The following is a 57671-nucleotide window of genomic DNA, read 5'->3' as shown; positions in this document are numbered from 1 at the left end:
GGCAAGCCCGGCACGCATGACAAGGCGCTCGCCCAGTTGCAGGCCATGCGCGGCCGCGAAGTGCTGTTCCATAGTGCGCTGTGCCTGTTCGACAACCGCTCGGGGGCGGCGCAATCGGCCGATGTCATTACCCGTGTGCAGTTCCGGGATTTGCCGGACGCGGAACTGGACGCCTATCTGCGCGCCGAAACACCGTACGACGTCGCGGGCAGCGCCAAATCCGAAGGCCTCGGCATCGCCTTGCTCGAGGCGATTCATTCCGACGACCCGACCGCACTGGTCGGCCTGCCGCTGATCACGCTGTCGCGCATGCTGCTCGCCGCCGGCTACCCACTCCTGAGGACGCTATGAGCGGCACTTTGTATCTGATTCCGAACACCCTCGGCGAAGGCGATGCCGACGCGCTCGACGCCGTCCTGCCCGCCCCGGTGCGCGCCCGTGCGGCTTCGCTCAACTATTACATCGGCGAAAACGCGAAAACCACCCGCGCGTTCCTGAAGAAGGTCGGCACCGAAAGGCCGATCCAGGACATCGAGATTCGCGAACTGAATGTCAACACGCCGCCCGGTGAGATCGACAAACTGCTTGCGCCGGTCCTGGCCGGCACTGACGCGGGCCTGGTATCCGAAGCCGGCTGCCCGGCGGTCGCCGATCCGGGCGCCCTGCTGGTGCGCCGTGCGCATGAACGTGGCGTCAAGGTCGTACCGTTTGTCGGACCGAGTTCGATTCTGCTGGCGTTGATGGCGTCCGGCCTGAATGGTCAGAGTTTTGCGTTCCACGGCTATCTGCCGGTCGACGCCACCGAGCGGGCCAAGCGCCTGCGCGACCTGGAGCAGCAGTCGCGCAAAGCCAAACAAACGCAGATCTTTATCGAGACGCCCTATCGGAATCGCGCGCTACTGGACACCTTGCTGGCAACGTGCGCGCCGTCCACCCTGGTATGCGTCGCCGTCGATCTGACGCTGGAGACGGAAACCATCGCCAGCCGCACCGTGGCCGACTGGAAGAAGAAACCGGCTATCGATCTGCACAAGCGGCCGGCAATTTTCCTGATTCTCGCCGTCTAATCGCTACCGCGCCTTAAACCAATTGATTCGCCGATCGCCGCGCTGTTTGCCGTTTAGCGGCGAAGAAACAAAAAAGCCCCGTGCGATCGACTTTCGACCGCACGGGGCTTTTTTTGCATCAAATCAACGCAGGCTCATCTTCCCGCCGAGCGCCATAGCGTGAACGGCGCCACTGCCGACTGCCGCACCGAACTTGCGCGCCACGCGGTCCGTAATGCTCTCCTTGACCGTGTAGTCGACGATATCCGGCGCCTTGAAGAGGTCGCGCGCGACGTAATCCGCGTCGCCGAAACCGTCTGCAAGCCCCAGTTCGACACTCTTCTGACCGGTCCAGAACAGGCCCGAGAACATATCTGGCGTTTCGTGCAGGCGCTTGCCGCGGCCCTCGCGCACGGCGTCGATGAATTGCGCGTGGATCTGGTCGAGCATATCCTGCGCATGTTCGTCCATCTTCTGCGTTTCCGGCGAGAACGGATCGAAAAAGCCCTTGTTCTCACCCGACGTGTGCAGGCGGCGCTGGATCCCCAGCTTGTCCATCAAACCGGTGAAGCCGAAGCTATCCATCAGCACGCCAATCGAACCGACGATGCTCGCCTTGTCCACGTAAATCTTGTCGGCCGCCGCGGCCGCGTAATAGCCGCCTGACGCACACATGTCGCCGACCACGACATACAAGGGGATCGACGGATACTTGGCGCGCAGCCGGCGAATCTCGTTGTAGATGATGCCCGCCTGCACCGGGCTGCCGCCCGGACTGTTACAGCGCAGGATCACGCCTGCCGTACCCGCGTCGTCGAACGCACTTTCGAGTGCCGTGTTGATATCTTCCGCATTCGCGTTCGTATCAGCCGAGATTTCGCCGTCAAGCGTCACCATGGCCGTGTGCCGCCCGGTGGTCGAAACCTTGTCCCCGGAAAAATCGAAGGCGCCCCATACCGCCAGCAGCAAGACGATCAGGAACACAAAGCGGAAGAAGATCTTCCAGCGGCGTGCCGCGCGCTGTTCGGTGATGGCCGCAAGCGCGATGCGCTCGAGCGCGGCGCGCTCCCAGCCCGGCTCATCGGCAGGCGTACGCGGGCGGCCTGTCAGGGACGGTTCCTTCGGTTCGGGAGTCAAATTGTCGGACATGCGGTGCAGTGGAAAGATCGAAGAGGAGACAAATCAGGGGGTGGCCGGGCGGAGTTCGCCGTCCGGCAGCCAGAACACGGCGCGACCGTCAGGTGAGTCCCGCTCGTCGACCTGGAGGCGCCGCAACCGGCCGCCGCGGCACGGGCCGCCGACGCATTTGCCCGTATCAGGCGCGTAAATCGCGCCATGTGTGGCGCACATCAAGTATAAACCGGACGATTCGAAGAACTGCCCTTCGGCCCAATCGAGCTCCATCGGCACATGGGCGCAGCGATTCAGATAGCCGTACACATGGCCATCATAGCGAACAAAAAATACCACGACGTCGTCGCCGCCGAGCCTGGCCGCGCGCCGCACACCCGCGCCGCCGTCGACCAGTTCTTCGGACGCGCAAATGCGAACCGCTTGCGCCGCCGCTTCGGCCATACCCGTGCTCATGCGTTCTCTCGCAGCCATTCTGACAGTGCGCTCACGCTGGAGGCGACGAATTTCGGCGACAGAGCCGTCAACGAACCGGCAGGATGCGCGCCGTATGTGACACCGATACCCGCGACACCGGCATTGATCGCCATCTGCAGATCGTGCGTCGTATCGCCGACCATCACCGTGCGCGCCCGATCCTGCCCCAGTTCACGCGTCAGCTCATGCAGCATGGCCGGATGCGGCTTCGAAAAAGTTTCGTCCGCACAGCGGGTGCCGTCGAACAGGCTCGTCAGGCGCGACTGGTCGAGCGCGCGGTTCAATCCGACACGGCTCTTGCCGGTTGCCACCGCCAGCAGATAACCCTCGTCGCGCAACGCCTGCAGCATCTCGCGCACACCGACGAACAGCTCGGTGGTCTGGTCCTTCACTAAATAGTGGAAGCGATAGCGCTCAGCCAGGCGCGGGTAATCGGCCGGATCGAGCGTGGGCGCGGCGATTTGCAGCGCGTCGCGCAGGCCGAGGCCAATCACGTAGCTGGCGGCCTCATCGGCGGGAACCGGCAGACCGAGATCGCGGCATGCCGCCTGGATGCTGCGCGTGATGTGCGCGGTCGAATCCATCAGCGTCCCGTCCCAGTCGAAGACGATCAGATCAAATTGCTCTCTAGCCATGCGGTGTCGTCTCCGGGTTTGACCCATTTCGTAATTCACGTAATTCATTGAGCTGCGCGATGAAACTGCGGCATTCGGCCGGCAGCGGCGCTTCGAACTGCACGTGCGCGCCAGTCGCCGGGTGCGTCAGCTTAAGACGGTAGGCGTGCAGGAACATGCGCTTCAGGCCAGGCTTGGCGTTGGCGCGGGCCAGCGCCTTGTTCAGCGCGAAGTCGCCGTATTTGGCGTCGCCAACGATCGGCAATTCCAGATGCTGCAAATGGACGCGAATCTGATGCGTGCGACCTGTTTTCAGTTCCGCCTCGAGCAGCGCGTACTCCGGCCAGCGGTCGATCAGATTGAAGACCGTGTGCGAAGCGAGGCCGTCGGCCTGGACGCGCACGCGCCGTTCGCCGTCCGCTGTCAAATACTTATGCAGCGGCTCCTTGACCGCGCGGCGGCGGCCCCAGTCGCTCGCCCATTCGCCGTGGACGCACGCATAGTAGCGCTTATCCATCTTGTTCTCGCGAATCTGCTCGTGCAGATTGACCAGCGCGGAGCGTTTCTTGGCGAGCATCAGGATGCCGGACGTCTCGCGATCCAGCCGATGCACCAATTCGAGGAATTTCGCCTGCGGCCGCGCTTCGCGCATCTGTTCGATCACACCGAACGCGACACCGCTGCCCCCGTGGACCGCCACGCCGGCCGGTTTGTCGATCACGAGCATGTGCTCGTCTTCAAAAATAATTTTGAAATCGGCGCTCGGCACCGGCGCCTGGGCGATGGCCTCGTTCGGTTGAGCGACGCGAATGGGCGGCACACGCACCAGATCGCCTAGCTCGAGACGGTACTGCGCGTCGATCCGGCCCTTGTTGACGCGCACTTCCCCGCTACGCAGGATGCGGTAAATATGGCTTTTCGGCACGCCTTTACAGACGCGCAACAGGAAGTTATCAATGCGCTGTCCGGCCGCACTGTCGTCGATCTCAATCATCGAGACCTGGTCGCTTGCGACCGATTTCTGGGATATTTTGCCTAACTCTTTCATTATGAATATAATTTGCCCAGCAGTCTGCGGCGGCCGGCGCAGTGTCCGGAATTCGGGCGGATTGCGCAGGCGCAAGCGATAAACCGTTATTTTACTTGCGCCGGGGTCTGGTTGCTCACCCTGAAAATGAGATGCAACATGTTGCACGCACGAGGTCAGTACCCGGCAGGGACGGCGCCCACAGGCGCGTTCGGTCAAGGTCAGCTTCGACGGTAACGGAATTTTGGTAAAAAAGAATTTAACTTTCAGCTTCGGTATCGGGCGGTCTGACGCCCTGCAGTAGGAAGCTGCGAGTTGCGAAAATACGGCGTGCGCCCGAGGCGTCTTGTAGAAAGTACAAGACATGGCGACGTCAAAATGAGGCGAGACACCCCCAGCGAGAAAAGACGCGCCGACTGCGCGAACTTCCCGCTGCGGCATGACCGCAGCCTTCGACCCTCCGGTCACGCGCCCACCCGGCGCACCGGCGCGAGTGGACGCAAGGCTTATGAAGGTCTGCTGGCAGAACCCGCGGCGTGTCGGGTCGTTATTTGAAGCCGTGTTCGCATGTGCCCTGCGGCACCGTGCCCATTTTTTAATGGGGCCGGGCCCTCTCAGGCAATTCTCCCGCCATTTTTCCCGCTCCAGCGTGCTTGTGAAAACACAATAAGGCGCGGCATGCCGCTACCCTCCTGGCTCTCGCGACTGACAACCGCGCAGCTGAGGGCTAGCTAAGCCGCCTGGAGCCGTTCAATGAAACGAATGTTGTTCAACGCGACGCAGCAGGAAGAACTGCGCGTCGCCATCGTCGATGGGCAAAAACTCATCGATATCGACATCGAAACCGCCGGGCGCGAACAGCGCAAAGGCAATATTTACAAGGGCATCATTACCCGCATCGAGCCCTCGCTCGAAGCCTGTTTCGTCAACTACGGCGAAGACCGCCACGGCTTTTTGCCGTTCAAGGAAGTCGCCCGCCAGTATTTCCGTGATGGCGTCGATATGCGCTCCGCGCGCATCCAGGACGCCCTCCGTGAAGGCCAGGAACTGATCGTTCAGGTCGAAAAGGAAGAGCGCGGCAACAAGGGCGCCGCCCTTACAACCTTCATCTCGCTCGCCGGCCGGTATCTGGTTTTGATGCCGAACAACCCGCGCGGCGGCGGTGTGTCGCGCCGGATCGAAGGCGACGACCGTCAGGAATTGCGCGAAACCATGGCGCAGCTGCAATTGCCGGAAGGCATGAGCATCATCGCGCGCACGGCCGGTATTGGCCGCAGCGCCGAAGAGCTGCAGTGGGACCTGAACTACCTGATGCAACTGTGGCGCGCCATCGAGGCCGCGTCGCAAAGCGGTTCGAGCGGCCAGCCGATGCTGATCTATCTCGAATCGAGCCTCGTTATTCGCGCGATTCGTGACTATTTCCAGCCGGATATCGGCGAAATCCTGATCGACACCACCGAAATCCATGACCAGGCCCGCGCCTTCATGGATATTGTGATGCCGGACAATGTCAGCAAGGTGAAGCGGTATCACGACGACGTGCCGCTGTTCTCGCGCTTCCAGATCGAACACCAGATCGAAACCGCGTACTCGCGCACGGTACCGCTACCTTCGGGCGGCGCCATCGTGATCGACCACACGGAAGCCCTGGTCGCGATCGACGTGAACTCGGCACGCGCCACCAAGGGCGCGGACATCGAGGAAACGGCTGCACGCACCAACCTCGAAGCCGCCGACGAAGTGGCCCGCCAGTTGCGCCTGCGCGACCTGGGCGGCCTGATCGTGATCGACTTCATCGACATGGAATCGGCCAAAAGCCAGCGCGAAGTCGAGCAACGTCTGAAAGACGCGTTGAAGCACGACCGTGCGCGTGTTCAGATGGGCAAGATCTCGCGCTTCGGCCTGATGGAACTGTCGCGTCAACGTCTGCGCCCGGCTTTGTCGGAAGGCAGCCATGTGACGTGCCCGCGCTGTAACGGCACGGGCCACATCCGCGATACCGAATCGTCCGCGCTGCAAGTGCTGCGGATCATTCAGGAAGAAGCGATGAAGGAAAACACCGCGGCGATCCATTGCCAGGTGCCGGTCGAAGTGACCGCCTTCCTGTTGAACGAAAAACGCGCGGAAATCAACAAGATCGAGTCGCGCTTCAAGGTCAACGTCGTTCTGATCCCGAACAAGCACCTCGACACGCCGCATTACAAGCTCGAGCGCCTGCGTCACGACGATGCGCGCCTCGACGAGCCGCGCGCCTCGTGGAAGATGGCCGAAGAAGCAGCCCGCGAACTGGAATCGGAAACCGGTTACAGCAAGCGCGCTGAAGAAGTGAAGCCGAAGCAGGAAGCGGCGGTCAAGGGCATCACGCCTGAGAAGCCGGCCCCGAGCGCGCCGGTCCGTCCGGCGGCAACCCCGGCTCCGGTGGCTGTTACGCCGGCCGGCGGCGGCTTTATCGGCTGGTTGAAAAATCTGTTCGGCATGCAGCCGGCCGCACCGGCGCCTGCCGCACCGGCTACGACCGACAAGCAGACGCGTCCGCAACGCGGCGAACGCACGGAGCGCGGCGAGCGCACCGGCGAACGCGGTGGCGATCGCAACCGCAATCGCCGTGGCGGCGCGGGTGGCCGCGATGCCGCGGGCCGTGGTGAAGGCGTGACCGGCGGCCGTCAGGCGCAAGGTCAGCAGCCGTCGCCGCGTCGCGACGAACGCGAACCGCGTGAAGGCCGTGAGGCACGCGAAGGCCGTGAGCCGCGTGAAGCACGTGAATCGCGCGAGCCGCGTGGCAACCGCGAGCCGCGTGAGGCCCGCGAAGGCCGTGAACCGCGCGAGGCTCGTGAGCCGCGAGAAGGTCGCGAGGGCCGTGAAAACCGTGACCGCGACACGCGTGGCGGCGACCGTGTGGAAACCGTCGACGGCGCTCCGCGCGCCGAACGTGGCGAGCGTCAGGAACGCGGAGAACGCCGTGAGCGTGGCGAGCGCGCTGAACGTGGCGAACGCCGCAAGCAGCAGCCGGAAGCGGCAGAGGCACTGACGCAAAACGAGTCGCAAACAGCGGAAGAACTGGCGCAAAACCAGACCGCCTTGGGCGAAAACGGTGCGCCGATCGATCAGGAAGCGGTGGCGCGTGAAGGTGAAGAGCGCCGTCGTCGCCGTCGCGGCCGTCGTGGTGGCCGTCGTGAGCGTGAAGAAGACGTCAACGGCAACCTGGCTGCAGACGTCGCGGAAGGCGAAAGCGACACCGCCAATGTGACCGACGAAGCGCCGGTACGCACCGCGCATCAGCCGGTCGAGCACAAGGCTGAAGTCAACGAAGTGAGCAACGTTAAGCCGGTGGAAGTGGTTGTCGCTGCTGTCGCGACGGAAACCGTTGTGGTCAGTGAACTGCACGCTGCAACTGAAACGTCGGCTGTCGCGGTCGAGACGGCGGCGAAGGCGGAAACGGTTGCGCCGGTCGCAGAAACGCCGGTGGCACCCGTTGCGGTCGAGCAAGCAGTGGAAGCACCGGTGGCGCTAGCCGCTGCCGCGCCGGTTGAAGCAGCGCAAGCTGCGCCGGCCGCCAGCGAGACGGTTTCGTTTGTCGAACCAGTCGCTCGCGTTGAAGCCCCGGTTGAAGCCCCGGTTGAAGCGCGGGTCAAAACGCCGGCAGTGGCTCCGGCCGTCGAAGTGCAAGCTGCTCCGGCTCCGGTAGAAACCGCGGCCCCGGCGGCAGTGGTCGAAGCACCGGCCGCCCAGCCGGCACGGCAAGCTGATATCTTCGAAGCGCAACCGGTCGTTGCAGCGGTCGCACCGGCAGTTGAAGCTGTCGCCGAACCGGCAGCAGTCGAGCCGGCACCCGTCGCAGCTGCGCCGCAAGCCCCGCGTAACGCCGGTGTGTCGGCGGAAGCCCTGAAGCCGGTGCTGGAACAAGCCGGTCTCGTCTGGGTGAACACCGACGCCGACAAGCTGCGTGCCGCGCAGGAAGCGGCAGCGCAAGCGGCCAAGCCGGTTCGTGTGGGTCGCGAGCGTAAGGCGTTGCCGCCGGTCGAAACCGCGCCGATGCAAATGGTGGAAACCGGTAAGCATCCGCAGTAAGCGAACCGTTGCCACGCAAAAAGCCCGCCCTCACCGGCGGGCTTTTTGTTTTTTATGGGCGTCGCACACCCGCCCGGTCGCGTGCGGTATGCCACTCCCCGTATACCCGGACAGCGTCCGGGGGCCGGCAGCCGCCGGATGCATTTCCGCTAGAATGAAGATCTAGGCTCCAATCGCAGCACCCGTCACAGCACCTAAGCAGCCCCAAACGAAGTAACTCATGTCCCGACGCATTATCCCTGTTAACGATTTCAGCGCGGTGCCGGTCATCTCCGGTCCCGTGCAGGCGCCCAGCGGCGCGCTGCACGACACGCTGGCGCGCCCGCTGCGCGACCTGCGCATTTCGGTGACGGATCGCTGCAATTTTCGCTGCGTCTACTGCATGCCGCGCGCGGTGTTCGACAAGGATTACGCGTTCCTGCCGCATAGCGCCCTGCTCAGCTTCGAAGAAATCGAACGGCTGGCGCGGCTCTTCGTCGCACATGGCGTCGAGAAAATCCGTCTTACGGGTGGCGAGCCGCTGCTGCGCAAAAATCTGGAATTCCTGATCGAAAGACTCGCGCAACTCACCACGCCGGAAGGCCGCCCACTCGATCTGACGCTGACCACCAACGGCTCGCTGCTGGAGCGCAAAGCGCGCAGCCTGAAAGACGCCGGCCTGACCCGCGTGACGGTGAGTCTCGATGCGCTCGACGACACCCTGTTTCGCCGCATGAACGACGCCGACTTCGCGGTCGCCGACGTGCTGGACGGAATCGCGGCGGCGCACGCGATGGGGCTCGCGCCGGTGAAGGTCAACATGGTCGTCAAGCGCGGGACCAACGACAGCGAAATCGTGCCGATGGCGCGTCATTTCAAAGGCTCGGGCACGGTGTTGCGCTTCATCGAGTACATGGACGTGGGCACGTCGAACGGCTGGAACATGACCGAAGTGCTGCCTTCCGCTGATGTCGTGACGCGCATCGCTGAGCATTTCCCGCTCATGCCGCTCGAAGCGCACAGCGCAGCCGAAACCGCCCAGCGCTGGGGTTACGCGGACGGCAGTGGCGAGATCGGCGTAATTTCGAGCGTGACACGCGCATTTTGCGGCACTTGTACGCGCGCGCGCCTGTCGACCGAGGGCAAGCTTTACCTGTGCCTGTTCGCGTCGTCCGGTCACGATCTGCGCGCGTTGCTGCGCAACAGCGCGAGCGACGCCGATATCGCCACCGCCGTCGCCGAAATCTGGCAAGGCCGCAGCGACCGTTATTCGCAATTGCGCGGCAGCAGTGCAGCCGCACCGCGCGAGCAGGACGGCCGTCGCGTGGAAATGTCGTACATCGGCGGCTAGGCAGGCGAGCCCATGAACCCGGCACGCGAACACATCACCGGCCTGATCCTCGCGGGCGGGCGCGGCATGCGGATGGGCGGCGTCGACAAAGGGCTGCAAACGCTGCGCGGCGAGCCGCTCGCCTCCCATGTGCTGAAGCGCCTCGCACCGCAAACCGGCGCCCTGCTGATCAGCGCCAATCGTCACCCCGATGTCTACGCCACCCTCGGCGCGCCGTTCGGCGCCAAGGTGCTTGCCGATACCGTACCCGGCTTTCCCGGACCGCTGGCGGGCCTGCTCGCCGGGCTGCGCGCGGCCAGCACCGCGTACGTGCTGAGCGCGCCCTGCGACACGCCGGGACTGCCGGCCGAACTCGCAGCCCGCCTCACGCAGGCACTCGACGCGAATCAGGCCGACATCGCCACCGTCACGACCACCGACGCCGAAGGCCACGTCTCGCTCCATCCCGTGTTCGCGTTGCTGCGCACGAGTCTCGCGGACGACCTGGCCGCCTTTCTGGAAGCCGGTGAGCGCAAGGTTCGCGCGTGGTACGCGCGCCACAAGACGGTCGAAGTCGTCTTTACCGACGAGCGCGCGTTTTACAATATCAATTCGTTACAAGAACTCGCCGACCTCGAGCGTTGTTGAGGCGCCGGTTGAAACCCCGCTCCGGCCGCACGGCAACAGCCGCTCCCGCCTCCGGTCGCGACGTCCAGCCCTTCATGACCACGCTTAACGAATTTTCCCGCTGCGTCGCGCAGTACGATCCTCATGCGCTACCTGTTTCGGCCGCCCAGGCGATCGTCCGTCACTGGGCCACGCCGGTCACGGCGGTCGAACGCGTGCCGTTGCGCGATGCGCTCGACCGTGTGCTGGCGGCCGACATCGTGTCGCCGATCGACGTCCCTTCGCACGACAACTCGGCTATGGACGGCTACGCATTCAACGGCGCAGCATTGGCAACGAGTGAGTCTGCGGTCGATTTAACGATCGTCGGCAAGGCGCTGGCCGGCCATCCTTTCGCGGGCCACGCCGACACGACGCAATGCGTACGCGTCATGACGGGCGCCTGCATGCCGGCTGGCTGCGACACCGTCGTGCCGCAGGAGCTGGTCGAGCGCAGTACCGATTCCACCTCGATCCGCTTTGCGGCCAACGCCATGCGGGGCGGCGCCAACCGGCGCCTGGCCGGCGAAGACCTCGCACGCGGCCATGCCGCGCTACGCGCCGGCCGCATCATGCGCGCTTCGGACCTCGGTTTGCTGGCTTCGCTCGGCATTGGCGAAGTCAGCGTACGGCGGCGCTTGCGCGTCGCGTTTTTCTCCACGGGCGACGAGTTGCGCTCGCTCGGCGAGCCGCTCGACCCGGGTTCGGTGTACGACAGCAATCGCTACACGCTGTTTGCGATGCTCCGGCGCCTGAATATGGATACGTTCGATCTCGGCGTGGTGCGCGACGAGCCCGCCGCGCTCGAAGCCGCGTTGCGCAGTGCTGCAGCCAGCGCCGACGTGGTGTTGACCTCGGGCGGCGTCTCGGTCGGCGAGGCGGATTTCACCAAGCAATTGCTGCAGACGTTCGGCGACGTCGCCTTCTGGAGTCTCGCGATGCGCCCAGGCCGGCCGCTCGCTTTTGGCCGGGTCTGGTCCGGCGAGCATCCGGGTCTCGGGCTGCCCGCGTTATTCTTCGGCTTGCCGGGCAATCCAGTGGCCGTGATGGTGACGTTCTACCAGATCGTGCGCGAAGCGCTGCTGCTGATGTCCGGCGCAACGCCGCAGGCACTGCCGATCCTGCGCGCCGCCAGCCGCCAGACCATCCGCAAGCGCGCCGGCCGCACCGAGTACCAGCGCGGCGTCGCCGAGCGGGACGCGCACGGCCAATGGCATGTGACGCCAACCGGCTCGCAAAGCTCCGGCGTGCTAAGTTCGATGAGCGAAGCAAATTGTTTCATCGTTCTCGGGCACGATGAAACCGATATTGCCGAGGGTGAGCACGTGGATATCATGCTGTTCGACGGTCTTATCTGACGACTGACGGAATGCTTCTGTTGCGGCCTGTTTGCAGCTTCATCTGCGGCTTCATTTGCCGCCTCATTTGCCGCTTTACCCATTACCACTACGACACACGGGTTTGACTTACATGAAAAAACAGATCTCGTTCATTGCACCGGGACAGACGGCCAAAGCACTGATCCTCGTGTACCTGACGTTTTCGGTGCCGATCGTGCTGCTCGGCGTACTGGTGGCGTTTATCCGCTACGGCTCGGTCGAACTGAGCACGGTGTTCAGCGCGCTGCTGCTGAACGCGATTCTCGGCTTCGTCCTGCTGTGGATTGCATGCCACGCGTACAACTGGGTGGCGTCGCGCTTTGGCGGTATCGAAATCCAGCTGACCGACGCGCCGGAAGAAGCGTAATGACCGCGACGATCCGCGCCGCGATGCCCGCGGATACGGGCGCAATCTTCGCGCTGACGTACGAGCTGGCTGAATTCGAAAGCCTCACGCACGTATTTGTCGCGACCGAAGACGGTTTGCATGACGCACTGTTCGGCGCACGGCCGTCGATCGAAGCGCTGGTGGCGGAAAACGAAGGACGCATCGTCGGCTATGCGCTGTTCTTCCACAATTACTCGAGTTTCGCCGGCAAGCGCGGGCTGTATCTCGAAGATGTCTACGTGCAACCGAGTCAACGCGGCAGCGGTCTAGGCGGCGCGATGCTAGCCCGGCTGGCGGCGCTGGCCGTCGAGCGGCAGTGCGGACGCTTTGAATGGACCGTGCTCGACTGGAACAAGCAGGCCATTAGCTTCTACGAGAAGATGGGCGCGACGGTGATGCCGGATTGGCGTGTCGTGCGCCTGACGGGCGAAGCGCTGGAACGACTGGCCGCAACGGCCGGCGCCTGAATCAGCCGCTTCCCGGACATCCAGCCCGGACGCTCTACGCCGGCGCTATTGCTCGTCGGGATCCACGCCCGTTAGCGCATCGCCGAGCAACCCGCTCGCCTCTTCGCCCGGTAAGGCCTCGACGTCACGCAACTTGCGGTTCATCACGCGGGTACGTGTTTCCGCGGCTTCGATCGAACGCGTGACGGTTTCAAGCTGTGCCTTGGTCTTTGCCAGCACGTCGCCGAATTTGCCGAACTCCGTTTTAACCGCGCCCAACACTTGCCACACCTCGCTCGATCGCTTCTCGATCGCCAGCGTGCGGAAACCCATCTGCAAACTATTGAGCAAGGCGGTGAGCGTGGTCGGGCCGGCAATTGTCACACGGTACTCGCGTTGCAGCAGGTCCGTCAGGCCAGGCCGACGCAGAACTTCCGCGTACAGGCCTTCGGTCGGCAAAAACAGCAGCGCGAAGTCGGTGGTATGCGGCGGCGACACGTACTTTTCCGCAATTGTGCGTGCTTCGGCGCGAATCCGCGCTTCGAGCGCGCGCGACGCCTCCTCCACCGCAACCGGATCGGCGCGTTCCTGAGCCTCGATCAGCCGCTCGTAGTCTTCGCGCGGAAACTTGGCGTCGATGGGCAACCAAACCGGCGTGGCCGGACCACCCGTCTCCGCACGGCCCGGCAGTTTGATCGCGAATTCGACGCGATCGGCGCTCTTCGGCACCGTCGCGACGTTCTTCGCGTATTGATCCGCAGTGAGCAGTTGTTCGAGCAACGCTTCGAGCTGCACTTCACCCCATGTGCCGCGCGTTTTGACGTTGGTGAGCACCTTCTTCAGATCGCCGACGCCCGCAGCCAGCGTCTGCATTTCGCCCAAACCGCGATGCACCTGCTCGAGCCGGTCGGACACCAGCTTGAACGATTCGCCCAGGCGCTGTTCGAGCGTGGCGTGCAATTTTTCGTCGACGGTGCGGCGCATCTCGTCCAGCTTGGTCGAGTTGTTCGCCTCGATGTCTTTCAAGCGCTGTTCGATGGTGGCACGCACTTCGGCGAAGCGGCGATCGTTCGCCTCGGTGAGTTGGCCCAGTTGCAAAGTCAGCGTTTCACCGAACTGCTTGAGCGTGCGCCCTTGCTCGTCGCGCGCCTGCTGCGCCTGCTGCTGCAGGCTGTGACGCACCGCGTCGAGTTGCTGCGCGAAGCCGTCGATCTTGCCGCCCTGCACCGTCGTCATACTGCTGAATTGCGATGCCAGCGTTTGCTGAAAGTGCGCGAACCCACTGCTCTGCTCGGTACGCGACACGCGCGCCGTTTCAGTGATGTCATTGCGCAGTTGCCGCTCGAGCCGCTCATAAGCATGCGACTGCGCATCGGCCGCTGCGTCGATCCGCTCGCTGAGTAGTTCGAACTGCTCGCTTTCGTCAGCGCGGCTATGCCCGCGCATCAGCAATGCCAACGCGATGACCAAGGCAACCGCCAGCACGGCAACGGCCGCCACCAGAATCATTGTCATGAACGCGCCTTGCCGATGACCTCGGGGTTGATCGGATTCGGCGGCCGGCCGGCGCGCGGGCCTTCACCCAGCGCCGCGATCAGATTGTCCGCGGCGAGGTTCGCCATGGCGCGGCGCGTGGCTTCAGTCGCACTGGCGATGTGCGGCGTCAGTACGACATTCGGCACGGTCAGCAGATCCGGATTCAGATTCGGCTCGCCTTCGTACACATCCAGCCCGGCTGCGGCGATCTGTTTCGTGCGCAGCGCCTCGACCAGCGCGGCATCGTCGACGATGCCGCCGCGCGCGATGTTGGTGAGCGTTGCGGTCGGTTTCATCTGCGCGAGTTCGGCCGCGCCGATCGTGTGATGGTTTTCCTTCGTGTACGGCAAGACGAGCACCACGTGATCCGCGCGTTGCAGCAGATCCTGTTTGGACACGTACTCCGCGTTCAACTCCGCCTCGATCTCCGGCGCGACGCGCGAACGGTTGTGATAGATCACCTGCATGTTGAAACCCTTGGCGCGACGCGCCAGCGCCTGCCCGATCCGGCCCATGCCGATCACGCCGAGCGTCGAGCCGTAGATGTCGCTGCCGAGAAAACCGTCGTAGGTCCACTTCTGCCATTTGCCCGCGCGCAGCCAGTGCTCCGATTCGGCGATGCGTCGTGCCGTGGCCATCATCAGCGCCCAGCCGAAGTCAGCGGTCGATTCGTTCAGCACGTCCGGCGTATTGGTGCCGAGCACGTTCGCCGCGTTGAACGCGGCCATGTCGAAGTTGTTGTAGCCCACTGCCATATTCGACACCACGCGCAGGCGCGGCGCCGCGGCGAGCACCGCCGCGCCGACCGGATCGCCCGCGGTCAACGCACCGTCTTTATCCGTGAGACGTCGCGTCAATTCTTCAGCGGACAACACGTCGCCCTGGTGCCAGTCGACGTCGAAATACTGTTTGAGCCGTTCGATCACGTCGGGAAAGATCGGACGGGCGACGAGGATCTTCTGCATTGCAATTCTCCGGATAGCGCGTCGAGTCCAACTACCTCGGCGTCAGGATATAAGCGCGAAACGTAGCGTCAGAAAAACAGAAAGCCGGTGACGAGAAACAGCGGCATCAACACCACAACCGACCAGCCGAGATACGCGAAAAAGCTCGGCATGCGAATGCCGCGCGACTCCGCGATCGCTTTCACCATGAAGTTCGGCGCGTTGCCGATATACGTGTTGGCGCCCATGAATACCGCGCCGGCGGAGATCGCCGCGAGCGTGGTAGCACCGGTGGTCATCAGCGTCTGTGCGTCGCCGCCGGCCAGGTTGAAGAACACCAGATAGGTCGGCGCATTGTCGAGAAACGACGATAGCAGGCCAGTCGCCCAGAAGTACATCAAGTCGTGTGGCGCGCCGGCCGGGTTGACCAGATGGACGATGCCGGCAAACGCACCCGTCTCGCCGGCACGCAGGATCGTGATGACCGGTGCGATCGTCACGAAGATGCCGGCAAACAGTTTCGCGACTTCTTCGATCGGCGCCCAGTTGAAGTCGTTGCCCGCGCGTGCCGCGCGCGGCGTCAACGCCAGCGAGAGCAAGGTGACGCCGATCAGCGCGACATCGCGCACGGCATTTTGCAACGCGACGTGCGTACCGAAAACGTCGAACACGACGTCGGACTTCCAGAGTCCACTCATCAAAACCAGCGCAATCACGGCAGCGAGCAGCGCGAAGTTGATCTTGCCGTCGACGCCTAGCGGCGGCGAATCCGGCGTCGGGTCGAGAAAGCGCGAGCGCTCTTCTTCACGCCGATGAAAATAGAACGAGTCCAATGCATAGAACGCGGCCAGCAGCACGACGCAGACAAACAGCATCGGCAACGCCAGATGCGTGGTGGTCCAGAAGAAACTTACACCTTGCAGGAAGCCGAGAAAGAGCGGCGGGTCGCCGAGCGGCGACAACGAGCCGCCCGCGTTTGCCACCAGAAAGATGAAGAACACCACCACATGAACGATGTGCTTACGGTTGTCGTTGGCGCGCAGCAATGGGCGGATCAGCAGCATCGCCGCGCCAGTCGTACCCATGATGCTGGCCAACAAGGTGCCGAGGGCAAGAATGGCGGTATTCAGCCGCGGCGTGCCATGCAGGTTGCCTCGCACACAGATGCCGCCCGCGACCGTATAAAGCGCCGTCAGCAACACGATGAACGGAATGTATTCTTCGAGCACCGCATGCACCAACGTTCCGAAAGCGACGCCCGCGCCGAAGGTAAGCGCAAACGGCACCAGGAATAGCAGCGCCCACGCTGTCGCGATCGTGCCGAAATGGTGATGCCAGAATGCCGGCGCGACCAACGGAAACACCGCGATCGACAACAACACGCCCGCAAACGGCAAGCCCCACAACGCCGACAACGTCGCGCCATCGAGCGTCGCCGCTGAAGCCAGTTGAGGCCATCCGGCCAGCGTCAGAGCAGCGGCGAGCACCATGCTCGACCACACGGCATGTCGTTTCATATTCTTGAAGTCCTTGTTAACGCGGTAACGCGGGTGCCGTTGCGCGGCGGGAGACCCGGCCGTTCACCGCGCTCAGGCGCCACGCACGACAATCACGTGCACCCGATAAGGCCCATGCGCGCCAAGCACGATAGTCTGTTCGATATCCCCGGTGCGCGACGGCCCGGAGACAAAATTGACCGCACGCGGAAGTTCGCCGCGTTCGCTGCGAATCAGGCCAAACACCTCTTCTTGTCCTGAGACGATGCGCGAAGCCGGCACGATCGCAATATGCGTTTCCGGCAGCAGGCCTGCGGAAGCGTAGGTCTCCGGCCCGGACAGCAGGACCAGCGTGCCGGTCTCCGCTGTCGCGCAGAAGCAGCCGGTGAGTCCGACCACGTCGCCGTCTTCAGGTTTGCGGAATTCGACGTTGAGGCCGGCTGCAGTCCATTGCAGATCTTGCAGGGTTTGCCATGCGATTGCCTGCAGCGGGAGAGCGTGTTCAGTAAGGTAGCGATGCGCGGCGGAAGGCACCTCGCTCAGTGTTTCGACCGTGTCGACTGTGGTCGCCATCTTCTGCGCTTCTTCGATAAAGCGCGTGGTCAAATCGGCCGGCATTTCCGGACGCGGGCCTTGAGGATGGCGCGCCAGATAATCCGTAACCGCCTCACGCTCGGACGCGGATGGCTCAGGCTCGCGCCCCTGCGCCGCGCGGATGCGCGCCAGGATGTTACGGCGGGCAATCGATGTGTCCATATGCAAAATCCTCGTGTCGACAGCCGTGCGATGTGACGAGGATTATACCGGCCACCCTGTGCGCGAACACCCTGGCCGAACGGCCTAAGGCAGCGTATTGGCCACGCGGCGAACACGATCTCAGCGAGATCCCAGCAAGATATCGGCGCGTGAGTCGCACACGCGGCGCGCAGACGCCGCGTTACTTCGCAGCGTCTTCCTCGGGCTGCGCGATGCCGAACACCTGACGCAGATACGCGAGATACGCTTTGTCTTCGCACATGTTCTTGCCCGGCGAATCCGACAGCTTCGCCACCGGCTGACCGTTGCAGCGAACCATCTTGATGACAATCTGCAACGGGTTGTAGCCCAGGTCGTTAGTCAGATTGGTTCCTACGCCGAATGCCAGCTTGCAGCGGCCGCGGAAGCGCTCGTACAGTTGCAGCACCTTCGGAATGTCGAGCGCGTCGGAGAATACGAGGATCTTGGTGCGCGGGTCGCAGCGGTTCGCCTCGTAGTGCTTGAGCAGGCGCTCGCCCCAGTCGAACGGATCGCCGGAATCGTGGCGCGCGCCGTCGAACAGCTTGCAGAAGTACATATCGAAGTCGCGCAGGAAGGCCTCCATGCCGTACACGTCCGACAGGGCAATGCCCAGGTCGCCGCGATATTCCTTGGCCCACATTTCGAAGCCGAAGATCTGCGAATCACGCAGCCGCGGACCGAGGGCCTGACACGCCTGCAGGTATTCATGCGCCATCGTGCCGAGCGGTGTGAGGTTGTGCTTCATCGCGTAGAAGACGTTGCTGGTGCCGGCAAATTGCTCGCCGAGGCCGTCTTTCAACGTGAGGATCACTTCTTCGTGCCATTGCTTCGAGAAGCGGCGGCGCGTGCCGTAGTCGGCGATCTTGCAGTCGGCGAATTCCGGACGCGCGCCCAGCAGCTTGATCTTGTCGACGAGACGGCCGCGCCCTTCGCTGTAGTCAGGCTTTTGCTGGGTGTTGCGGAAGTAGACCTCGTTGACGATCGCGAGCATCGGGATCTCGAACAGGATCGTGTGCAGCCACGGCCCCTTGATCTCGATGTCGATTTCGCCATTGCCCTTCGGCGACGGTTCGATCGAAATGTATTTCTCGTTCAGATGGAACAGCGCGAGAAATTCGATGAAGTCGCCCTTGATGAAGCGCATGCGCCGCAGGTAGTCGAGTTCGTCGTCGGTGAAGCGCAGGTCGCAGAGCTTGCGCACTTCATCGCGGATCTCGCCGATATACGGCACGAGGTCGACATTTGGCGTGCGGCAGCGAAAGCGATACTCGACATTCGCCGCGGGAAAGTGATGCAACACCACTTGCATCATCGTGAACTTGTACAGATCGGTGTCGAGCAGCGAAGTAATAATCATGATGGTGCGAACTGGACTGCAAAAAAAACGGGAGGCTTGGCTCGACCAAACGCGTCAACCCATGCGCGTGCGGCACGCCCCGTGCGCACCGACCTGACGCATGTTACCCGAATGCGCCCGGATTCAGCGCGCCGGCGGGTTACCGCGCCGGACGCCATAAACTAATCACGAAAACGTATAAAAGCCGTTGACCGATGCCGTATGCGCCTCTTGACGTTACGTTACAATAGCGCTTTTGGCGTATTCGCCTTCTCTGATTCCGCATGCAGGAGCTGCCTGAATGACTCACGTTGTGACCGAAAGCTGCATCAAGTGCCGCTATACCGACTGCGTCGATGTGTGCCCGGTGGACTGCTTTCGCGAAGGTCCCAACTTCCTCGCGATCGACCCCGATGAATGCATCGACTGCGCCGTGTGCGTGGCCGAGTGCCCGGTGAATGCCATTTATGCCGAAGAAGACGTGCCTGGCGACCAGCAGCACTTCACCGAGCTGAATGCCGAGCTGGCGAAGAACTGGCCGAGCATCACCAAGACCAAGGCGCCGCTGCCGGAAGCCGACGAGTTCAAGGACGTGAAGGAAAAGCTGGCCCTGCTCGCCCGTTAAGCGGCTCGGCCTGTCCCCCGCTGTTGCATTCGAACCAAATCGAGATGATCGCAGGGTATTGACAGGCGCTTAAGCTGCTTCTACAATTTCGCTTCTCTGCTGTTTGTTGTTCTGTTCCTCGATAGCTCAGTCGGTAGAGCGCCGGACTGTTAATCCGTAGGTCCCTGGTTCGAGCCCAGGTCGAGGAGCCAAGAATTGCAAAAGCCCGTTAACCAATACGGGCTTTTTTATGTAGATCAAGTTGTACTGCTGTTCCTCGATAGCTCAGTCGGTAGAGCGCCGGACTGTTAATCCGTAGGTCCCTGGTTCGAGCCCAGGTCGAGGAGCCAAAAAATTTAGAAGGCCCGCATTCGTGCGGGCCTTTTTGTTTTGGCCGGGCGTTTTGGCCAAGCGTTTTGGCGGGGCCTGCTTCAATGCCGGATCAGGTAGCCCAGTGAGGGCGACAGTTTATTCCGGCTGCAAAGTAGCGCATAGCCTCGAGCATTTGCACCGACCCCATGAGGGACACACCGTTATACGATGCTGTTTTATCGGCGCAACGCCCTCGCGCGCTCAAACCAAACGCTCATTCCCGGCCATCTCATGAAATCGACCTTGTTGCGCATCGCGCTTGCAGTCACTACCGCCCTGCTGCTGTCTCCGGCGCACAGCGAAGAAGTCGGCAGCGTCAACACCAACTTCCGCATCACGGGCTCTGACCGCGTGGTCGTCGAAGCGTATGACGATCCGCTGGTCCAGGGTGTGACCTGCTACGTATCGCGGGCACGCACGGGCGGCGTCAAAGGCACGCTCGGCATCGCCGAAGATCCAACGGAAGCGTCGATCGCCTGCCGTCAGGTCGGCGCGATTCGCTTCACCGGGCCCGTGAAACAGCAGGCTGACGTGTTCTCCGTGAGTATGTCGCTGATCTTCAAATCGCTGCATGTCGTACGGGTGGTCGACGCGAAGCGCAACACGCTGGTGTACATGACCTACAGCGACCGCATCGTCAGCGGCAGCGCGAAAAACAGTGTGAGCGCCGTGCCGATCCCTGCCGGTACGACGATCCCGGTCAAGTAATCGCCGCCCTACGGCAAAACTCACGATGCAAAGGCATGCACGCGTGAGTAAGAGCAGCGGCCGCAGCCACGTCGCGCTAAACTGACCGGTCCTGCCGGATCACCGGACCGCCGGACCGCCGGATCGCCGGATCGCCAGACTTTCGCCATGACCGCCCATCGCTTCCAGGACTCCGCCCGCTACTGGCGCACGCCGCTTCTGCCCGGCGCGGACCTGCTCACGGCCGAATATCACGACCACGAGTTCACGCCGCACTGGCACGATGCCTACACGATTCCGGTGATCGTCGCGGGCGCCGAGGGCTATCGGTATCGCGGCTCGGACTATGTCGCCGAGGCGGGCAGCGTGCCGATCATCAATCCCGGCGAACTGCACACGGGTTCGAAGGCTGTCGAGGCAGGCTGGCGGTATCGCGTGATGTATGCGCCGGTGGATTTCATTCACGATCTCGCCAATGAAGTCGCCGGCAAGCCGCAAGCCTTGCCGTGGTTCGCACCGGGCGTGATCCGCGATCCCGATCTGGCGCAGCGGCTGGCGCGCGCGCACCGTCTGCTGGAGGCCGGCGACGATCCGCTCGCCGCCGAGGCCGCGATGCTCGACGCGCTGTCTACCTTGCTGGTCCGCTACTCGCAAACGCAGCCGGAACCGCTGCGCTTCGCCGCTGACGACGCTCGCGTCGCGACCATGCAGGAACGCCTGACCGGCGACCTTGCCGAAGCTGTCACGCTGGCCGAAGTCGCCCGGGCCGCGGGACTGTCGCCCTTTCATGCCGCACGCCTTTTCAACCAGGCAACCGGTCTGCCGCCGCACGCATGGCGCAACCAGGTACGCCTGCAACGCTCGCTTGCACCGTTGCGCGCAGGTGTCTCCGTGACGGAAGTCGCCGCAGCTAGCGGTTTCACGGACCAAAGTCATTTCACGCGCCATTTCCGGCGCATGTTCGGCGTGCCGCCGGGACGCTGGCAAGGCAGCTGACGTAGGACTCACGGGACGCCATAAGCGGCCACGCCGGCAGCCCGCGCAGCCGCGACCATGCCCCCCCGGGCCGGCCTTTTGCAGGGCCCCCCGTAACCCCCCCCGCCATATCCCCCCGCCCCGCCTCGCGCATTGCATCAGCTCGGTCAACCAGCAGCCCTCCGCAGCATCTGCGCACCACCGCAAGAACGTACAAGCCCCGCCCACCATCACTCGCTATGCTTCCCGAATCAAGGAGGCAAGATTGACCCATTCCAACCCCGGCCAGCCCTCAAGCACAGGCCATTTAAAAGAATTCACCGCCGGCGCGCGCGACATCATCCCGATGATGGTCGGCGCAGCGCCCTTCGGCGTGATTTTCGGCACCCTGGTCGCGTCCGGCCCGCTGCATCTATGGCACGGGCAGTTGATGTCACTCGTCGTGTTCGCCGGCTCCGCGCAATTCATCGCGCTGGGCCTGATCGCCGGCCACGCGAGTTTTGCGGTGATCTGGGCGACCACGCTCGTTGTCAACCTGCGTCACGTGCTGTATAGCGCGACGCTCGCGCCGCATGTCGCGCATCTCCCGGCACGCTGGCGCTGGGCGCTCGGCGCGCTGCTCACCGACGAGGTCTTCGCAGTCGCCTGGGAACATTACCGGCATCGGGAACCCGGCACGGTCGGCCCGCACTACTTCTTTGGCGCGGGTCTGGCGATGTACCTGAACTGGCAGCTCTGGACCGTTGCCGGCCTGCTGTTTGGCGCGGCCTTTCCGGGCCTGCAGTCGCTCGGGCTCGATTTCGCGATGGTCGCCACGTTCATTGCGATCGTCGTGCCGCAGCTCGTCGCTGTTCGCTATATCGCGGCGGCCGCTACCGCTGGCACGCTGGCCTTCTTCTGGCAGGCGTGGCCGTACAAGCTCGGCCTGCTCGGCGCCGTGTTCGCGGGCGTGGCAATCGGTGTCTTGCTGTCGGCGCCGCGATTTGGGCGAGGCGCGCGGGGAAATCACGAATCCTCGCGAGCAGCTTCGCGCGAGACATCACAGGGCCCCCGCCGGGAAGCTCCGCGGAAAACCTCGAAGGAAACCATAGGGGCGTCGCGATGAACTACGTCGTTCTGATCCTCGGCATGGCGGCCATCACGTGGGTGATCCGCGGCGCCGTCTTCGTGCTCGGCGACCGGCTGGTGTTTCCGCCGCTCGTGCGCACCGCGCTCGGCTTCGTGCCCGTTACCGTGCTGACGGCGATCATCGTCCCGATGGCGGTCTCACCGCACGGCACCGGCGCCGAATTGACCTGGCGCAATCCGCAACTGGTCGGGGCGCTGGCCGCCATCGTCGTCAGCGCGCTGACGCGGCGGCCACTCCTGACCATCGCGGTCGGCCTGACGGTCTTTTTTGTCTGGCAAGGCATCGTGCTTAAATAAGCGCGGTTCAACACGCGGTTCGAGGCCGACATCGCGCGCAAACGTTGCCCACGCTGCCATGGGGACCCAGCGCGGCTAGTTTGGCGCGGTTGGCGCCCGCCGCGCACCGCCCTCGCGGGCGACACATCCCTCTAAAGCCGCCGGCCATCCACCGCGCGCCCTTAAGTTTTCCCTGAATCCGCCGATAAGAAGTCGAGGTCCGCTCGTCGGGATACGTCCCGCTGGTTACGCGGCAACAGGCAGGAATCAACCGCGCCGGCATTGGCGTCGCGTCTCACGGGGTCCGTGCGCGAACTGCCGACATGACGATACAGCGCGGCAGGACCAAACGGGATAACACATGGGTCAAATCACCCTCACACTCAAAGACGAGACCATTGCGACGCTGCGCAAGGATTTCGACGCTTTTCTGCGGGTTTCGCTGAAACTCGATCCGCAGTTCGCGACGCCGTCGTTTGAGGACTTTTTGCGTGCCAAGCTGCTCGACAATATGGTGCCGCTGACAGAGCACGCCGTTCAGCGGATGTTGCAAGGTGGCCAGTACGCGTGGGCGAAACGCACGCTGGACAAGGAATTCCCAGACGTCGTGGCGATTCTGATGCGGCAAGCGGGGGAGTTCGGTTTCGGCTTTGCGGCCCGCTCGGAATGGACGCCCGAGGAGCTCGCCAAGCAATGCCGCGACTGGGCGGCGGCCATCGTTAAGGAAGCGGAAGGCGACGCGGCGCTGATCGATCCACTCGCGGCGCAGATCAAGAGCGAGGCGCAGGACATCCAGGCGCTCGAGGAAATCATGCAGACTCCCGCCTGGCGGCTGGTGGAATCGCTGCGCCAGCGTGTCTACGAAGCCAAAGTAGCGTGCGAAACCGGCGAGGGCAGCACCGCGCGCGAAAAGCTCGGCGAACTGCGTGGCCTGTTGCGCCTGGGGATTTCGCACGGTTCGTTCCAGAAGCAGGAAGCGCAGCAGATCATGGAATACCTGCGCTTGCTGAAGCCGGAGATTTTCGTCGACGAACCGTACGACGTGTTCTCACGCCTCGCCGCCTGGCTGCGCAATTTCTTTGTGCCGCCGCGTCCGCTGCCGCAACAACAGCAACAACGCCAGCAACGGCAGTCGCGCTGAATACAGCCGACAGCGACTCGCTGCAACTGAAGGCGGCCGCAAAGGTTGCCGGGACATCGGACCAGGGGGCCGCAGCATGACGGCCTCGATCGCGCCCGAACCCGGCATCACCGCTTCAATCCCACATCTTCCTGAGCCTGGCCCCAATCTCAATCTTCGCCTGCGCCGCCCCGGCCAACCCTGCCGCTGTGGGCGCGCTCGGCACCGGTACGCACGGCCAGGCGTAGGCGTCGAACAAGGGCATCAGATGCGCCGGAATGAACCGCGTGCGCGACGCCCACACGTGACGGTCGCCCATATGGGTCTGGTTGTGCACGTAAAAGCGCTGCGGCACGACGATATGCAGGTCCTCCTTCGCGCGCGTCATCGCCACGTATAACAGGCGCCGTTCCTCGTCGATCTCCTCCTCGCTGCCCGTGCCGAGATCGGACGGAATGCAACCGTCGACGCCGTTCAGCACGAACACGTTGCGCCACTCCTGCCCTTTCGCCGAATGGATCGTGGACAGGATCAGGTAATCCTCGTCGATCAGGGGCACGCCGGATTCGTCGCTGGTGGCGTCCGGCGGATCGAGCGTCAGCTCGGTCAGGAAGCGTTCGCGCGATGCATAGGTGCCCGCGATGCTTTCCATCTGCAGCAGGTCTGCGTGACGGATCGTCGCGTCCTCATGATTGCGTTCAAGATGCGGCTCGTACCAGCGCCGCACCATTTCGAACTCGGCAGGCCACGGTGTCTGGCGGCCGTACACGCTCGACATCAGCTTGACGAACGGATGCCAGTCTTCCTGCGCGCGAGCGGGCGGTGTAAAGGCGGCCAGTGCGCCGCCGACGCTATGGACGATATCGGCCGGATTGCCGGTGCCCGCCCGAGCCACGACCTCATCCAGCACCTTCGCGGCGGTGGCGGGACCGACGCCCGGCAGCAATTGCACGACGCGAAAACCCGCGACTCGGTCGCGTGGATTCTCCGCCCAGCGCAGCACGGCGAGCACATCCTTGACATGCACCGAGTCGAGAAACTTCAGGCCGCCGAACTTCACGAACGGAATGTTGCGCCGGGTCAGTTCGATCTCGAGTGCGGCACTGTGATGGGCGGCGCGAAACAGCACCGCCTGCGACTTCAGCTTCATGCCCTGCTCGCGCGCTTCGAGCACCTGCTCGACGATGTAGCGCGCCTGATCCGCTTCGTCGGCGACCGTCACCAACCGCGGGCGCTGCGCCGAGGCCTTGTCGGTCCACAGATTCTTCGTGTAGCGCTCGCTCGCGAGCTCGATCACCGCATTCGACGCCGCCAGAATCGGTCCGGTCGAGCGGTAATTACGCTCGAGCGTGATCTGTTTGGCGGGTGGGTTGAAGTGCGCCGGGAAGTCGAGAATGTTGCGCACGGTCGCGCCGCGAAATGAATAGATCGACTGGGCGTCGTCGCCGACCACGGTCAGGCCGCGGCCGTCGGGCTTCAGCGCGAGCAGGATCGACGCCTGCAGGCGGTTGGTGTCCTGGTACTCGTCGACCAGAACGTGATCGAAGCGCGCCGACAGATCGGCCGCGATCGCAGGCTCAGCGGCCATATGCGACCAGTAGAGCAGCAGGTCGTCGTAGTCGAGCACGCTCTGCTTCTGCTTGGCGTCGACGTACGCCGCGAACAACATGCGCAGATCGGCTTCCCATTCGCGGCACCAGGGAAACGCGCTGTTGAGCACCTCGGTGAGGGACGCTCCGGTATTCACCACGCGCGAGTAGATCGCGAAGCAGGTGCCCTTGGCCGGAAAACGCCGTTCTTTCGCCGACAAGCCTAGCTCGTGGCGCACGAGATTCATCAGGTCGGCGGAATCCTCACGGTCGTTGATCGTGAAGGCGGGCGCGAGGCCGATCAGGTCCGCGTATTCGCGCAAAAGCCGCGCGCCGACACTGTGGAAAGTGCCCGACCACGTCAGCCCTTGCGCCAACGCGGCACGCGTGCCGAGTGCCGCTCCGGCGATGCGCGTAACGCGGCGGGTCATTTCGAGCGCAGCGCGGCGTGAGAAGGTCAGCAGCAGGATACGGCGCGGGTCGGCGCCCTTCACCACCAGATTGGCGACGCGATGCGCCAGCGTGTTGGTCTTGCCGGAGCCCGCCCCCGCGATCACCAGCAGCGCGCCCGGTGGCGCGTTGGGACTGTCGGCGCCGTATTCGACGGCCTCGCGTTGCGCGTCGTTGAGCTTGGCCAGCCAGGCGGCGCTGTCGGTACCGGAATAGGACGATGGCGGAGATTCAGCGACGGAGAGCACGGTGGATTCGGACCTGGGGTGGCGTTGACGCGACGACGCATACTGTATATCCATATGGGCTATCCATTTAGCTCCACTTGCGCCATGATCGAGTGGTGAGCGAACTCAAGCATACCCCGACTGCCGGTGAAGATTTCCCTCGAACATGGAGCCAGTTTCTGGACTGGTTTGCAACCGAGGATGACTGTCTTCGCTATCTCGAACGGTTGCGCTGGCGTGACGGGTTTGTGTGCCCGTCCTGTGCAAGCACGGACGCCCCCTATCGTGCCAGCCGCGCCCGGCTAATGTGCCAATCCTGCCGTCATCAGGGCACGGTCACGGCGGGCACAATCTTCGAGAAGACGCGCACACCCTTAAAGGTCTGGCTGGCGGCGGCCTGGTATATAACCAGCCAGAAACATGGCGTCAGCGCTTTGGGATTGCAGCGGGTATTGGGGCTGGGCAGTTATCAAACGGCATGGACCATGCTGCACCGCTTTCGTCGGGCGATGGTCAGGCCGGGGCGCGAGCGGCTGGCCGGCATGGTTGAGGTTGATGAGGTCTATCTGGCCATTCACGACCGGCGAGTCGCCCAGTCAAGTGCCGGGCGCAAGAGCCACACGACCAAGGCTCTCATTGCGGTGGCCGTGGAAATCCTGGAACCCAAAGGTTTCGGACGTATCCGTTTGCAACCCATTGCCGACGATACCTCCGCATGCGTTTTGCCCTTCGTGCGGGAGGTTGTGGAACCCGGCTCGTTACTTCACACCGATGGCTCCTCCATCTATCATGGCCTGACCGAAGAGGGTTATCAGCATAAGCGGATCGTCATGAGTGGCGCTGACAGCCCCGCACATATCTCGATGCCGGGCGTGCACCGCGTGTCGGCACTGCTTAAGCGCTGGCTGCTTGGCACCCACCACGGTGCCGTGAAGCCACTCCAACTCGACCATTATCTCGACGAGTTTGTGTTTCGCTTCAACCGCCGGACCTCGCGTTCCCGCGGCCAGCTCTTTTACCGCCTGCTTGAGCAGGCCGTAGTGGCCGAACCCGTCACGTATCGCCAGATCGCGCAACGTCCGCCAAAGGTCAAAGCTTCACCATAATGTGAAATTGTGGAGCTAAATGGATAGCCCTTATATCCATACAACTATTGGAGACAAGCGCCCCTTTTTTCCGTGCCGCGCAAAAAAATGGCCCGGAGCGCATAGTCGCTCCGGGCCATTTCCCCGCGGCGCGGCGGCCAGGATTGCCGCCGCGCCCGCGTGCTTCAGGACTCAGGCTTAGCGCTTGACGTCAGCGCCGTTGTCCTGATCGGCCGCCTGGCCTTGCATGTCCATCTTCATTTCATTGTTAGCAGCCTGCTTGTCAGCCTTCTGGTTGATCTTGGCGTTGTGCACCTGGTCCTTGTACTGCGACTTGGCAGCCTTTTGCTGCTGCTTCAACTCCGCCTTGGACACCTTCTTCGACGCCTTGTATTCGGCATTAGCCTGGGCGTTGGCGTCGCGCTTCTGGACCAGCGGATCGGTCGAGCCCGATGCCGTCAGATGCGCCGGTGCCGGCGTCACCGGCTGCACGCCCTGTGCTGCGGGCGCGACTTCGGCGCCTTGGGTCTGAACCTGTGCCTGGCCGCTCATACCGGCTGCCGGTTGAGCGGTCTGCGCAAAAGCAGCGGTGGCGGCAAAAGCGGTCAGGGCGGTACCGATCAGGAGCGTACGAATCTGGGTCATGGCTAAATCCTCTCTAAAATTGTTGTGACGCGGGCGTCATATCCGGCGCGGCACATTGATGTGTGCTTCGTGCGCACCTCGCCCGGTCCATTCACTGTCGCAAAAATCCAGCAGGCTTTCCTACAGACCCGCACTTTACGAGTGGAGTTCGTAACTTACGACCAGTGTTACGGAACGTTTCATTTTCTGACAATTACATAACATCTTCTTGCAATCGCCTAAGCGTGGCCCGTCAACACGGGATTTCCATTCAGGACAAGCTTCTGGCTTATGATGCGAACCCTTTGCTTCAAGGTGCAAACGCCATGCCCAACCTCGATTTCACACTGACCGGCGATTACGTCGAACTGCACAATCTCCTGAAGATAACGGGGCTAGCGGACAGCGGCGGGTCGGCCAAAATGATGGTCGCCGACGGTGCGGTGACCGTCGACGGCCAGGTCGAAACGCGTAAAACCTGCAAAATCCGCGCGGGCCAGGTCGTGCTGCTCGGTGATACGCGGATCGCCGTGCACGAGGCTTGAGGCGCTGCCTCGCCGGACTCGGGACACACTTAAACTCGCAGTCAAAGACGCCAAGCCGGAGACGGACAGCCGTGAACGCCGAACTGAAGACCGGCAGCCAACGGCTCGTCATCAGAAACGTTGAGTCCGAAAACTCGGGGGACCGCGCGCACCAAAATCGTGCTTCCTCCATCGACATTGCAGCGCCTAAGCAATAAGCTGTCGGTTTCGACAGACAAACAATCGGCTGACAGCCGCCCTACGCTTTTGGCGAGCCTCCGTATTTCGCCACCGGCAGCGCGCCAGCCGCGCGAGTCGCCACGTTGGTGCCCACCGCCACGCTGTCGCCCCTTCCGCTTCCAAGCGCTCCATGACTCAATCCGGCTTCACCCGGGTGGCCGCCCGGCCGCCGACCCTGACCCGCCACGCCGCTGACACCGCCCGGCTCGCCGCGCCGCTCGGCATCGCGCAACTGTCGCAAATGGCGATGGGCGTCACCGACACGATCCTGCTCGGCTCGCTCGGCCCGGACGCGCTCGCCGCCGGCGGCCTCGGCGCCAACCTGTTCTTCGTCGTGGTCACGCTGCTTCAAGGCGTGCTCACCTCCGTCAGCGTGAGCGTGTCGCATGCGCGCGGCGCGCAGGACGAAGGCCGGGTGCCGCATATCTACTGGACCGGCTTGGTGTTGTCGGTGCTGCTCTCGGTGCCGGCGTTCTTCCTGCTGTCGTTCGCCACCCCGGTCCTGCTGGCTTTCGGTGAACCCGCGCTGCTTGCGCACAACGTCGGTGAATACGCGGCAGTGCTGCGCTGGGGCTCGCTCGGCAGTCTGATCGGCGTGGGCCTGATGCGCTCATTCCTGCCGGCCATCGGCGCGGCCAAGCGGCTCCTGTGGGTGTCGCTCGTCAGCGTGTTCGTCAACGGCTTTCTCAACTACGGGCTGATTCACGGCGCCTACGGACTGCCTCGTCTTGGTTTTCTCGGTTCGGCGGCGGCCACCTCGATCACCGTCTGGCTGAGCGCGCTTGTCCTGATGGCCTTGTTGCATCTGCGGCCACGCTATAAACATTTCGTCGTCGCGACGCGGCCGAACGTACCGTTGATGGGCGAGTTGTTCGGCATCGGCTGGCCGGTCGCGATCACCTACGGCGTCGAATCGACGCTGTTCCTCGCCACCGGCCTGATGGTCGGCCTGCTCGGCGAATCGCAACTGGCCGCGCATCAAATCGCGTTGAACGTCGCCTCGGTGGCCTTCATGGTGCCGCTCGCAATCGGCCAGGCAGCCAATGTGCGGGTCGGCTACTGGTCCGGCGCCGGCCAGCCGCTCGCCGCGCGCCACGCAGGTTTCGTCGCGCTCGCGCTCGGCGTCGGCTTCATGACGCTGTCGGGCATCGTGCTGATCGCCGCGCCGCACTGGATCGTGGGCCTGTATCTGCATCTCGACGATCCGGTCAACGCCGCCACGGTCAAGTTGGCGAGTTCGCTGCTCGGCGTGGCTGCGATCTTCCAGATCGTCGACGGCATGCAGACGGTCGGCTCGGGCTGCCTGCGCGGTCTGAAGGACACGCGGGTACCGATGATCGCCGCGACGTTCGGGTACTGGGTCATCGGCTTTCCGACCGGGTACGTACTGGCGTTTCACTTCGGGCTGGGCGCGCGCGGTTTATGGTGGGGACTCGCGGCCGGCCTCGCGAGCGTCGCGCTGCTGATGACGCTGCGCTTTCACAAGCTGAGCTTGCGGCGCGTGCCGGTCACGCCCGGCGCGCCGCCTGCCCCGTCAGCCTGAGGTCAGCCTGAGGTCGGCATGAACCAGGCAAAGCACAGATAGTTGCACACACAACCAACGTTTGCCGGCAAACGTGCTGCGAACGGTAAAATGCGCGCGTTTGCAACGTCACGCTCACCCGCGTGAGCCCACTCGCGCGCCTCACGAAGGCCGCGCCGCCCGCCGTCAGGGCCTGCCGCTCCTCGCGAGCGGCGCCCCCGAGCATGCCCCCTCGACTGACGGCATGCCGCTCGACCGACCCCCATATCTCGCTATAAAACATAACCAAGGACCACCCGTCATGCTTGCCCGCGTCACCCGTTTATTTCCGCTCTGGGCCGTGCTCGTTTCGATTGCCGCGTACTTCTCGCCCGCCTCGTTTGCCGGTATTGCGCCGCACGTCACCGCGCTCCTGACGATCATCATGCTGGCAATGGGTGTCACGCTATCGGTGGCCGATTTCCAGCGCGTCTTCACGCGACCCGCGCCGGTGATTGCCGGCATCGTGCTGCATTACCTCGTGATGCCGCTCGCCGCATGGGCAATCGCCAAGGCACTGCGCATGCCGCCGGATCTGACTGCCGGCATGGTGCTGGTGGGCAGCGTGGCAAGCGGCACGGCATCGAACGTCATGATCTATCTGGCGCGCGGCGACGTAGCGTTGTCGGTGACGATCAGCGCATTGTCGACGCTGGTCGGCGTGTTCGCGACGCCGCTGCTCACGCGTCTTTATGTGGACGCGTCGATTGTCGTCGACGTGCACGGCATGCTGATGAGCATCCTGCAGATCGTCGCGCTGCCGATCGTGGTCGGCCTCGTCGTCAACCAGTTGTTCAACAAGGCCGTGCGCAAGGTCGAGCCGATTCTGCCGCTGATCTCGATGGTCGCGATTGTGCTGATCATCGGCGCGGTGGTGGGTGGCACGCAAAAGAGCATCGCGTCGGTGGGCCTCGTGGTGATGCTGGGTGTGGTGCTGCACAACGGCATTGGTTTGCTCGGCGGCTACTGGGGCGGCCGTCTGCTCGGCTTCGACGAAGCCGTCTGCCGCACGCTGGCTATCGAAGTGGGCATGCAGAACTCGGGACTCGCGGCGACGCTCGGCAAGCTGTATTTCACGCCGATCGCGGCGTTGCCGGGTGCGTTGTTTTCGGTGTGGCATAACCTGTCCGGCTCGCTGCTCGCGGGTTATTGGGCAGGACGTCCCGCGAAAGGGTCTACGCATCCGGATGGCGAACGCGTGTTGAACGCCGAACGCGGGTAATCACCACCAGGCGATTATCAAGCGACCATCAAGCGCCGCCGGCCCAAGCCTTTTTGCTTTGACTAGCGGCATCTGTCTGCACGCCTGAGGCGTGCAGACACCAGGCTCAGCACAGGCCAACAACCCACGCCACAATCTCTCGTCCAGGTCAGACGGAGGAACGAAAGCTCACCGGCCAGATTCCCCTTAGAATGCATTTCTCGACAGCGTAAGCAAGCCACACGCGCTACCGCCATGAGAAGCCTGCCAACAAGGGAGAAACAGCGTGTCGTGCCACCTGAATCAAAGTCAGACCGCACTGCACCGCCTGTGCACGTTCAGCACTCCGCGCAGCACGTCCCCCGCCCCGAAGGAAGTCCCCCTTGGGGATTGGGGGACGGCTCGAAGGAAGTCCCCCTGGGGGAGAACGAGACACTTCTTCCTGCTGTGCTGCGCAACGGCACTTTTGACTGCTTGCGCGACCAGGCCGCCCGCCACGGCATTCGACCGTCAGGTCACCCACGCACTGCCCGCCACTGAAACAACGCCACTTCACACGGCCCTTGCACCGCTCGAAACCGCGCATCCAAACGAGTCTGGCTTCCGGGTACTGTCGAGCGGCACCGACGCCTTGCAAATGCGCATCGCACTCGCGCGCGCAGCGACGAAAACCCTCGACATGCAGTACTACATTGCCAACGAGGACACCACCGGCAAACTGCTGCTCGGCGCCGCGCTCTACGCGGCCGACCACGGTGTGAGAGTACGCATGCTGGTCGACGATCTGAACTTCAAGGACATCGACCGTACGATGGCGGGTCTGAACTCGCACGACAAGATCGAGATCCGCGTCTTCAATCCGTTCGGGAGCGCGCAGGAAGGCATGTTCGAACGCACCACGAACGTGTTCACGCAGATCGGCCATTTCACGCGCCGCATGCACAACAAGTCGATGATCGCGGACAACCAGTTGGCCATTGTCGGCGGCCGCAATCTCGGCGACGAATATTTCAGCGCCAGCGAAACGCTGCAATTCCGCGACCTCGACGTGCTGGCCGCCGGCCCGATCACCGCCGACGTCTCGGCCAGTTTCGACGACTACTGGAACAGCAGCATCGCCTATCCACTGCGGGTGTTGAACAAACAGAAGTTCGACGAAAAGGAACTCGACCAGACGCGCGACGATTTGCGCCAGCACTGGCGCACCTATGCCGATCCATACAACGCGAAACCGCTGAACGCCACACCGCTCGCCTCGCAGATCGCCCAGGATCAACTCGGCTTGACGTGGGCGCCGGCCGAATTCGAGGCGGACCTGCCGGAGAAAATCGCCAATCCGTCGCCGGACTACGTCAGCCCGCCGATGCAGCGATTGGCTGAGCTGATGCGCGACGCGCAGAAAGATTTTCTGATCATTTCGCCCTACTTCGTCCCGCACGAGTCCGGCGTCAAGGCAGCGGGCAAACTGACCCATCGAGGCGTGCGCATTGCCGTGCTGACCAACTCGCTCGCCGCGACCGACGCGGTGGCCGTGCAAGCCGGCTATAGCCCCTTTCGTGTGCCGCTACTGCAACAGGGCGTGGAATTGTATGAATTCAAACCGCAGCAAAAGGCGCCGCGCGCCGGTCTCACCGGCTCTCGCTCGCGAGTCAGCCTGCACGCCAAAACCTATGTCATCGACCGCAAGATTCTGGTGATCGGCTCGATGAATCTCGATCCGCGCTCGGCCAACCTGAACACCGAGCAGACGCTGGTCATCCATAGCCCGGCACTCGCCGAACAGGTCGCGCAGATCTTCGAACGTGCCATCGCGCCCGAAGCAAGCTACCGCGTCACGCTCGCCGATCCGGCGCAACTCGCCTATCTGCGTTCGATCGGCGCACCCCTCTCGCCGCTCGTCTGGACCGACGTCGAGGACGGCACGCGCCGCACCTATATTTTCGATCCGCAAGCGGGTTTTTACCGGAATGCGCTAACGGGTCTATTCTCCCTATTGCCTGTCAACTCACAACTTTGAGAAGCGGAGCTGAACCATGACCGAAGACGTACGAATGGAACGCGACACGTTCGGTGAGATCGCCGTGCCGAACGCTCGTTTATGGGGCGCGCAGACTCAGCGCTCGCTGCAGAATTTCCGCATTTCGTCCGAGAAACAATCGCCCGAGCTGATCACCGCGCTGGCCGTCATCAAGCGCGCCGCCGCCGAGGTCAACGAGGGTCTGGGTGTGCTCGACGGGAACAAGGCGAAGGCGATCATGCAAGCGGCCGACGAGATCATCGCCGGCAAGCACCCCGGGGAATTTCCGCTCGCGGTCTGGCAAACCGGCTCCGGCACGCAGACCAATATGAACCTCAACGAGGTGATCGCGAATCGCGCGAGCGAGCTGCTCGGCGGCGAGCGCGGCGAAGCGCGCAAGGTGCATCCGAACGACGACGTGAATCGCGGGCAGTCGTCGAACGACGTGTTTCCGACCGCCATGCACGTCGCTGCCGCCGATGCGATCGTCAAGCATCTGCTGCCCGCGCTGAAGACGCTGCGCGATACGCTCGACGGCAAGGCGAAAGCCTTCACCGACATCGTCAAGATCGGCCGCACGCACTTGCAGGACGCCACGCCGCTGACGCTCGGCCAGGAGTTTTCAGGCTACGTCGCGCAACTTGATCAAAGCATCCGTCACGTGGAATCGGCACTGCCGCATCTGTACGAACTCGCGCAGGGTGGCACGGCGGTCGGCACCGGTTTGAATGCGCATCCGCAATTCGCCGACAAGGTGGCGGCGGCGATCGGCAAACTGACCGGCTTGCCGTTCGTCTCCGCGCCCAACAAATTCGAAGTGATGGCAGCAGCCGATGCGCTGGTGTTCGCGCACGGCGCGTTGAAGACGGTGGCGGCGGGCCTGAACAAGATCGCCAACGACATCCGCTGGCTCGCGAGCGGCCCGCGTTGCGGCCTGGGCGAACTGTCGATTCCGGAGAACGAACCCGGCAGCTCGATCATGCCGGGCAAGGTCAATCCGACCCAGTCCGAAGCCTTGACGATGCTGTGCGCCCAGGTGTTCGGCAACGACGTCGCGGTGAATATCGGCGGCGCGAGCGGCAACTTCGAGTTGAACGTGTTCCGGCCGATGATCGCGCACAACGTGCTGCAATCGATCCGGTTGCTCGCCGACGGCGCGCACAGCTTCAACGACAACTGTGCGGTGGGTATCGAGCCGAATCGCGAGCGCATCGATACGTTGCTCAACGAATCGCTGATGCTGGTGACGGCGCTCAATCCGCACATCGGCTACGACAAGGCCGCGCAGATTGCAAAGAAAGCGCACAAGGAAGGCACGACGCTGAAGGCGTCAGCGCTCGCGCTCGGCTATGTCACCGAACAGCAGTTCGACGAATGGGTGCGGCCGAACGAAATGGTCGGGCATTCGGCCGGGTGATCGATGATGGGATCGGCCGGAGGTTGGCCGGGGGTTGGCCAGTTCTGCAGATTGCCTGACGTGAAATGAAAAAGCAGGCCGCGCGGACGCAATGATCGCGCGGCCTGTTCATGGCACTTGCGAGCGACGGCGACACGTACCCGCAAAGCGTGCCAATGCCGCCTCGCGCGGCGCTAAAGCAGACGCCGCTTAAACCTTTCCCTGCGCCACTTCTTCCGGCTTCAGCTCGACGATCGCGTCGAGCGCGTCTTTCACGTCCATCGCGTACTTGGCGAGGCGCTTCTGCTCATCCGTTTCCGGCACGAACGCCGGCACCGGCACCGGGTGGCCGTTCTCGTTGACGGCGACCATCACCACCAGGCAGTCCGTGGTTTGCAGCAGCTCGCCGCCCTTCGGATCGCCCGCCTGCACCGACACGTGGATGTGCATACTGGTACGGCCTGTCGCCACAACCCGCGCGCGCAGTTCGACCAGATTGCCGACGAGGATCGGCCGGCGGAAGCGGATATTGCCCACGCTGACCGTCACGCAATAGCGCCCCGACCACACCGCCGAGCACGCGTACGCCGTCTCGTCGATCCACTTCATCAACGCGCCGCCATGCACCTTGCCGCCGAAGTTGACCGAGATAGGCTCAGCGAGAAAACGGAAGGTGGTTTCGGAACGGTCCAGCGGTGCTAAGGCAGGGGTGCTCATCTTGACTCCGGTCAATCGGATGCATTTAAAGGAGGCGATTATACGAGCGCAATATTGACTCCGTCGCGGGTCGGGTGGGGTTATCTCGTCGAATTTCGGCTTGGACGGCCGCTATGCTTTCGTCGAGCTTTCGCTAACCGCCCCCACTCAACCCGCCTCCGCAACCGCGGGAGCCGCCGCGCGCCGCGGCACCACCGCGGACTCGAAACGCTCCCGATACGCGAGCGGCAACACGCCGAAGCGCCGCATGAAAGCGCGCCGCAAGTTCTGCTCGCTGCCGAAGCCACAATCGAGCGCAATCCGCTTGAGCGGCCGATGCGACTCCGCCAGCGCCCGCGCCGCCGCCTCCAGACGCAATGCCGACACGGTCTTAGCCGGCGTACGGCCGATTTCGTCGACATAGCGTCGCGCGAAAGTCCGCGGACTCATTTGCGCGCGCTCAGCCAACCGCTCGACTGACAGGTCGTCGCGCAAATGGCCGGCCATCCAGCTATGCAGCGCCTCGAACGGCCCACCCGCCGACGCCTGTGCTGCCAGCGCAGCGCTGAATTGCGACTGGCCGCCGGGCCGCTTCATGAACACCACCAGCCGCCGCGCCGCCTGCATCGCGACTGCATGGCCGACATCTTCTTCGATCAGGGCCAACGCCAGATCGATGCCCGCCGTCACACCCGCTGACGTCCAGACTACGCGCTTTTCTTCGCCGTGGCCCATGTCGCGGATGAAGATCGGATCGGCGTCGACCTGCACATTGGGGAATCGGCGCGCGAGATCCGGCGCAGCGTGCCAATGGGTGGTCGCGCGGCGGCCGTCGAGCAGGCCGGCTGCCGCCAGATAGAAAGCGCCGGTGCAAACCGAACACACGCGCCGCGCCTGCGGCGCACGGCGCCTGATCCACTCGACAAGTTCCGGTTGCAACGTGCAGTGTTCGTCGATCGGGACGCCTGGGACGATCAGCGTGTCGATCGGCTGATCGTCGAGCGAATCGAGCCGTTGCGTGACGACCGGCAAACCCGGGAAGGTTTGCAACACGCCGCCGTCGATCGACGCGACGGTCGTGCGATAGGCGATCGGTTCGGCAAGCGTGCCAAGGGTGCTGGCTGGGCCCATTGCTCCACTTGGTCCATTTGCTCCACTTGCTCCGTCTGATCCGCTTGGTGAGCTTGGTGCGCTCGCCCCACCCGGGCCGCCGACCCGGCCGACACCGGCCGATCCGCCGGCAACGCCAGAAGCAGCAGAACCGCCCGCTACACCAGCCGCGGCCGCCATCGTCAATTCAGCGCGCCAGAACGCCTCGAGCGGTCCGCACGCATCGAGCAGCACGAGGTCAGGCGCGACCGCGAAAACGATATGACGTGCAGCCATCAGGAAACCCCCTCCACACTTTGCCGCTTACTCGACCACGCGTACCCAAGCGTGGCCAACGCCGCCATCCCGAGCAGCGGAAAGATCGCTGCATTGATCGTCGCCCAACCGAAGCGCGCGAGCAGTTGCCCGGCAAACAGTGAGCCCAGCGCGGAAAACGCAAAGGTCGTGAATTCGCTGGTTGCCTGTGTCTTGGCCCGCTCGGACGGCCGGTACGATTGCGCGAGCAGCGTCGATCCACCGACGAACATGAAATTCCACCCCACGCCCAGGCATGCGAGCGCCGCGTAGAAGTGCGGCAGATCGGTCGAGCGCAACGCCACCACACCGCACAACGCCGACAGCGCGATCCCCGCACCGATCACCGGCAGCACGCCGAAGCGCCTGATCAGCCGCGCGGAAAACAGCGACGGCGCAAACATGCCGACCAGGTGCCATTGAATGATCGCCGCGCCGTCGCCGATCGTGTGGCCGCATGCGACCGCCGCAATCGGCGTCGCGGTCATCACGAACATCATGACGGCATAGCCGAGCGCATTGTTGGCGAGCGCCGCGGCAAAGATCGGCTGCCGGGCGATTTCGCCGAGCGGCCGGGCCGGTTCGTGCGCCGCGGCCGCGCGCGCGAGCGGCGCGGCGTCGCGATACAGCAGCGCCAGCATCGCGATCGATGCGAGCCCGAAGCCGGTGACAAGGGCATACGAGCCGGCGAACGCGACCGGCGCGAGCCAGTCCTTGCTCCATGCGGCGAGCAACGGCCCGCAAACGGCGGCCACCACACCGCCGGTGAGCACCGTCGAAATCGCGCGGCTTTTTCCTTCGATCCCAACGGCATCCGCGGCCGCCAGCCGGTAGTACTGCGCGAACGCCTGAAACACGCCGACCGTCGCCGTGCCGGTGCAGAACGCCCAGAAGCTGTGATGAAAGATCGCCCACACTGAGACCGCCCCGCCCAGCGCGCCGACGCCCGCGCCGAGTACAAAGCCCGCGCGCCGGCCGATGCGCGCCATCAGGAACGACGCAAAAATCGTGGTCAGCGCCGCGGCGACGGTAATCAGCGAGAACGGCAACGTCGCGAGCGCCTTATCGTCGGCGAGCGTATAGCCGACCAGACCAGTCAAGGTGAGATCGATCGAGACAGATGACGTGTAGAGCGCCTGGCAGACCGCCAGCACGCGTGCGGCGCGCCGCCCGTGAGGATCGGAGTGGCCAGAGCCGGTTTGACTGGCGGCAACAGAGGCAACGGCGGAGGAAACAGCGGAGGAAGCGACAGACGGCGGCATCGGTAGGCCTCGGACGGCGACAGTGGTGATGCCCAGATCGTCACATGACCGGTGATGGCAGGAATGACAATGATGCATCAATTCCAGCCAATTGCCACGCTCACCCGCCGGAAAAAGCGGCCACCTTCGGGCTTCTTACTTGTGAACCGTAATGCCTTCGTCGATCGTGCCGTACATCGAGATGCTGCCCGTGCCCGCACCCGAACTCGAACCGCTCTGCGCGCACGCGCTGAACAGCAGAACCGCGGCAGCGGCGGCAAGAAGAAATTTCATGACAGCGTGTTCCCGCAAAGACAGGCTTCAATTCTAGCCTGGCGGGCCGGCGCGGCTCAGAAGCGACGTTGACGCACCGAAGCACCCACTAGCCTGCTCCAGCCACCGGGTTTTCGTAACCGCTGCATTCGACAATTCACGCTAAGCTGAAACATCGAATACGGCAGCCCGATACAGTGGACTGCATGGCGCCCTGCCCGCGCCACCAACCGGAGACGCCCGATGCCCGCCAACTTCGCAGACGAACACAACCATTTCCCAGGCTTGAGCCGTATCGGCTCGTTGCTCGCCGACCCCGGCCGCGCCGCGATGCTGTGGGCGCTGATGGACGGCAGCGCCCGCCCGGCCGGTGAACTGACAATGATCGCGGGGCTCTCGCCGTCGGCGGCCAGCGCACATCTGGCGCGTCTGACCGACGGCGGCTTGCTTGCGCTCGAAGTGCGCGGCCGGCACCGCTACTTCCGGATAGCGTCACCGGACATCGCCGCGTCGATCGAAGCGCTCGCCAACGTCGCGCAGGTCAGCGCGCCGCAACGGGCCGTGCCGCGTCCGGTGCGCACCGTGCCTGTCGACATGCGCTACGCCCGCACCTGCTACGACCACATGGCCGGCGAATTGTCGGTGCGGGTGTTCGAGCGGCTGGTCGGGAGCGGCCTGTTGACGCTGCACGGTTCGTCCCTCGAAGCCACCGCCGACGGCGCCGCCCGTTTTGCCGATTGGGGTATCGACATGTCCGCCCAGAAGAGCCGCCGGCGCCGCTTTGCCTGCACCTGTCCCGACTGGAGCGAGCGGCGTCCGCATCTGGGCGGCGCGCTCGGCGCCGCGTTGCTCGATTCGTGGTCGGCTCATGGCTGGGTCGAGCGCACTGAACGGCCGCGGATCTTGCGCATCACACCGGCCGGCCACCGCCATTTCGACGCGTTCCTCGCCGCCTGAGACGCCTTTAACTGATTGATGTCATTACACATTATTTTCAATAATCTTACGAAAAGCCTTATCGAGACCTTTTGTTACAGGCTCGCGAGAGGGCCTTACAAAAGTGGGGGTCTTGAAACAAACCGTACGGGTAGAGTGGTTCTCACGGATGCTGCACAATGCCGCGTCCGTCGGAGATAAACCATGAGAACAGTGACCACACCCCAACACTCGAAACGCCGGATGACAGGCTACACGCTGATCGCCGCCGCGGCATTTCTGTTCGCGGCGCAAGCCAGCGTCGCACAGGAAGCCGAACAGGCACCGCTGGGCGCGGCCACGCAGAACACCGATCCGCCAGGGCGCGTCGCGCGTCTGAACTACACGGCCGGCGCCGTGACCACCGAACCGGCCGGCGCCACCGACTGGTCCTACGCACAGATCAATCGCCCGCTCACGACCGGCGATCAGTTGTGGAACGATCAGAACGCACGTTCCGAACTGCATATCGGTTCGACCGCGGTGCGCCTCGGCCAGTCCACCAGTCTCGACATCCTCAATCTCGACGACAACAGCGCGCAGCTGAAGGTCGCGCAGGGTACGTTGTCGGCGCGAGTGCGCGAAATGGCGCCCGGCTCCTCCTACGAAATCGACACGCCGAATGTGGCGCTCGGCCTGAACGGCCCCGGCGACTATCGCGTCGACGTCGCGCCGGACGGCAGCAGCACCACCGTCACCGTGCGCAGCGGCAGCGCGACCGTGTACGGCGACAGCGGCCAGGTGCCGGTCGCGGCCGGCCAGCAGATCCGCTTTGCCGGCACCAACCTGCAACAGGTCGCCGACAACGGTGCGCCTGGCCTCGACGGCTTCGATCAATGGGCAGCAAGCCGCGATGCAGCGGAAGACCGGTCGGTGTCAGCGCGCTATGTGTCGCGCGATATCCCCGGCTATCAGGACCTCGACGCCAACGGTACGTGGCAAAGCAGCCCTCAGTACGGTGAAGTGTGGGTGCCGCGCGCGACCCCGGCCGGCTGGGCGCCTTATCACGACGGCCACTGGGTATGGCAAGCGCCGTGGGGCTGGACCTGGGTCGACGACGCGCCGTGGGGTTTCGCGCCCTACCATTACGGCCGTTGGGCTTACGTCGACGACTCGTGGGCATGGGTACCGGGACCGGTCGTAGTCAGCGAGCCGCCCGTCTACGCACCCGCGCTGGTTGCCTTCGTGGGCGGCGGCGGCGGGATCAACTGGGGAGTGAATCTGGCGATTGGCGGCGCGGTCGCCGCCGGCGTCGCGTGGTTCCCGCTGGGCCCGGGCGAACCGTGGCACCCGCACTGGGGCGATCACGATCATTGGAGCCCGAGTTACTACAACCGCGTCAACAACACGACGGTCGTCAACAACTACAACCGCAACGTGACGAATGTGAATGTGACCAACATTCACAACACGTACATCAACTATCGCGCGCCGGGCGGCGTGACCGCGGTGCCGGCAACAGCCTTCGTGCACGGCCAATCGGTCGGCCGCTTCGCGCAGAAGGTCGATCCGCAACAGTGGCGCAACGCGCAGATCAATCCGGGCGGCCCGGGGATCGCGCCGGTGAAGGAAAGCTTCGGACCCGGCGTGCGTAACGCGAACTATCGTCCGCCAGCCGCCGTGATGGCGCGTCCGGTCGTCGCTACGCGCAGTCCGGCCGTGGCGGCGGCGTACCACGACAGTCTCGCGCAACGTTTTGCGCAGAGCGGCGGACGGGTGCCCGGCGCGGGCGAGCCGATCGTGCGAACCTCGGTGCCGGCTCATATGGCAGGCGGTCCCGCGGCCATGCCGGTGCAGAACGTTCGGGTCGTGCAGTCGCATATGACTGGGCGGACGCCGGGCGCAGTGCCGGGTGCGCCTAACGGCATGCAACAGGCGGGGCAGCGGCCGGGCGAAGCGCCGGTCAACGGTCAGCCGCAGCGTGGCGGCGAACCGCAAGCCCGGCCAGGCATGCCGCCGCAAATGGCCAACGAGCATCAGCAACCCGGTGAGGCAGTTCATCCGTCCAATGGCGTGCCGCGTCCGCCGCAAGCGAACGGCGCCAACCCGAATGCTTACGCGCAGCAGCACGGCGCGCCGGCGCAAGCCGGTCAGCAAGCAGGCGCGGAAGGACGTCGCGAGCCCGCATGGACGCAGCCGCACACGCCGATGGCCCAGCAGGCGCAGCAACATGGCGCCCCGCAGGAACAGGCACGCCAGCCGGAGGCTCGTCCTGAACAGCAGCAACAGGCTCAGCGTCAGCCGGAAGCGCAGCCGCAGCGCCCGCCTGAGGCGCACGCACGGCCGCAGGAGCCCCGCCCGCAACCGGTGCAGGAGGCGCAGCAGCCGCGTCAGGAATATCATCCGCAGCCGCAACAGGCCCAGCAGCCGCGTCCTGAGCCGCGTCCGCAACAGGTGCAGCAGCCACGCCCCGAGCCGCGTCCGCAACAGGTGCAACAGCCGCGCCCTGAACCACGTCCGCAGCAGGCGCAGCAGCCGCGCCCTCAACCGCAACCGCAGCGTGCGGAACAGCCGCACCCCCAGCCGCAACCGCAGCACGCCGAGCAGCATTCGAGCGGCGGCAATCGTGACGAGCATCACAAAGGCTAAGGTTACGCGCGCAGCTAAATGCGCTGACGACCTGATAGACGGAAGTCGGCAAGAAAAAACCCCCGCGATTCACATCGCGGGGGTTTTTCTTTGGGCAGGCTGCAGGCGAAGGTTTAGACCGCCACTCAGACCGCCATCGGCGCTGTCAGCGGCTCGTGATGCCGGTAGCCGACCAGCGAGAAATCCGACGGCTCGATCTTTTCGAGCCATTCCGGCTCATAGACGCCCGTTTTCGCATAGTCCGGCACACGGTCCGAGATCACGAAAGCAGGGCTTTCGTAAGGCTCGCGCGTGAGCTGCTGCTGCAGCATATCGAGCTGGTTCTCGTAAATGTGCGCGTCGCCGATGAAGTAGGTGAACCAGCGCGGCGTATAGCCCGTCAGGCGGCCGACCAGATGCAGCAACGCCGCGCCTTCGGTCAGATTGAACGGCGTGCCGAGGCCGACATCGTTGCTGCGAATGTACAAACACAGCGAGATTTCACGCCGCGCGACATTCGGCAGAAACTGATAAAGCAGGTGACAAGCCGGCAGCGCGATCTGGTCCAGCACGGCCGGGTTCCAGGCATGAAACAAAATTCGCCGGTCGGCGGGGTTCTGCATGATCGTGTCGAGACACTGCCGCAACTGGTCGATCGCCTTGTACAGCAGCACCTTGGAGCTGCCGTCTTCCTCGAATTCCGTCACCACCTGGAAGCCACGCGCCGTGGCGTCGGCCAGTTGCGCGCTTGCACCTGCGTCCAGCACCTTATAGGCCGGCCACTGGCGCCACTGCACGCCATACACGTCGCCGAGATCGTCCGGGCCCTGGCGATACGGATTGGCGAGCCATTGCGGATTCTGGTTGGCGTTCGCGTCCCACACCTTACAGCCCAGATCGCGAAAATCCGCGGCGCTGCGCGAGGCGCGCAGAAACCCCACCAGTTCGCCCACCGCCGACTTGAACGCCAGCTTTTTCGTGGTGACGGCGGGAAAGCCCTGCTGGAGGTCGAAGCGCAACATGGCGCCCGGCATGCTGATGGTGCGGATGCCGGTGCGGTTCTCCTGCCACGTGCCGGTGTCGAGAATCGTGCGGACGAGGTCGAGGTATTGTTTCATGCGGGTTCCTTCGACGAAGCGCGCACCTGGTCAGGTGCATGCGCCACGGAGATTGAGCGGAAAACCCGATTTTAACAAGCGCAGACGGACGGCGCCCGGTCAGGGCGCGCCACGGAGAAAATATCGGCAGCTAAGTGGGCGGCTTAAGTGTGTGACTCAGCCCGTCAAAGATGCGGCACCGAGGCCGGCAACTCGCCGTGTGGCGTATGCAGCGGTTCGCCTTCCATATGGCGCATGCCATGTGAGCACAGCAGGCGGTACAGCGTCACGCGCGAAATGCCGAGTTCCTGCGCGGCGTCGCCGAGACGGCCGCGATGACGCAGGAGCGCGAGCTCGATTGCCTGACGCTCGGCCGCTTCGCGCGCCTGCGCGAGCGACACCGGCACGATCTCCACATACTCGGCCAGCTCAAGATCGCGGGCTGTGATCGCGCGCCCTTCCGACATCACGATGGCGCGCCGCACGCGATTGATCAGTTCGCGCACGTTGCCCGGCCAGCCGTAGTTATGCAGCGCTGCGATGGCGTCGGGCGCGAAACCGCGCAGGCGGCGGCTTGCATCTTTCTTGAAACGTTCCAGCATGTGCCGCGCAAGCAGTTCGATATCCTTACCGCGTGCCCGCAACGGGGGTTCGTCGATTTGCAGCACGCACAGACGGTGATACAGGTCGGAGCGGAACCGCCCTTCGATCATCGCGGCCGTCATATCCACGTGAGTCGCCGAGATGATGCGCACGTCGACGTCAATCGAACCGTGACCGCCCAGCCGCTCCACTTTGCGTTCCTGCAGGAAGCGCAGCAGGCTCGCCTGGCTTTCGAGCGGCAGATCGCCAATTTCGTCGAGAAACAGCGTGCCGCCGTTGGCCGCTTCCACGCGGCCGATCTTGCGCTGATTCGCGCCGGTGAACGCGCCGCGCTCATAGCCAAATAGTTCGGATTGCAACAGATGCGGGGGAATCGCGCCGCAGTTGATCGGCACAAAAGGCGCATTGCGGCGCGCCGAGCGTTCGTGGATCGCGACTGCGGTCAACTCCTTGCCCGTGCCCGATTCGCCTGAAATGAACACCGGGGCGTCGGTCATCGCCACTTTGCGGATCGAACGGAACAGCGCGAGCATCGCGTCGCACGAACCGACCATTTCGCCCTCAGCGCCTTGCGAACCGTCGTTCGATGCCGGCTCGCCAAGCGAGATCATGCCGTATGCGTGACCGACCGAATCGACGATCCTGTCGCCCGAGTAAGGCACCGTTACATAGTCGAAACAATAGTCCCGTACGAGCCGGCGCAAGGCCGCATCCTGCAATTGTCCGGGCGTGGTCGCCGCGACCCAGCCGACGTTCGGCATGGTCAGGCAGGACTCGAAGGCGGCGATTTCATGTGGCTGAAAATCGCTAGACAAATCCAGCAAGCCGCCCGCCGCCATTCCGGCGCGAACAGCACGGCGCACATCGCGCGCCGACCCCACGACTTCGACATGCCAGCCGCGCTGATGGAAACGGGTGTTCAGCTCCGCGCTCGGATCGCGTGAAACGTAAATCAGTTGCCGCGTTGCGGGTTCCATTATTCAGATCCTCTCGTCAACGAACGTTAAGGATGACGCACGCACCTGAACCGAAGTTCAGACACGCTGACTCGTTCGGGATTCGCGAAATAGCAAAACCCGAACGGCCATTCCATTCCGTGCGGACAGCTGATCCCCAAGAAAGCGGCGTGTGTGTTTGAGACGGCCCGTTAGCGGGCTTTTTTAAATCTGAAGCTGTTTTCGAGAGCTTACTATACACGCGCCACTTGGAAAACAATTATGCGAATTTAATCGGAGACCCCTTTCCCAGCAAGGCCAGGCGGCCGATCGAGACTTATTCAGCTTATGAATAAAACCGAAGTGGAAGCGCTTTTCCTGGCGTTCACCCTCAGGTAGTTCATACCTTCGGATTTAACGAATTGCAGGTATTTTCTGCCTGCCGTTACAGCGCTGAAACGTTTTTGTCTGATTTCTCCCTTGTTACTCCGAGGTATGCGGGTCACATCCAGACGCACCAATGGATTGCGACTCATGGCACACGTTTCGCTAAATGCTGTGCACCAAGGAGATACATCATGCGACTCGCTTTCCGCATCGACCTGAGCAGCATTGCACCTTGCGCCGCACTATGCGCCGCCGCGGCCGCTTTGATCGTGCTACCAGTTGGCGTCAATGCACAGGAATTCACACTGCCCCAATCCGCCGCAATGTCCGAAACCGCCGATGCCGGCTCCGCCACCCTCGCGAGCACGACGCTCGCAGCGGTGGCGGCCCGGGACACGGCGGCTACCGGTACGGCGAGCCCCGCTGCGGTGCAAAACACCGTGGCCGGCACGGACGACAGCGCCGCGTCACACAGCGATCTGGCCGGCAACGCGCTGAGCATCCCCGCCGACGCCCCGCTAGTAAACGACCTCGTGCTGGACGATCAGGCGCTGTCCAGCCAGCGCGGCGGCTTTGGCGGCATGGTGATGGTCTCCGCGACGCCGCAAATGATGCGCGGCAACGGCGTGACGCTGTGGGACGAAATCGCCCCGCCGTCGCAGTTGCCGGTTCCCGTCGACGTCGCCCGCTCCGCACAAGGCAACGTGACGAGCTACCAGAGAAATTAGCGCAACGACCTGCTCGCTGCCCAACACCGCACCGACCGATCGTCCGCCCGCAAGGAACTGACATGAACGCCTCAACCCAGAAGCCGAGCAGTTGCCGCCCCTGCGCAGCCCTGCTGTGCGCGCTGCTCGGCGTGCTCGCTGCCGGCACCGTGACGGGCGCGGCCGCGCAGTCGACCGAGCCGGGCAACCTCGTCATCGAGCGTGACATCACGCCACGCGACGCGTTCGTCCCGGTGCCGAAGAGCCAGGACCCGATTTCCGTGCAGGTCCAAACCTTCCCGACCGCGGCCTTCGACGGCGCGCTCGGCTCGACCGCCAGCGATCTCGATCTGAACGGCGCGCACGGCACCAGCGGCATCACCGGCAACGGCTTTATGTCGGCGCTGGTCGGCACCAACGGCGTCCAGCACATGCTCGCAGGCAACGGCAATTCCGTTCCGGTTGGCGCAGGCGCCAGCTTCGGCGGCGCCGGCGGAATCGGCGGCTCGATCGCCCAGTCGGTCAACGGTGCCCTCGCCCCCCTCGGCGCTGCTTTAGGAGCCATGAAATGAAGACGACGCACGCGTCGGCAACGAAGCGCCTTCCGTCACGCAAACAACCGCGCTGGCCCCTGATGGTCTGTGCGCTGCTGGGTCTTGCGAGCGTCGCGGCACACGCGCAAACGCCACCCGCGCTCGTCGACGCGCAGTCGGTGATCGGCAACGGCGCGGCCAACGGCGCGACTGGCGTCGTTGCCATCAATGAGTCAGCGGGTCTCGACAACGTGCAAGCGAATCAGGGCGTGTTCACCAACGGACAAGTCCCTCTCAATCTGATCGGAAGCTCACAGAGCGCGTCCACGAACGCCCGGACGACGGCCGCGAAAAGCACGATCAGCAATGATGCATTTTCAAACACCTCTGGCCTTATCGAAGTGAATCAGTCGGCGGGTGTAGGGAATCTTCAGCGGAACAGCGCCGTAATTGGTTCTGGACCGGTTGAAGCGGAGATCGTAGCGGATGGGGTGCTATCCGCTACGACCGCCAAGGGCGGTGGTCTGGGAAAGTCTGGCGACAACCACGACGCACGTGAGGTGTCCATCGGTGCGGACGCGCTCAAGAACGTCAGTGGGATCGTTCAGATCAACCAGACAGCCGGCTCGGGTAACGTCAGTTCAAACAGTTTTGTGCTCCGTCCCCCGGCGGGCACCTTTTTCTAACGAGCCACACTCTTTATCGGAGCGTCATCATGAAGCGCACTATCATTGCAGCGGCTGTCCTGTCGACGATGGCAGCAAGTTCCGCTTACGCCGAATGCACGGCCGGCTGCGACCCGGCTGAGCTCTTTACGGCAACGAACGTCTATACCGACATCGGCGAATTCGGCTTCATTACGCTGCGCGGCAAGGTCGATGTATCGAGCAGCTCCGGCGCCACGGTCAACAACACGCAAAACGTGGACATCGGCGATGTCAACATGAAGACGCCGCCGCAGAGCTACACCAGCGGCAAGGTGACCACGACAATCGATACGACGAAAAGCTGGAACCATGCGAGTGGCGGTGGCAGTGGCTGGGGCGTGAGCCAGTCGTTTAGCAGCAACGCCTGGGCCTATGACAAGACCAACACGCAAAGCAAGACGGCCTCGTCGAGCGCCGCCTTTATCGCAGGCGGCGGCTTCGCGACGGGCGTCGAATCGTCGTATAAAGGCTACAACTACGTAAACACGCATGCCTCCGCGAACGGCTTCCTCGCAGCGGGCTTTATCGCCGGTCTCGGCCATGTTGGGAGCGTCATCTTCGGTGGCGCAGCAGCAGGCTTCGCTGGCGCACTGAACACCCACGCCTCGGACAACTACGGCGGCGGCTTTGCAGCCCAGGCAGCCGGCTACGGCGTGGCGTTCGGCGGCTACGCAGCAGCCAGCCAGAGCACAGCGACGGAAACCAACAGCGGCCATGGCTACAAGGTGAGCTCCAGCTACTCGGAAGGCAGCCACGCCTACGGCTGGACCCATAACTACGATGACAACAGCGGCTCCATCACGGTCATGGGCACCATCACCCAGCACATCGACACCGAAAAGGCGACGAAGATGTCCGCCAGCATCGGCAAGGGCGCGCTGGCTAACGCAAGCGGCAACATCGGCGTCAACATCTCCTCCGGCGCAGACAACGCCCAGTCCAACGACGCCGCGCTGTCGAACATGGATGTCGGCCCCGTGTTCGGTACCGCACAGATCTACTCGACCCAAACGTCGGACGGCACAGCGAAAGTGGGTGACTTCAACTTCGTGGCTTCCGTCGGCGCAAACGCACTGGCCAATGCGACGGGCAATATCGGTGTGAACGTGGCCTCGGGTGTGGGCAACGTGCAGAACAACAGCCTGGCAGCATCGGCTACGACGGACAGCAGCAGCAGCGGCGGTATGGGCTGGGGGCATGACAAAGGCGGCATGCAAGGTGGCGAAGTTATCGCCAGCGACCAGAACTGCCAGACCGCGGACGCAGGCGTCAATGGCCAGTTCACCGGCTCGGCGATCCTCGGCGCGGGTGCTCTCAACCATGCTGACGGCAACATCGGTGTGAATATCGCATCGGGCGTAGGCAACCTGCAACACAACGGCCTTGCAATCGCCAGCGTGTCGCATCAGTAATCAGTAGTCAGTAGTCGGTAATCAGCAACTAAAGCTGTATAGCAGGAAGACAACCGGTCAGCCTTCGGGCTGACCGGTTGTCTCCCCTGGGGGGGATAGACCATGTTCGGGGTGAGCAGGGCAACGCATGGCTTTTTTGCGGCACTCTTCGCCGGACTCGTGCTGTCACAGACGGGTCATGCGCAGAGTGCCCTTTCCATGAACGCCGCAGCGGGCGTGCCGTTCAACATGAACGTGCGCTCGATCCGCGAGCTACGCTACAACCACATCGTTTCGCAGCGTTACGACTACAGCTGCGGCTCGGCCGCTCTGGCCACGTTGCTGAAGTACGGCTACGGCATCGACATTCCAGAAACCGAAATGATCCGCCGGATGATGGTGTTTTCGACACCAGAGGTGGTGGTCAAGAACGGCTTCTCGATGCTCGACATGAAGAAGTTCGTCGAAACAATCGGCCTGCGCGGCCGAGGTTTCCGCGTCACCTCTGAAGCGCTTTATCACCTGCAGATTCCCGTGCTCGTGCTGATGAACAGCGACGGCTACGAGCACTTCGTCATCGTCAAACACGCGGAAGACGGCCGCATCTTCATTGCCGACCCCGCCCTCGGCAACCGCATCGTCATGGAAGACGACTTCGTCAAGAAATGGAACGGCCTCGTATTCGCGGTCGTCGGTAAGCCATTCAAGGAGGATTCTCCGCTCTTGCAAGGCAACGAGTCGCTCGCGCTCAAGCTGCGCGAACGCGCGCTGGAAAACGGCACGGCCGCGACTCCCTTTGTTGAATACGGTTTGATCAAGGCAGAGTTGTTCTGACTCATCATGGACCGAAACCTAATCGCCATTGGCTGTGCGTTGTGCTTCACGACGTGCGGCCTTGCATCAGTCGCGCATGCTGCCGAGCAGGCGCCGACTGTGTTTGAAGACGTCGGCGCCCTCAAGCTGCAACCCGTCGACGACACCGTCCTCGCCAACCAGACCGGCAAAGGGATTGTCGGGGACATCATTTCGGGCGTCGTCATCAACCTGCTGTCGCAATGGCAGCTGCCGAACGGCGCCACCGCTGTCGCCTCGGGTGCGCTCTCCATCGTCACCAACGCGCTCAACGCGCCGAGCGTGCAGGTCAGTTCATCGGCCTCCGTGACCAGGAACGGACCATGGGGCAGCGGCGCCAACCACAACGCCAGCGCGAGCGGCGGGCAGAACGTCAACGTCAACGGCGTCTCGCAGATCACCCAGGTGGCCGGCAACGGCAACCTCGGCACCAACCAGGCGCTGATCGATTTCGACGCCTCACCTGGCAGCCTGACGGGCGGCACCTATAACAATGCAACGTCGGCAGCCGCAAGCAATGCGAACGGCTCGGTGACCGCCGCCGTCAGTTTCGCCAACGGCGGCATCTCGATCGCGCTGCAAACGCCGGCCGGTATGGCCACCCAAACCATCGCGCCGGGCAGCGCGCAACAAGCCGGCATGATTGCCCAACTCTTGCAGATCGCAGGCAATAACCAGCAAGTCGCCAACCAGTTGCAACTGCATCTGCAAACGCAGCAGATGTCGGCCTCGATGCTGCGCCAGATAGGCGTCCTGCAAGCCCTGCAAAACACCGTAAGGAGATAACACGGGCCGCCACCCGACCAGGACCGAGACCAAGTACCAAAGCAGTACCAAAGCGGCCGCGCGATGCATAAGGAGACATGCGACGCGCAGTCAGAATACCGGGGGAACAAAAATGATCAGATTCTCAAAGACCGGTACGCCACGCATGGCGTTAGCGGCCATTCCGGCCGCAGTCATGCTGTTTGCGCTATCGCAGGGGGCCAGCGCGCAGGCGCTCGCCGATCAATCCGTTGAAGACCGGCTGAACACGCTCATGCGCGTCGTCAGCGAGCAGCAAAAGCAGATCATCTCACTCGAACGGCAGGTCACGAACCTCGAAATGGAGCAGCGCGGCCGCGGCGCGCCGGGTTACGGCGCGCCGACCGGCGACGCCACGGTCGCCGAGCAACCTGGCGCGGACGGCCTGCCTGTGCCGCTGCCGCCGCTGGCCCAGGTGAACCCGGGCACGCCCGCGCCGGGCAACGGCACAGGCACCGCGACCGGCGTGCCGGTCAATCCGCCGGTGCCTGATAACAGCGGTGGGGGCGGTCTGCCGGCAGCGACCGACGGCACCGGCGCGGTCGGCCAGACCCAGAAGGCGGCGCAACCGGTGCGCACGCAATCGGAAGACGCAGTGGTGCAGAACCAGCAGCACACGCCGCTGTTCGAGCACAAGCTGACCATGGACTGGGGGATCAGCGATACCTACTACGACCGCCGCCAGTTGCAACTGTCCGGCTTCCTCGCGCTCGATGCGATTTTCCTCGGCAACATCAACCTCGGCGAAACCAAGTCGCACCAGGTGATGGCCGACCTCGACACGCGCTACGGTCTGACCGACCGCATTAGCGTCGACGTCGACGTGCCCTATATCTACCGGCACAGCAACTTCATCGTCGGCGGGGCCGGCGGGGCCGCCAATACGGTCTCGGACGCCTCGGCAAATTCGAGCGACATTGGTGACGTCAACCTCGGGATCTACTACGAGATCCTGAAGGAAACCAACAGTCTGCCGGACCTGGTCGGCAGCCTGCGCGTCAAGGCGCCGACCGGCTCGTCGCCGTTCGGTATCAAGCTGCAGCAGGTCGACGCGGACAACACCAACCTCGTCGCCCCCACCAAGCTGCCCACCGGTACCGGCTTCTGGAACATCACGGCGGGTCTGTCGGTGTTGAAGACCTACGATCCGGTCGTGCTGTTCGGCAGCGTCTCGTACACCTACAACATCGCGCGCTCGTTCTCGGACATCTCGTCGGTCATCGGCCAGACCGAACCGGCGACGGTCAAGATCGGCGACGTCGTGCAGTTCGGCGGCGGCGTGGCGCTCGCGTTCTCGGACAAGGACTCCGCCAGCATTTCGTACACCATGGCGCTGGAACCCGAGTCGCAGACCAAGGCGCCAGGCGGAACCTATTCGAAGGTGCCGGGCAGCGAGACCACCGCTGCCGCACTGACCTTCGGCTTGAATCACGTAGTGAACAAGCACTTGACGATCAACGGTTCGGTGTCTGTCGGCCTCACGCCTGACACGCCGAACTTCGTGATCGGCGTGCGCTTTCCCTACACTTTTTGACGTGCCAACGATACGAGGTTGATCGTGCGCGAATCACCCCATCTGAGCAGCGTTACACCGCCTTCCGGCGCTCATCTGTCGATTGCCCGAGCGCCGGAAGCACCTGTGACACGAGCAACGGAAGTCCTCGTGGGGCGTCCGCCGGAAGTCTCTTTGGCGCGCCCTCAGGAGGCCGCGGTGGGGCGCCTGCACAAACCCTCCGCCGCAGCGAAAGAGACCGGTCTGCCGCACGCGCAGACCGAACGCACGCTGCTGTATGTCGCGCGCACGCCGGACGAGACGCTGACCGCCCATCTGAAGAGCCGCGGCTGGCACGTGATGGTCGCCCGCTCGGCGCATGAACTCGCGCGCCTGCTCAAACCTGACGTGATATGCACCGGCATCGTCGATCTGGCCAGCTTTGCGTTGCGCGACCTGGGCGGCCTCGAAGCGAGTTTGCGTCAACAGCAGATCGGCTGGATTGCGCTCGCTACGTCGGAGCGCCTCACCGACCCCGACGTGCGGCGTCTGATCCGTCACTACTGCTTCGACTACGTCAAGACGCCCGTGGCCAACGCCACGATCGACTACCTCGCCAGTCACGCATTCGGCATGGTGGCGTTGTGCGATGCCGATGAGATCCCGCCGGCCGCGCCCGCCGCCGATGACGACGACGAAATGGTCGGCACCTGCGACGCGATGCAGCAACTCTTTCGCACCATTCGCAAGGTCGCGAACACCGACGTGAGTGTGTTCATCTCCGGCGAGTCGGGCACCGGCAAGGAACTCACCGCGCTCGCGATTCACGAACGCTCGCCGCGCCGCAAGGCGCCGTTCATCGCGATCAATTGCGGTGCGATTCCGCATCATCTGTTGCAGTCCGAACTATTTGGCTACGAGCGCGGCGCGTTCACCGGCGCGAATCAGCGCAAGATCGGCCGGGTCGAAGCCGCCGATGGCGGCACGCTGCTGCTCGACGAAATCGGCGATCTGCCACTCGAAAGCCAGGCGAGCCTGCTGCGCTTTCTGCAGGAAGGCAAGATCGAGCGCCTGGGCGGTCACGAATCGATTCCGGTCGACGTGCGGATCATTTCGGCGACCCACGTCGACCTGGAAGGCGCGATGCGCGAAGGGCAGTTCCGTGCCGATCTGTTTCACCGCCTGTGCGTGCTGCGGGTGGACGAACCGCCGTTGCGGGCGCGCGGCAAAGATATTGAAATCATCGCGCATCACATCCTGCACAAGTTCAAGACCGATAGCGCACGCAAGATCCGCGGCTTCACGCCGTCGGCGATCGAGGCGCTGCACAACTACAACTGGCCCGGCAATGTGCGCGAGCTGATCAACCGCGTGCGCCGCGCGATCGTGATGGCGGAAAACAAGCTGATTTCCGCTGACGACCTCGATCTCGCGCAGTTCACCGCGCAACAGACCGTGACACTCTCGCAAGCGCGCGAAGCCGCCGAGAAGCGCGCGATCGAAGCGGCGCTGCTGCGGCACCGTCATCGGCTGAATGAGGCGGCGGTGGATCTGAAAATTTCGCGCGTGACGCTGTACCGGCTGATGGGCCACCACGGACTGCGCGAGCTAAGTGCGGCCGACGAGAAGGCGGCGATTGAAGCGTTCGCCGTCGACGAGGCTCCGCACAAATGACGCGCAGCGCCGGCTGGGTTGGTCTGGCCCGGCCGGTGGCGCGTTGCCTGTCACGGTGGAGGTACTGCCGCACATCCGGGCGCGGAACCGGCTGACATAGCGGCACCGTCTTGCGCCTCAGGTAGAATCAACCCGGTTACGTTCCCCTTTCCATTCGATGACGACGCTCACCCTGATCGTCGCTCGCGCCAATAACGGCGTGATCGGCCGCGACAACCAGTTGCCCTGGCGACTTCCCGAAGACCTCGCGTTCTTCAAGCGCACCACGATGGGCGCGCCCATCATCATGGGCCGCAAGACGCATGAATCGATCGGCCGGCCGTTGCCGGGACGCCGCAACATTGTCGTGACACGGGATGCCGCGCGGCGCTTCCAGGGCTGCGACGCGGCCACCACGCTCGAGGACGCACTGAAGCTCGCCGCGCAGGACCAGGCGCCGGAAGCGTTTCTGATCGGCGGCGCGCAACTGTATGCGGAAGGATTGCGTCAGGCCGACAAGCTGATCATCACGGAGATTTCCGCCGACTTCGAAGGCGACGCCACGTTCCCTGAACTCGATGAAAGCGAGTGGGAAGAAGTCGCGCATGAAACGCATCGCGCGGATGCCCCGAATGACTTCGATTACGCGTTCGTGACGTATAAGCGCAAGGGCGCTTGAGGTTTTACGCCACGCCTGACTGACGGTCCGCGCTTCACGCACCGTGCATCGCGCATTCTTCGTTCGCTACCGGCCGCCACGCACGCATAAAAAAACGCCACGCGGTTGCACGCGTGGCGTTTCTGTTTCCAGCCCTGCTCTACAACCGGTCCGCGGCCGGTTTCGGCGTCACTTGATCGAACCGCTTACTGCCCCGCGATCGTCATCCGTTCAATCAGCACCGAGCCCGTTTCCTTGGTGCCGCGCGTGATCGTATCCGCGCCGATAGCGACGATATGGCGGAACATCTCCTGCAGGGTGCTCGCCACGGTGATTTCCTCGACCGGATACTGGATCTTGCCATTCTCGACCCAGAAGCCCGACGCGCCGCGCGAATAGTCGCCCGTCACGTAGTTCACGCCCTGCCCCATCAGTTCGGTCAGCAACAGGCCCGTGCCGAGCTTCTTCAGCATTTCCTCGAAGTCGTCTTCCGGACGCGTCTTCGAGCTGCGCAGCGACAGATTGTGCGAGCCGCCGGCGTTGCCGGTGGTCTGCATGCCGAGCTTGCGCGCCGAGTAGGTGGACAGGAAGTAGCCTTCCACCACGCCGTCCTTCACCACCGAGCGCTGTTTAGTGCGCACGCCTTCTTCGTCGAACGGTGCGCTGCCCATCGCACGCGCGACGTGCGGATCTTCGACCACCTGGATGTGCGGCGCGAACACCGGCTTGCCGAGGCTGTCGACCAGGAACGAGGTCTTACGGTACAGCGCGCCGCCGCTTGTTGCCTGAACGAAGGCGCCGAGAATGCCGGCGGCGAGCGGCGCTTCGAACAGCACCGGCACCTTGCGCGTGTCGAGCCCGCGCGCGCCGATGCGCGACAGCGCCCGTTGCGCTGCGTAACGGCCCACCGCTTCCGGATCGGCGAGGTCTGCCGCGCTGCGGGTCGACGTGTACCAGTCGTCGCGCTGCATGTTGCGGCCGCTGCCGGCGATCGGCGCGCACGCAATGTAATGACGCGAGTACGGATAACCCGCGAGGAAGCCGCGTGAAGTCGCCAGAACGAATTGCGAGTGCTGCGCCGAGACGCTCGCGCCTTCCGAGTTCTTGATCTGCGGATCGGTTGCGAAAGCGGCATCTTCCGAGCGGCGGGCGATTTCCACCGCTTCGTCCGCGGAGAGATTCCACGGGTGATACAGATCGAGATCGCGCGGTGCGGTTTCGAGCAAGTCTGCTTCGGCGAGACCCGCGCAGTCGTCTTCAGCCGTGAAGCGCGCGATGTTGTACGCCGCCGCGACCGTGTCCTTCAAAGCCTGCGAAGAAAAGTCCGAGGTGCTCGCATTGCCGCGCTTGTTGCCGATGAACACGGTCACGCCGACCATCTTGTCGCGGTTGTGTTCGATCGTCTCGACTTCGCCGCGCCGCACGGAGACGGACAGGCCGTCGCCTTCGGAAATCTCGGTTGCCGCGTCGGTACCGCCGAGCGACTTCGCGTGACGAAGGATGTCCGAGGCGATTTCCTTCAGTTCATCCTGGGTATGCGGAAAAAAGCGCTGCTTGACGTCCATGTCTGCTGCCATTGTCGTTGCCGTCCTGTTCGGGGCCGAGCGGCCCTGTGTGTTCGCCCATGCCACGCACGTGCGTACGCATTTTACGCGCGCCAATTGCGTGCTCATTTGCATGCTCATTTGCGTAGTCACGCATCCCGCGATCATAGCAAGGTACGCGAAGCTGTACCTGGCATTCGCTGAGCCTGGCGTTGCCCCGGCGGTGCTCCGGCTTTGTCCCGGCTTGCCGGGTTTGCCGCGATGGCAAAAACCCGCGCGCGAAGCCTTGTGCGCAGCAGCACGGCGGGTTCCGCGCGCGCGGCACGTTACAATATCGGTATGACACGCAAAACCCGCATTCAACCCATCGAGTCCGCCGAGCCGGAAGTCGACGAGAACGGCTACGACCGTCCCAGCAAGTCCCAGCTCAAGCGCGAAATGCACGAGCTTCAGGAGCTGGGCTCGGCGCTGATCGCCCTGCCGAAAGACGCGCTCAAGCGCATGCCGATGCCCGAAAAACTCGACGATGCCGTGCGCGAAGCGCGCCGCATCACCGACCACGAGGGCAAGCGCCGCCAGGTGCAGTACGTCGGGCGCGTGATGCGCTCGCTGCTGGATGAGGAAACCGCCGCGCTGCGCACCGCGCTCGACACCTATAACGGCGTCAACAAGGCGGAAACGGCCAAGCTGCACTGGATCGAGCGCACCCGCGAGAAACTGCTCGCCGACGACGCCGCGTTGACCGAATTCATCCGTCAGCACCCGAACGCCGACCCGCAGCAGGGCCGCACGCTGATCCGCAACGCCCGCAAGGAAGCACAGCAAAGCAAGCCGCCGCGCTACTTCCGCGAGTTGTTCCAGTGGATCAAGAACGCCGACGGCCCGTCTGCCGACACCGATTCCGATGCAGAAGACGCTCTGGAAGACGACGATGACGACCGCGACGCGTAACGTGGCCAATAAAGCGACACGTCAGCACCCCGACGAAATCGTGATCGGCCTCGTGTCGATCAGCGACCGGGCGTCCACCGGCGTGTATGAGGACAAAGGCTTACCGGCGCTGCAGGAATGGCTCGGCGCCGCCCTGACCTCCCCGTTTCAAGTGGTCACGCGCCTGATTCAGGACGACGCGCCCACCATTTCCGCCACGCTGATCGAACTGGTCGACGAGGTCGGCTGCGATCTGGTGCTGACCACCGGCGGCACCGGCCCGTCGCGCCGCGATGTGACGCCGGAAGCGACTTTGGCTGTCGCAACCAAGGAAATGTCGGGTTTCGGCGAGCAGATGCGGCAAATCAGCCTGAATTTCGTGCCGACGGCGATTCTGTCGCGCCAGGTGGCGGTGATCCGCGAAACCGCGGAGCACGCGGCGCTGATCGTCAACCTGCCGGGGCAGCCGAAGTCGATCAAGGAAACGCTCGAAGGCTTGCGTGACGCCGAAGCAGGCGGCGCGGTCAAAGTGCCGGGTATTTTCGCGGCGGTACCCTATTGCATCGACCTGATCGGCGGTCCGTATGTGGAAACCAACGCCGACGTGGTGAAGGCGTTCCGGCCGAAGAACGCGCAGCGCGCGCCTCGGCAGGGTTGAAACTGAAACGGCGGCTGACGGGTTATTCCGCGGGCCTTTCCGGGACCTGCGAGGCTGCCGGAATCAGGAAGTGCTCGCGGTAGTACTTCAGTTCGTCAATCGATTCATGGATGTCCGCCAGCGCCGTGTGCATCGCACGCTTCTGGAAGCCCTTGTAGATGGCCGGCTGCCAGCGTCGGCACAGTTCTTTCAGGGTGCTGACGTCGAGATTGCGGTAGTGGAAGAAGCGCTCCAGATCCGGCATCCAGCGCGCCATGAAACGGCGATCCTGGCAGATCGAGTTGCCGCACATCGGCGATTTGCCAGGCGGGACATAAGCGCCAAGAAAGTCGCGAATCTGTTCGGTGGCGTCGGCTTCGCTCACCGTCGACGCCTTCACGCGGTCGATCAGGCCCGAGCGGCCATGCGTGTTCTGGTTCCACTGATCCATTTTGGCGAGCGTCTCATCGCTCTGATGAATCGCCAGCACGGGCCCTTCGACCAGCCGGTCGAGCGTCGAATTCGTCACGACTACCGCGATTTCGATGATGCGGTCGGTGTCCGGTTCGAGCCCGGTCATTTCCATGTCCAGCCAGACGAGATTCATGTCGCTGCGCACGAGCGGCGGCTGTTCGGTGGAGGCGAGGATGTCAGTCATGAAGGCAACCCTGATGGCCGGGCAGACGGCTTCACTGGAAGCAGGCTTGCCGCGGCAATTGTTCGTATGAGATTGGTTTGAGCCGGCCTAGGCCTGCTTGGGCCGGGTTTGAGCCGGGTTTGAGCTTATCCCCCCGCCGCCAGGCGGGAAGAAACATATAATTCTCGCATAGATACCACGGAATCCCCGGATGCCTACCCTGTACTTCAC

Annotated in this window: 51 protein-coding genes, 2 tRNA genes and 1 pseudogene (1 of these 54 running past the window's edge); 35 read left to right on the top strand and 19 right to left on the bottom strand. The window is 63.6% G+C overall.

All coding sequences use genetic code 11. The features are described from left to right. Positions 1-351, top strand: the 3' portion of a protein-coding gene (locus GNZ12_RS15725; protein WP_172311268.1) for a Maf-like protein. 267 nt of this gene lie to the left of the window's left edge; the window shows 351 of its 618 coding nt (coding positions 268-618); the start codon falls outside the window, past its left edge; its stop codon occupies positions 349-351. Further along, the gene (locus GNZ12_RS15720) at positions 348-1067 is read left to right on the top strand and encodes an SAM-dependent methyltransferase (protein ID WP_172311266.1); all 720 of its coding nucleotides are present in this window, start codon (positions 348-350) and stop codon (positions 1065-1067) included. The genes GNZ12_RS15725 and GNZ12_RS15720 overlap by 4 nt, the downstream gene beginning before the upstream one ends. A gap of 123 nt (positions 1068-1190) precedes the next feature. Here GNZ12_RS15720 and GNZ12_RS15715 read toward each other — a convergent pair whose 3' ends face one another. The 4 genes from GNZ12_RS15715 to GNZ12_RS15700 are packed head-to-tail and all read right to left on the bottom strand — an operon-like array spanning position 1191 to position 4316. Next, positions 1191-2195: a S49 family peptidase gene (locus GNZ12_RS15715; RefSeq protein ID WP_172311264.1), complete on the bottom strand. Its 1005-nt coding sequence runs from the start codon at positions 2193-2195 to the stop codon at positions 1191-1193. Positions 2196-2228: 33 nt separating this feature from the next. Beyond that, on the bottom strand, positions 2229-2621 hold the full coding sequence (locus GNZ12_RS15710) for a Rieske (2Fe-2S) protein (RefSeq protein ID WP_235993752.1): 393 nt from the start codon (positions 2619-2621) through the stop codon (positions 2229-2231). A gap of 8 nt (positions 2622-2629) precedes the next feature. Continuing rightward, positions 2630-3289 carry an HAD-IA family hydrolase gene (locus GNZ12_RS15705; RefSeq protein ID WP_172311260.1) on the bottom strand — a complete coding sequence of 220 codons (660 nt, stop codon included), beginning with the start codon at positions 3287-3289 and terminating at the stop codon, positions 2630-2632. Further along, a complete protein-coding gene (locus tag GNZ12_RS15700; protein WP_172311308.1) occupies positions 3282-4316 on the bottom strand; it encodes an RluA family pseudouridine synthase in 1035 nt (344 codons plus the stop codon). The genes GNZ12_RS15705 and GNZ12_RS15700 overlap by 8 nt, the downstream gene beginning before the upstream one ends. 732 nt (positions 4317-5048) lie before the next feature. Here GNZ12_RS15700 and GNZ12_RS15695 point away from each other — a divergent pair. From GNZ12_RS15695 to GNZ12_RS15670, 6 genes are all read left to right on the top strand, one after another. Then, positions 5049-8363: an Rne/Rng family ribonuclease gene (locus GNZ12_RS15695; protein ID WP_172311258.1), complete on the top strand. Its 3315-nt coding sequence runs from the start codon at positions 5049-5051 to the stop codon at positions 8361-8363. Positions 8364-8583: 220 nt separating this feature from the next. Next, on the top strand, positions 8584-9693 hold the full coding sequence (gene moaA, locus GNZ12_RS15690; RefSeq protein ID WP_172311256.1) for a GTP 3',8-cyclase MoaA: 1110 nt from the start codon (positions 8584-8586) through the stop codon (positions 9691-9693). A gap of 12 nt (positions 9694-9705) precedes the next feature. Continuing rightward, complete coding sequence (mobA, locus tag GNZ12_RS15685; RefSeq protein ID WP_172311254.1) at positions 9706-10320, top strand: molybdenum cofactor guanylyltransferase MobA; 615 nt, start codon at positions 9706-9708, stop codon at positions 10318-10320. A gap of 74 nt (positions 10321-10394) precedes the next feature. Then, the gene (gene moeA, locus GNZ12_RS15680; protein WP_172311252.1) at positions 10395-11696 is read left to right on the top strand and encodes a molybdopterin molybdotransferase MoeA; all 1302 of its coding nucleotides are present in this window, start codon (positions 10395-10397) and stop codon (positions 11694-11696) included. A gap of 112 nt (positions 11697-11808) precedes the next feature. Further along, entirely contained in the window at positions 11809-12084 is a 276-nt protein-coding gene (locus tag GNZ12_RS15675; protein WP_028199219.1) for a hypothetical protein, read from the top strand. After that, entirely contained in the window at positions 12084-12572 is a 489-nt protein-coding gene (locus GNZ12_RS15670) for a GNAT family N-acetyltransferase (RefSeq protein WP_172311250.1), read from the top strand. Before GNZ12_RS15675 ends, GNZ12_RS15670 begins: the two co-directional genes overlap by 1 nt. A 45-nt stretch (positions 12573-12617) precedes the next feature. Here the strand turns inward: GNZ12_RS15670 and GNZ12_RS15665 are convergent, their stop codons facing one another. From GNZ12_RS15665 to pncB, 5 genes are all read right to left on the bottom strand, one after another. Further along, a complete protein-coding gene (locus GNZ12_RS15665; protein WP_172311248.1) occupies positions 12618-14066 on the bottom strand; it encodes a DNA recombination protein RmuC in 1449 nt (482 codons plus the stop codon). Further along, the gene (locus tag GNZ12_RS15660) at positions 14063-15052 is read right to left on the bottom strand and encodes a 2-hydroxyacid dehydrogenase (RefSeq protein WP_172311246.1); all 990 of its coding nucleotides are present in this window, start codon (positions 15050-15052) and stop codon (positions 14063-14065) included. Before GNZ12_RS15660 ends, GNZ12_RS15665 begins: the two co-directional genes overlap by 4 nt. A gap of 68 nt (positions 15053-15120) precedes the next feature. After that, complete coding sequence (locus tag GNZ12_RS15655) at positions 15121-16548, bottom strand: sodium:proton antiporter (protein ID WP_172311244.1); 1428 nt, start codon at positions 16546-16548, stop codon at positions 15121-15123. A gap of 72 nt (positions 16549-16620) precedes the next feature. Further along, a complete protein-coding gene (locus GNZ12_RS15650) occupies positions 16621-17283 on the bottom strand; it encodes a LutC/YkgG family protein (RefSeq protein ID WP_172311242.1) in 663 nt (220 codons plus the stop codon). A gap of 181 nt (positions 17284-17464) precedes the next feature. Beyond that, positions 17465-18661, bottom strand: coding sequence for a nicotinate phosphoribosyltransferase (gene pncB, locus GNZ12_RS15645; protein WP_172311240.1), 1197 nt, complete (start codon positions 18659-18661; stop codon positions 17465-17467). Between the two features lie 280 nt (positions 18662-18941). Here pncB and fdxA point away from each other — a divergent pair, with 280 nt between their 5' ends. From fdxA to GNZ12_RS15605, 8 genes and pseudogenes are all read left to right on the top strand, one after another. Further along, positions 18942-19265, top strand: coding sequence for a ferredoxin FdxA (gene fdxA / locus GNZ12_RS15640; RefSeq protein ID WP_074282621.1), 324 nt, complete (start codon positions 18942-18944; stop codon positions 19263-19265). 115 nt (positions 19266-19380) lie between these two features. Then, positions 19381-19456, top strand: a tRNA-Asn gene (locus GNZ12_RS15635). 62 nt (positions 19457-19518) lie between these two features. Beyond that, positions 19519-19594, top strand: a tRNA-Asn gene (locus tag GNZ12_RS15630). A 253-nt stretch (positions 19595-19847) separates the two neighbouring features. Further along, the gene (locus GNZ12_RS15625; RefSeq protein ID WP_172311238.1) at positions 19848-20324 is read left to right on the top strand and encodes a CreA family protein; all 477 of its coding nucleotides are present in this window, start codon (positions 19848-19850) and stop codon (positions 20322-20324) included. A 147-nt stretch (positions 20325-20471) separates the two neighbouring features. After that, entirely contained in the window at positions 20472-21299 is an 828-nt protein-coding gene (locus GNZ12_RS15620) for a helix-turn-helix transcriptional regulator (protein WP_172311236.1), read from the top strand. A 244-nt stretch (positions 21300-21543) separates the two neighbouring features. Beyond that, positions 21544-22299, top strand: a pseudogene (locus tag GNZ12_RS15615) (AzlC family ABC transporter permease); the annotation flags it as partial. Between the two features lie 80 nt (positions 22300-22379). Continuing rightward, the gene (locus GNZ12_RS15610) at positions 22380-22703 is read left to right on the top strand and encodes an AzlD domain-containing protein (RefSeq protein WP_172311234.1); all 324 of its coding nucleotides are present in this window, start codon (positions 22380-22382) and stop codon (positions 22701-22703) included. A 340-nt stretch (positions 22704-23043) separates the two neighbouring features. Then, positions 23044-23823 (top strand): DUF4088 family protein, encoded by a 780-nt coding sequence (locus GNZ12_RS15605; RefSeq protein WP_074282617.1) that lies wholly within the window; start codon positions 23044-23046, stop codon positions 23821-23823. A gap of 115 nt (positions 23824-23938) precedes the next feature. On the opposite strand, the gene GNZ12_RS15600 is transcribed toward GNZ12_RS15605, so the two are convergent. Then, complete coding sequence (locus GNZ12_RS15600; protein ID WP_172311232.1) at positions 23939-26143, bottom strand: ATP-dependent helicase; 2205 nt, start codon at positions 26141-26143, stop codon at positions 23939-23941. Between the two features lie 41 nt (positions 26144-26184). Here GNZ12_RS15600 and GNZ12_RS15595 point away from each other — a divergent pair, with 41 nt between their 5' ends. Beyond that, positions 26185-27174 carry an IS1595 family transposase gene (locus GNZ12_RS15595; RefSeq protein ID WP_172311230.1) on the top strand — a complete coding sequence of 330 codons (990 nt, stop codon included), beginning with the start codon at positions 26185-26187 and terminating at the stop codon, positions 27172-27174. A 177-nt stretch (positions 27175-27351) separates the two neighbouring features. Here the strand turns inward: GNZ12_RS15595 and GNZ12_RS15590 are convergent, their stop codons facing one another. Continuing rightward, complete coding sequence (locus GNZ12_RS15590; protein WP_172311228.1) at positions 27352-27798, bottom strand: hypothetical protein; 447 nt, start codon at positions 27796-27798, stop codon at positions 27352-27354. 305 nt (positions 27799-28103) lie between these two features. Between GNZ12_RS15590 and GNZ12_RS15585 the strand changes: the two genes are divergently transcribed. From GNZ12_RS15585 to fumC, 5 genes are all read left to right on the top strand, one after another. After that, positions 28104-28322, top strand: coding sequence for an RNA-binding S4 domain-containing protein (locus tag GNZ12_RS15585; protein WP_172311306.1), 219 nt, complete (start codon positions 28104-28106; stop codon positions 28320-28322). A gap of 349 nt (positions 28323-28671) precedes the next feature. Further along, positions 28672-30084 carry an MATE family efflux transporter gene (locus tag GNZ12_RS15580; RefSeq protein WP_172311226.1) on the top strand — a complete coding sequence of 471 codons (1413 nt, stop codon included), beginning with the start codon at positions 28672-28674 and terminating at the stop codon, positions 30082-30084. 280 nt (positions 30085-30364) lie between these two features. Beyond that, on the top strand, positions 30365-31324 hold the full coding sequence (gene panS, locus GNZ12_RS15575; RefSeq protein ID WP_172311224.1) for a ketopantoate/pantoate/pantothenate transporter PanS: 960 nt from the start codon (positions 30365-30367) through the stop codon (positions 31322-31324). 421 nt (positions 31325-31745) lie between these two features. Continuing rightward, positions 31746-33320 (top strand): phospholipase D family protein, encoded by a 1575-nt coding sequence (locus tag GNZ12_RS15570; protein WP_172311304.1) that lies wholly within the window; start codon positions 31746-31748, stop codon positions 33318-33320. Between the two features lie 16 nt (positions 33321-33336). Next, positions 33337-34737 (top strand): class II fumarate hydratase, encoded by a 1401-nt coding sequence (gene fumC / locus GNZ12_RS15565; RefSeq protein ID WP_172311222.1) that lies wholly within the window; start codon positions 33337-33339, stop codon positions 34735-34737. 189 nt (positions 34738-34926) lie between these two features. Here the strand turns inward: fumC and GNZ12_RS15560 are convergent, their stop codons facing one another. From GNZ12_RS15560 to GNZ12_RS15545, 4 genes are all read right to left on the bottom strand, one after another. Then, on the bottom strand, positions 34927-35433 hold the full coding sequence (locus GNZ12_RS15560; RefSeq protein ID WP_172311220.1) for an acyl-CoA thioesterase: 507 nt from the start codon (positions 35431-35433) through the stop codon (positions 34927-34929). Positions 35434-35580: 147 nt separating this feature from the next. Then, positions 35581-36798 carry a GlxA family transcriptional regulator gene (locus GNZ12_RS15555; protein WP_172311218.1) on the bottom strand — a complete coding sequence of 406 codons (1218 nt, stop codon included), beginning with the start codon at positions 36796-36798 and terminating at the stop codon, positions 35581-35583. Further along, complete coding sequence (locus GNZ12_RS15550; protein ID WP_172311216.1) at positions 36798-38078, bottom strand: MFS transporter; 1281 nt, start codon at positions 38076-38078, stop codon at positions 36798-36800. Before GNZ12_RS15550 ends, GNZ12_RS15555 begins: the two co-directional genes overlap by 1 nt. Positions 38079-38213: 135 nt before the next feature. After that, positions 38214-38351 (bottom strand): hypothetical protein, encoded by a 138-nt coding sequence (locus tag GNZ12_RS15545; protein WP_172311214.1) that lies wholly within the window; start codon positions 38349-38351, stop codon positions 38214-38216. 222 nt (positions 38352-38573) lie between these two features. On the opposite strand from GNZ12_RS15545, the gene GNZ12_RS15540 reads away from it, so the two are divergent. Next, complete coding sequence (locus tag GNZ12_RS15540) at positions 38574-39287, top strand: ArsR/SmtB family transcription factor (protein WP_172311212.1); 714 nt, start codon at positions 38574-38576, stop codon at positions 39285-39287. Positions 39288-39470: 183 nt separating this feature from the next. Then, positions 39471-41894, top strand: a complete 2424-nt coding sequence (locus GNZ12_RS15535) for a DUF6600 domain-containing protein (protein WP_172311210.1) — start codon at positions 39471-39473, stop codon at positions 41892-41894. 125 nt (positions 41895-42019) lie between these two features. Here GNZ12_RS15535 and GNZ12_RS15530 read toward each other — a convergent pair whose 3' ends face one another. Then, positions 42020-42991 carry a thymidylate synthase gene (locus tag GNZ12_RS15530; RefSeq protein ID WP_172311209.1) on the bottom strand — a complete coding sequence of 324 codons (972 nt, stop codon included), beginning with the start codon at positions 42989-42991 and terminating at the stop codon, positions 42020-42022. Positions 42992-43155: 164 nt separating this feature from the next. Beyond that, a complete protein-coding gene (locus tag GNZ12_RS15525; RefSeq protein WP_172311208.1) occupies positions 43156-44550 on the bottom strand; it encodes a sigma-54 dependent transcriptional regulator in 1395 nt (464 codons plus the stop codon). A gap of 536 nt (positions 44551-45086) precedes the next feature. Between GNZ12_RS15525 and GNZ12_RS15520 the strand changes: the two genes are divergently transcribed. The 9 genes from GNZ12_RS15520 to GNZ12_RS15480 all read left to right on the top strand — a co-directional run bounded on the left by GNZ12_RS15520 (position 45087) and on the right by GNZ12_RS15480 (position 53713). Next, complete coding sequence (locus GNZ12_RS15520) at positions 45087-45623, top strand: hypothetical protein (protein ID WP_172311207.1); 537 nt, start codon at positions 45087-45089, stop codon at positions 45621-45623. A gap of 62 nt (positions 45624-45685) precedes the next feature. Beyond that, positions 45686-46174 (top strand): hypothetical protein, encoded by a 489-nt coding sequence (locus tag GNZ12_RS15515; protein WP_235993749.1) that lies wholly within the window; start codon positions 45686-45688, stop codon positions 46172-46174. Further along, positions 46171-46821, top strand: coding sequence for a hypothetical protein (locus GNZ12_RS15510; RefSeq protein WP_235993748.1), 651 nt, complete (start codon positions 46171-46173; stop codon positions 46819-46821). Before GNZ12_RS15515 ends, GNZ12_RS15510 begins: the two co-directional genes overlap by 4 nt. Before the next feature lie 29 nt (positions 46822-46850). After that, entirely contained in the window at positions 46851-48254 is a 1404-nt protein-coding gene (locus GNZ12_RS15505) for a hypothetical protein (RefSeq protein ID WP_172311206.1), read from the top strand. 102 nt (positions 48255-48356) lie between these two features. Further along, positions 48357-49067, top strand: coding sequence for a C39 family peptidase (locus tag GNZ12_RS15500; protein WP_172311204.1), 711 nt, complete (start codon positions 48357-48359; stop codon positions 49065-49067). Positions 49068-49073: 6 nt separating this feature from the next. Then, positions 49074-49871: a peptidase C39 gene (locus GNZ12_RS15495; RefSeq protein ID WP_172311202.1), complete on the top strand. Its 798-nt coding sequence runs from the start codon at positions 49074-49076 to the stop codon at positions 49869-49871. 145 nt (positions 49872-50016) lie between these two features. After that, the gene (locus GNZ12_RS15490) at positions 50017-51423 is read left to right on the top strand and encodes a hypothetical protein (protein WP_172311298.1); all 1407 of its coding nucleotides are present in this window, start codon (positions 50017-50019) and stop codon (positions 51421-51423) included. A 24-nt stretch (positions 51424-51447) separates the two neighbouring features. After that, complete coding sequence (locus GNZ12_RS15485) at positions 51448-53055, top strand: sigma-54 dependent transcriptional regulator (RefSeq protein ID WP_328806015.1); 1608 nt, start codon at positions 51448-51450, stop codon at positions 53053-53055. A 157-nt stretch (positions 53056-53212) separates the two neighbouring features. Further along, the gene (locus tag GNZ12_RS15480) at positions 53213-53713 is read left to right on the top strand and encodes a dihydrofolate reductase (protein ID WP_074282597.1); all 501 of its coding nucleotides are present in this window, start codon (positions 53213-53215) and stop codon (positions 53711-53713) included. 185 nt (positions 53714-53898) lie between these two features. Here GNZ12_RS15480 and pmbA read toward each other — a convergent pair whose 3' ends face one another. Continuing rightward, the gene (gene pmbA / locus GNZ12_RS15475) at positions 53899-55269 is read right to left on the bottom strand and encodes a metalloprotease PmbA (protein WP_074282596.1); all 1371 of its coding nucleotides are present in this window, start codon (positions 55267-55269) and stop codon (positions 53899-53901) included. 306 nt (positions 55270-55575) lie between these two features. On the opposite strand from pmbA, the gene yjgA reads away from it, so the two are divergent. Both yjgA and mog read left to right on the top strand, forming a co-directional pair. After that, a complete protein-coding gene (gene yjgA / locus GNZ12_RS15470; RefSeq protein WP_121112389.1) occupies positions 55576-56187 on the top strand; it encodes a ribosome biogenesis factor YjgA in 612 nt (203 codons plus the stop codon). Further along, entirely contained in the window at positions 56168-56824 is a 657-nt protein-coding gene (gene mog, locus GNZ12_RS15465; RefSeq protein WP_172311200.1) for a molybdopterin adenylyltransferase, read from the top strand. The genes yjgA and mog overlap by 20 nt, the downstream gene beginning before the upstream one ends. Before the next feature lie 22 nt (positions 56825-56846). Here mog and orn read toward each other — a convergent pair whose 3' ends face one another. Beyond that, on the bottom strand, positions 56847-57461 hold the full coding sequence (orn, locus tag GNZ12_RS15460; protein WP_172311198.1) for an oligoribonuclease: 615 nt from the start codon (positions 57459-57461) through the stop codon (positions 56847-56849). Positions 57462-57671: the final 210 nt, after the last annotated feature.

The organism is Paraburkholderia solitsugae (assembly GCF_013177695.1).
Classification (GTDB): domain Bacteria; phylum Pseudomonadota; class Gammaproteobacteria; order Burkholderiales; family Burkholderiaceae; genus Paraburkholderia; species Paraburkholderia solitsugae.
This window is presented reverse-complemented; position numbering and strand designations above follow the sequence as displayed.

Bases quoted from the DNA above. Each gene is read 5' to 3' on its own strand.
- GNZ12_RS15720 (WP_172311266.1), top strand. From the start codon at position 348: ATGAGCGGCACTTTGTATCTGATTCCGAACACCCTCGGCGAAGGCGAT.
- GNZ12_RS15715 (WP_172311264.1), bottom strand. From the start codon at position 2,195: ATGTCCGACAATTTGACTCCCGAACCGAAGGAACCGTCCCTGACAGGC.
- GNZ12_RS15710 (WP_235993752.1), bottom strand. From the start codon at position 2,621: ATGGCCGAAGCGGCGGCGCAAGCGGTTCGCATTTGCGCGTCCGAAGAA.
- GNZ12_RS15705 (WP_172311260.1), bottom strand. From the start codon at position 3,289: ATGGCTAGAGAGCAATTTGATCTGATCGTCTTCGACTGGGACGGGACG.
- GNZ12_RS15700 (WP_172311308.1), bottom strand. From the start codon at position 4,316: ATGAAAGAGTTAGGCAAAATATCCCAGAAATCGGTCGCAAGCGACCAG.
- GNZ12_RS15695 (WP_172311258.1), top strand. From the start codon at position 5,049: ATGAAACGAATGTTGTTCAACGCGACGCAGCAGGAAGAACTGCGCGTC.
- moaA (WP_172311256.1), top strand. From the start codon at position 8,584: ATGTCCCGACGCATTATCCCTGTTAACGATTTCAGCGCGGTGCCGGTC.
- mobA (WP_172311254.1), top strand. From the start codon at position 9,706: ATGAACCCGGCACGCGAACACATCACCGGCCTGATCCTCGCGGGCGGG.
- moeA (WP_172311252.1), top strand. From the start codon at position 10,395: ATGACCACGCTTAACGAATTTTCCCGCTGCGTCGCGCAGTACGATCCT.
- GNZ12_RS15675 (WP_028199219.1), top strand. From the start codon at position 11,809: ATGAAAAAACAGATCTCGTTCATTGCACCGGGACAGACGGCCAAAGCA.
- GNZ12_RS15670 (WP_172311250.1), top strand. From the start codon at position 12,084: ATGACCGCGACGATCCGCGCCGCGATGCCCGCGGATACGGGCGCAATC.
- GNZ12_RS15665 (WP_172311248.1), bottom strand. From the start codon at position 14,066: ATGACAATGATTCTGGTGGCGGCCGTTGCCGTGCTGGCGGTTGCCTTG.
- GNZ12_RS15660 (WP_172311246.1), bottom strand. From the start codon at position 15,052: ATGCAGAAGATCCTCGTCGCCCGTCCGATCTTTCCCGACGTGATCGAA.
- GNZ12_RS15655 (WP_172311244.1), bottom strand. From the start codon at position 16,548: ATGAAACGACATGCCGTGTGGTCGAGCATGGTGCTCGCCGCTGCTCTG.
- GNZ12_RS15650 (WP_172311242.1), bottom strand. From the start codon at position 17,283: ATGGACACATCGATTGCCCGCCGTAACATCCTGGCGCGCATCCGCGCG.
- pncB (WP_172311240.1), bottom strand. From the start codon at position 18,661: ATGATTATTACTTCGCTGCTCGACACCGATCTGTACAAGTTCACGATG.
- fdxA (WP_074282621.1), top strand. From the start codon at position 18,942: ATGACTCACGTTGTGACCGAAAGCTGCATCAAGTGCCGCTATACCGAC.
- GNZ12_RS15625 (WP_172311238.1), top strand. From the start codon at position 19,848: ATGAAATCGACCTTGTTGCGCATCGCGCTTGCAGTCACTACCGCCCTG.
- GNZ12_RS15620 (WP_172311236.1), top strand. From the start codon at position 20,472: ATGACCGCCCATCGCTTCCAGGACTCCGCCCGCTACTGGCGCACGCCG.
- GNZ12_RS15610 (WP_172311234.1), top strand. From the start codon at position 22,380: ATGAACTACGTCGTTCTGATCCTCGGCATGGCGGCCATCACGTGGGTG.
- GNZ12_RS15605 (WP_074282617.1), top strand. From the start codon at position 23,044: ATGGGTCAAATCACCCTCACACTCAAAGACGAGACCATTGCGACGCTG.
- GNZ12_RS15600 (WP_172311232.1), bottom strand. From the start codon at position 26,143: ATGGATATACAGTATGCGTCGTCGCGTCAACGCCACCCCAGGTCCGAA.
- GNZ12_RS15590 (WP_172311228.1), bottom strand. From the start codon at position 27,798: ATGACCCAGATTCGTACGCTCCTGATCGGTACCGCCCTGACCGCTTTT.
- GNZ12_RS15585 (WP_172311306.1), top strand. From the start codon at position 28,104: ATGCCCAACCTCGATTTCACACTGACCGGCGATTACGTCGAACTGCAC.
- GNZ12_RS15580 (WP_172311226.1), top strand. From the start codon at position 28,672: ATGACTCAATCCGGCTTCACCCGGGTGGCCGCCCGGCCGCCGACCCTG.
- panS (WP_172311224.1), top strand. From the start codon at position 30,365: ATGCTTGCCCGCGTCACCCGTTTATTTCCGCTCTGGGCCGTGCTCGTT.
- fumC (WP_172311222.1), top strand. From the start codon at position 33,337: ATGACCGAAGACGTACGAATGGAACGCGACACGTTCGGTGAGATCGCC.
- GNZ12_RS15560 (WP_172311220.1), bottom strand. From the start codon at position 35,433: ATGAGCACCCCTGCCTTAGCACCGCTGGACCGTTCCGAAACCACCTTC.
- GNZ12_RS15555 (WP_172311218.1), bottom strand. From the start codon at position 36,798: ATGGCTGCACGTCATATCGTTTTCGCGGTCGCGCCTGACCTCGTGCTG.
- GNZ12_RS15550 (WP_172311216.1), bottom strand. From the start codon at position 38,078: ATGCCGCCGTCTGTCGCTTCCTCCGCTGTTTCCTCCGCCGTTGCCTCT.
- GNZ12_RS15545 (WP_172311214.1), bottom strand. From the start codon at position 38,351: ATGAAATTTCTTCTTGCCGCCGCTGCCGCGGTTCTGCTGTTCAGCGCG.
- GNZ12_RS15540 (WP_172311212.1), top strand. From the start codon at position 38,574: ATGCCCGCCAACTTCGCAGACGAACACAACCATTTCCCAGGCTTGAGC.
- GNZ12_RS15535 (WP_172311210.1), top strand. From the start codon at position 39,471: ATGAGAACAGTGACCACACCCCAACACTCGAAACGCCGGATGACAGGC.
- GNZ12_RS15530 (WP_172311209.1), bottom strand. From the start codon at position 42,991: ATGAAACAATACCTCGACCTCGTCCGCACGATTCTCGACACCGGCACG.
- GNZ12_RS15525 (WP_172311208.1), bottom strand. From the start codon at position 44,550: ATGGAACCCGCAACGCGGCAACTGATTTACGTTTCACGCGATCCGAGC.
- GNZ12_RS15520 (WP_172311207.1), top strand. From the start codon at position 45,087: ATGCGACTCGCTTTCCGCATCGACCTGAGCAGCATTGCACCTTGCGCC.
- GNZ12_RS15515 (WP_235993749.1), top strand. From the start codon at position 45,686: ATGAACGCCTCAACCCAGAAGCCGAGCAGTTGCCGCCCCTGCGCAGCC.
- GNZ12_RS15510 (WP_235993748.1), top strand. From the start codon at position 46,171: ATGAAGACGACGCACGCGTCGGCAACGAAGCGCCTTCCGTCACGCAAA.
- GNZ12_RS15505 (WP_172311206.1), top strand. From the start codon at position 46,851: ATGAAGCGCACTATCATTGCAGCGGCTGTCCTGTCGACGATGGCAGCA.
- GNZ12_RS15500 (WP_172311204.1), top strand. From the start codon at position 48,357: ATGTTCGGGGTGAGCAGGGCAACGCATGGCTTTTTTGCGGCACTCTTC.
- GNZ12_RS15495 (WP_172311202.1), top strand. From the start codon at position 49,074: ATGGACCGAAACCTAATCGCCATTGGCTGTGCGTTGTGCTTCACGACG.
- GNZ12_RS15490 (WP_172311298.1), top strand. From the start codon at position 50,017: ATGGCGTTAGCGGCCATTCCGGCCGCAGTCATGCTGTTTGCGCTATCG.
- GNZ12_RS15480 (WP_074282597.1), top strand. From the start codon at position 53,213: ATGACGACGCTCACCCTGATCGTCGCTCGCGCCAATAACGGCGTGATC.
- pmbA (WP_074282596.1), bottom strand. From the start codon at position 55,269: ATGGCAGCAGACATGGACGTCAAGCAGCGCTTTTTTCCGCATACCCAG.
- yjgA (WP_121112389.1), top strand. From the start codon at position 55,576: ATGACACGCAAAACCCGCATTCAACCCATCGAGTCCGCCGAGCCGGAA.
- mog (WP_172311200.1), top strand. From the start codon at position 56,168: ATGACGACCGCGACGCGTAACGTGGCCAATAAAGCGACACGTCAGCAC.
- orn (WP_172311198.1), bottom strand. From the start codon at position 57,461: ATGACTGACATCCTCGCCTCCACCGAACAGCCGCCGCTCGTGCGCAGC.